This window comes from Roseovarius ramblicola (genome assembly GCF_042430665.1).
Taxonomy (GTDB): domain Bacteria; phylum Pseudomonadota; class Alphaproteobacteria; order Rhodobacterales; family Rhodobacteraceae; genus Roseovarius; species Roseovarius ramblicola.
Genome location: NZ_JBHMEC010000008.1, coordinates 109,897 through 164,781, shown reverse-complemented (window position 1 = coordinate 164,781; position 54,885 = coordinate 109,897). Strand labels below are relative to the sequence as shown.

The 54,885-nt window shown below is 63.2% G+C and carries 54 protein-coding genes and 2 tRNA genes (2 of these 56 cut by a window edge); 31 read left to right on the top strand and 25 right to left on the bottom strand.

Annotated elements, in window-relative coordinates; translation table 11 throughout:
• The 4 genes in view from ACFFU4_RS04335 to ACFFU4_RS04320 are tightly spaced (each overlapping or abutting the next) and all read left to right on the top strand, a layout consistent with a single transcriptional unit that may run on beyond the window.
• Positions 1-1,354, top strand: partial view of a type I restriction-modification system subunit M gene (locus ACFFU4_RS04335; RefSeq protein WP_377067413.1) — the 3' portion only. 668 nt of this gene lie to the left of the window's left edge; only the last 1,354 of its 2,022 coding nucleotides appear in the window; its start codon lies beyond the left edge, outside the window; its stop codon occupies positions 1,352-1,354.
• Positions 1,354-2,709 (top strand): restriction endonuclease subunit S, encoded by a 1,356-nt coding sequence (locus tag ACFFU4_RS04330; RefSeq protein WP_377067817.1) that lies wholly within the window; start codon positions 1,354-1,356, stop codon positions 2,707-2,709. The genes ACFFU4_RS04335 and ACFFU4_RS04330 overlap by 1 nt, the downstream gene beginning before the upstream one ends.
• Positions 2,706-3,587: a hypothetical protein gene (locus ACFFU4_RS04325; protein WP_377067411.1), complete on the top strand. Its 882-nt coding sequence runs from the start codon at positions 2,706-2,708 to the stop codon at positions 3,585-3,587. Before ACFFU4_RS04330 ends, ACFFU4_RS04325 begins: the two co-directional genes overlap by 4 nt.
• A complete protein-coding gene (locus ACFFU4_RS04320; RefSeq protein ID WP_377067409.1) occupies positions 3,584-6,550 on the top strand; it encodes a type I restriction endonuclease subunit R in 2,967 nt (988 codons plus the stop codon). Before ACFFU4_RS04325 ends, ACFFU4_RS04320 begins: the two co-directional genes overlap by 4 nt.
• Before the next feature lie 167 nt (positions 6,551-6,717).
• On the opposite strand, the gene ACFFU4_RS04315 is transcribed toward ACFFU4_RS04320, so the two are convergent.
• From ACFFU4_RS04315 to ACFFU4_RS04305, 3 genes are all read right to left on the bottom strand, one after another.
• Entirely contained in the window at positions 6,718-9,825 is a 3,108-nt protein-coding gene (locus ACFFU4_RS04315; RefSeq protein WP_377067407.1) for an efflux RND transporter permease subunit, read from the bottom strand.
• A gap of 22 nt (positions 9,826-9,847) precedes the next feature.
• Entirely contained in the window at positions 9,848-10,957 is a 1,110-nt protein-coding gene (locus tag ACFFU4_RS04310; protein WP_512700570.1) for an efflux RND transporter periplasmic adaptor subunit, read from the bottom strand.
• Positions 10,958-11,062: 105 nt separating this feature from the next.
• Positions 11,063-11,668 (bottom strand): SOS response-associated peptidase, encoded by a 606-nt coding sequence (locus ACFFU4_RS04305; RefSeq protein ID WP_377067405.1) that lies wholly within the window; start codon positions 11,666-11,668, stop codon positions 11,063-11,065.
• A gap of 255 nt (positions 11,669-11,923) precedes the next feature.
• On the opposite strand from ACFFU4_RS04305, the gene tnpA reads away from it, so the two are divergent.
• The gene (tnpA, locus tag ACFFU4_RS04300; protein WP_377067403.1) at positions 11,924-12,331 is read left to right on the top strand and encodes an IS66-like element accessory protein TnpA; all 408 of its coding nucleotides are present in this window, start codon (positions 11,924-11,926) and stop codon (positions 12,329-12,331) included.
• Entirely contained in the window at positions 12,328-12,513 is a 186-nt protein-coding gene (gene tnpB / locus ACFFU4_RS04295; protein WP_377067401.1) for an IS66 family insertion sequence element accessory protein TnpB, read from the top strand. The genes tnpA and tnpB overlap by 4 nt, the downstream gene beginning before the upstream one ends.
• A gap of 84 nt (positions 12,514-12,597) precedes the next feature.
• On the opposite strand, the gene ACFFU4_RS04290 is transcribed toward tnpB, so the two are convergent.
• A complete protein-coding gene (locus ACFFU4_RS04290) occupies positions 12,598-12,735 on the bottom strand; it encodes a hypothetical protein (RefSeq protein ID WP_377067399.1) in 138 nt (45 codons plus the stop codon).
• Between the two features lie 82 nt (positions 12,736-12,817).
• Between ACFFU4_RS04290 and ACFFU4_RS04285 the strand changes: the two genes are divergently transcribed.
• Positions 12,818-13,129, top strand: coding sequence for a hypothetical protein (locus ACFFU4_RS04285; RefSeq protein WP_377067397.1), 312 nt, complete (start codon positions 12,818-12,820; stop codon positions 13,127-13,129).
• Here the strand turns inward: ACFFU4_RS04285 and ACFFU4_RS04280 are convergent.
• The 3 genes from ACFFU4_RS04280 to ACFFU4_RS04270 form a co-directional block, all read right to left on the bottom strand.
• Positions 13,111-13,971 carry a tyrosine-type recombinase/integrase gene (locus ACFFU4_RS04280; protein WP_377067395.1) on the bottom strand — a complete coding sequence of 287 codons (861 nt, stop codon included), beginning with the start codon at positions 13,969-13,971 and terminating at the stop codon, positions 13,111-13,113. The genes ACFFU4_RS04285 and ACFFU4_RS04280 overlap by 19 nt on opposite strands.
• Positions 13,972-13,991: 20 nt before the next feature.
• Positions 13,992-14,381 (bottom strand): DUF6538 domain-containing protein, encoded by a 390-nt coding sequence (locus tag ACFFU4_RS04275; RefSeq protein ID WP_377067393.1) that lies wholly within the window; start codon positions 14,379-14,381, stop codon positions 13,992-13,994.
• Positions 14,382-14,531: 150 nt separating this feature from the next.
• Positions 14,532-14,621, bottom strand: a tRNA-Ser gene (locus tag ACFFU4_RS04270).
• A gap of 281 nt (positions 14,622-14,902) precedes the next feature.
• Between ACFFU4_RS04270 and ACFFU4_RS04265 the strand changes: the two genes are divergently transcribed.
• The 4 genes from ACFFU4_RS04265 (at position 14,903) to ACFFU4_RS04250 (ending at position 18,921) form a co-directional block, all read left to right on the top strand.
• Positions 14,903-15,403 carry a hypothetical protein gene (locus ACFFU4_RS04265; RefSeq protein WP_377067391.1) on the top strand — a complete coding sequence of 167 codons (501 nt, stop codon included), beginning with the start codon at positions 14,903-14,905 and terminating at the stop codon, positions 15,401-15,403.
• Between the two features lie 156 nt (positions 15,404-15,559).
• A complete protein-coding gene (locus ACFFU4_RS04260) occupies positions 15,560-17,374 on the top strand; it encodes a hypothetical protein (RefSeq protein ID WP_377067389.1) in 1,815 nt (604 codons plus the stop codon).
• Positions 17,367-18,386, top strand: a complete 1,020-nt coding sequence (locus ACFFU4_RS04255) for a hypothetical protein (RefSeq protein WP_377067387.1) — start codon at positions 17,367-17,369, stop codon at positions 18,384-18,386. The genes ACFFU4_RS04260 and ACFFU4_RS04255 overlap by 8 nt, the downstream gene beginning before the upstream one ends.
• Before the next feature lie 7 nt (positions 18,387-18,393).
• The gene (locus ACFFU4_RS04250) at positions 18,394-18,921 is read left to right on the top strand and encodes a PhzF family protein (RefSeq protein ID WP_377067385.1); all 528 of its coding nucleotides are present in this window, start codon (positions 18,394-18,396) and stop codon (positions 18,919-18,921) included.
• A gap of 271 nt (positions 18,922-19,192) precedes the next feature.
• On the opposite strand, the gene ACFFU4_RS04245 is transcribed toward ACFFU4_RS04250, so the two are convergent.
• Positions 19,193-20,041 (bottom strand): polysaccharide deacetylase family protein, encoded by an 849-nt coding sequence (locus ACFFU4_RS04245; protein WP_377067383.1) that lies wholly within the window; start codon positions 20,039-20,041, stop codon positions 19,193-19,195.
• Between the two features lie 230 nt (positions 20,042-20,271).
• Here ACFFU4_RS04245 and ACFFU4_RS04240 point away from each other — a divergent pair, with 230 nt between their 5' ends.
• Positions 20,272-21,690 (top strand): MATE family efflux transporter, encoded by a 1,419-nt coding sequence (locus ACFFU4_RS04240; RefSeq protein ID WP_377067381.1) that lies wholly within the window; start codon positions 20,272-20,274, stop codon positions 21,688-21,690.
• A gap of 114 nt (positions 21,691-21,804) precedes the next feature.
• Here ACFFU4_RS04240 and ACFFU4_RS04235 read toward each other — a convergent pair whose 3' ends face one another.
• Both ACFFU4_RS04235 and ACFFU4_RS04230 read right to left on the bottom strand, forming a co-directional pair.
• On the bottom strand, positions 21,805-22,473 hold the full coding sequence (locus tag ACFFU4_RS04235; protein ID WP_377067379.1) for a dioxygenase family protein: 669 nt from the start codon (positions 22,471-22,473) through the stop codon (positions 21,805-21,807).
• 13 nt (positions 22,474-22,486) lie between these two features.
• Positions 22,487-23,092, bottom strand: a complete 606-nt coding sequence (locus tag ACFFU4_RS04230) for a dioxygenase family protein (protein ID WP_377067377.1) — start codon at positions 23,090-23,092, stop codon at positions 22,487-22,489.
• Between the two features lie 77 nt (positions 23,093-23,169).
• Between ACFFU4_RS04230 and ACFFU4_RS04225 the strand changes: the two genes are divergently transcribed.
• Entirely contained in the window at positions 23,170-23,961 is a 792-nt protein-coding gene (locus tag ACFFU4_RS04225) for an IclR family transcriptional regulator (protein ID WP_377067375.1), read from the top strand.
• Positions 23,962-23,970: 9 nt separating this feature from the next.
• On the opposite strand, the gene ACFFU4_RS04220 is transcribed toward ACFFU4_RS04225, so the two are convergent.
• Positions 23,971-24,846, bottom strand: coding sequence for a beta-keto acid cleavage family enzyme (locus ACFFU4_RS04220; RefSeq protein WP_377067373.1), 876 nt, complete (start codon positions 24,844-24,846; stop codon positions 23,971-23,973).
• Between the two features lies 1 nt (position 24,847).
• On the bottom strand, positions 24,848-26,188 hold the full coding sequence (locus tag ACFFU4_RS04215; RefSeq protein ID WP_377067371.1) for an aspartate aminotransferase family protein: 1,341 nt from the start codon (positions 26,186-26,188) through the stop codon (positions 24,848-24,850).
• A 103-nt stretch (positions 26,189-26,291) separates the two neighbouring features.
• Between ACFFU4_RS04215 and ACFFU4_RS04210 the strand changes: the two genes are divergently transcribed.
• The 7 genes from ACFFU4_RS04210 (at position 26,292) to ACFFU4_RS04180 (ending at position 32,832) form a co-directional block, all read left to right on the top strand.
• Positions 26,292-27,458: a CaiB/BaiF CoA transferase family protein gene (locus tag ACFFU4_RS04210; RefSeq protein WP_377067369.1), complete on the top strand. Its 1,167-nt coding sequence runs from the start codon at positions 26,292-26,294 to the stop codon at positions 27,456-27,458.
• A 77-nt stretch (positions 27,459-27,535) separates the two neighbouring features.
• Complete coding sequence (locus tag ACFFU4_RS04205) at positions 27,536-28,330, top strand: SMP-30/gluconolactonase/LRE family protein (RefSeq protein WP_377067367.1); 795 nt, start codon at positions 27,536-27,538, stop codon at positions 28,328-28,330.
• A 12-nt stretch (positions 28,331-28,342) separates the two neighbouring features.
• Complete coding sequence (locus tag ACFFU4_RS04200) at positions 28,343-29,242, top strand: dihydrodipicolinate synthase family protein (protein WP_377067365.1); 900 nt, start codon at positions 28,343-28,345, stop codon at positions 29,240-29,242.
• Complete coding sequence (locus ACFFU4_RS04195) at positions 29,242-29,535, top strand: (2Fe-2S)-binding protein (RefSeq protein ID WP_377067363.1); 294 nt, start codon at positions 29,242-29,244, stop codon at positions 29,533-29,535. The genes ACFFU4_RS04200 and ACFFU4_RS04195 overlap by 1 nt, the downstream gene beginning before the upstream one ends.
• Entirely contained in the window at positions 29,532-30,953 is a 1,422-nt protein-coding gene (locus ACFFU4_RS04190; RefSeq protein ID WP_377067361.1) for an FAD-dependent oxidoreductase, read from the top strand. Before ACFFU4_RS04195 ends, ACFFU4_RS04190 begins: the two co-directional genes overlap by 4 nt.
• Complete coding sequence (locus ACFFU4_RS04185; RefSeq protein WP_377067359.1) at positions 30,950-32,050, top strand: NAD(P)/FAD-dependent oxidoreductase; 1,101 nt, start codon at positions 30,950-30,952, stop codon at positions 32,048-32,050. Before ACFFU4_RS04190 ends, ACFFU4_RS04185 begins: the two co-directional genes overlap by 4 nt.
• Positions 32,047-32,832 carry an SDR family NAD(P)-dependent oxidoreductase gene (locus tag ACFFU4_RS04180; protein ID WP_377067357.1) on the top strand — a complete coding sequence of 262 codons (786 nt, stop codon included), beginning with the start codon at positions 32,047-32,049 and terminating at the stop codon, positions 32,830-32,832. The genes ACFFU4_RS04185 and ACFFU4_RS04180 overlap by 4 nt, the downstream gene beginning before the upstream one ends.
• Before the next feature lie 240 nt (positions 32,833-33,072).
• Here the strand turns inward: ACFFU4_RS04180 and ACFFU4_RS04175 are convergent, their stop codons facing one another.
• Positions 33,073-33,549, bottom strand: a complete 477-nt coding sequence (locus ACFFU4_RS04175) for an Lrp/AsnC family transcriptional regulator (protein ID WP_377067355.1) — start codon at positions 33,547-33,549, stop codon at positions 33,073-33,075.
• Between the two features lie 136 nt (positions 33,550-33,685).
• Here ACFFU4_RS04175 and ACFFU4_RS04170 point away from each other — a divergent pair, with 136 nt between their 5' ends.
• On the top strand, positions 33,686-34,705 hold the full coding sequence (locus ACFFU4_RS04170; RefSeq protein WP_377067353.1) for a 1-aminocyclopropane-1-carboxylate deaminase: 1,020 nt from the start codon (positions 33,686-33,688) through the stop codon (positions 34,703-34,705).
• Between the two features lie 107 nt (positions 34,706-34,812).
• Here the strand turns inward: ACFFU4_RS04170 and ACFFU4_RS04165 are convergent, their stop codons facing one another.
• Both ACFFU4_RS04165 and ACFFU4_RS04160 read right to left on the bottom strand, forming a co-directional pair.
• Positions 34,813-35,007 carry a hypothetical protein gene (locus ACFFU4_RS04165; RefSeq protein ID WP_377067351.1) on the bottom strand — a complete coding sequence of 65 codons (195 nt, stop codon included), beginning with the start codon at positions 35,005-35,007 and terminating at the stop codon, positions 34,813-34,815.
• A 78-nt stretch (positions 35,008-35,085) separates the two neighbouring features.
• Positions 35,086-35,162, bottom strand: a tRNA-Ile gene (locus tag ACFFU4_RS04160).
• A gap of 89 nt (positions 35,163-35,251) precedes the next feature.
• On the opposite strand from ACFFU4_RS04160, the gene ACFFU4_RS04155 reads away from it, so the two are divergent.
• From ACFFU4_RS04155 to nthA, 3 genes are read left to right on the top strand one after another with little or no spacing between them, the layout of a single operon-like run.
• Positions 35,252-35,593, top strand: coding sequence for a ScnB-like protein (locus ACFFU4_RS04155; RefSeq protein ID WP_377067349.1), 342 nt, complete (start codon positions 35,252-35,254; stop codon positions 35,591-35,593).
• Positions 35,586-35,864 (top strand): SH3-like domain-containing protein, encoded by a 279-nt coding sequence (locus ACFFU4_RS04150; protein ID WP_377067347.1) that lies wholly within the window; start codon positions 35,586-35,588, stop codon positions 35,862-35,864. The genes ACFFU4_RS04155 and ACFFU4_RS04150 overlap by 8 nt, the downstream gene beginning before the upstream one ends.
• The gene (nthA, locus tag ACFFU4_RS04145; protein ID WP_377067813.1) at positions 35,854-36,504 is read left to right on the top strand and encodes a nitrile hydratase subunit alpha; all 651 of its coding nucleotides are present in this window, start codon (positions 35,854-35,856) and stop codon (positions 36,502-36,504) included. Before ACFFU4_RS04150 ends, nthA begins: the two co-directional genes overlap by 11 nt.
• Positions 36,505-36,507: 3 nt before the next feature.
• Here nthA and ACFFU4_RS04140 read toward each other — a convergent pair whose 3' ends face one another.
• Positions 36,508-37,107 carry a GcrA family cell cycle regulator gene (locus ACFFU4_RS04140; RefSeq protein WP_377067345.1) on the bottom strand — a complete coding sequence of 200 codons (600 nt, stop codon included), beginning with the start codon at positions 37,105-37,107 and terminating at the stop codon, positions 36,508-36,510.
• A 142-nt stretch (positions 37,108-37,249) separates the two neighbouring features.
• Between ACFFU4_RS04140 and ACFFU4_RS04135 the strand changes: the two genes are divergently transcribed.
• A complete protein-coding gene (locus tag ACFFU4_RS04135; protein WP_377067343.1) occupies positions 37,250-38,068 on the top strand; it encodes an ABC transporter permease in 819 nt (272 codons plus the stop codon).
• A gap of 353 nt (positions 38,069-38,421) precedes the next feature.
• On the top strand, positions 38,422-40,143 hold the full coding sequence (locus ACFFU4_RS04130) for a type I secretion protein (protein ID WP_377067341.1): 1,722 nt from the start codon (positions 38,422-38,424) through the stop codon (positions 40,141-40,143).
• Between the two features lie 31 nt (positions 40,144-40,174).
• Here the strand turns inward: ACFFU4_RS04130 and ACFFU4_RS04125 are convergent, their stop codons facing one another.
• A complete protein-coding gene (locus tag ACFFU4_RS04125) occupies positions 40,175-40,510 on the bottom strand; it encodes a hypothetical protein (protein ID WP_377067339.1) in 336 nt (111 codons plus the stop codon).
• 120 nt (positions 40,511-40,630) lie between these two features.
• Here ACFFU4_RS04125 and ACFFU4_RS04120 point away from each other — a divergent pair, with 120 nt between their 5' ends.
• Complete coding sequence (locus ACFFU4_RS04120; RefSeq protein ID WP_377067337.1) at positions 40,631-41,458, top strand: SDH family Clp fold serine proteinase; 828 nt, start codon at positions 40,631-40,633, stop codon at positions 41,456-41,458.
• Positions 41,459-41,466: 8 nt separating this feature from the next.
• Here the strand turns inward: ACFFU4_RS04120 and ACFFU4_RS04115 are convergent, their stop codons facing one another.
• A complete protein-coding gene (locus ACFFU4_RS04115; protein ID WP_377067335.1) occupies positions 41,467-42,399 on the bottom strand; it encodes an orotidine 5-phosphate decarboxylase in 933 nt (310 codons plus the stop codon).
• A gap of 68 nt (positions 42,400-42,467) precedes the next feature.
• Positions 42,468-43,514 (bottom strand): Glu/Leu/Phe/Val family dehydrogenase, encoded by a 1,047-nt coding sequence (locus ACFFU4_RS04110; protein WP_377067333.1) that lies wholly within the window; start codon positions 43,512-43,514, stop codon positions 42,468-42,470.
• Between the two features lie 187 nt (positions 43,515-43,701).
• Between ACFFU4_RS04110 and ACFFU4_RS04105 the strand changes: the two genes are divergently transcribed.
• Positions 43,702-44,625 carry a hypothetical protein gene (locus ACFFU4_RS04105; RefSeq protein WP_377067331.1) on the top strand — a complete coding sequence of 308 codons (924 nt, stop codon included), beginning with the start codon at positions 43,702-43,704 and terminating at the stop codon, positions 44,623-44,625.
• A 106-nt stretch (positions 44,626-44,731) separates the two neighbouring features.
• Positions 44,732-45,187 carry an Lrp/AsnC family transcriptional regulator gene (locus ACFFU4_RS04100; RefSeq protein WP_377067329.1) on the top strand — a complete coding sequence of 152 codons (456 nt, stop codon included), beginning with the start codon at positions 44,732-44,734 and terminating at the stop codon, positions 45,185-45,187.
• A 12-nt stretch (positions 45,188-45,199) separates the two neighbouring features.
• Here ACFFU4_RS04100 and ACFFU4_RS04095 read toward each other — a convergent pair whose 3' ends face one another.
• The 3 genes from ACFFU4_RS04095 to ACFFU4_RS04085 are packed head-to-tail and all read right to left on the bottom strand — an operon-like array spanning position 45,200 to position 49,582.
• Positions 45,200-46,369, bottom strand: coding sequence for a pyridoxal phosphate-dependent aminotransferase (locus ACFFU4_RS04095; RefSeq protein ID WP_377067327.1), 1,170 nt, complete (start codon positions 46,367-46,369; stop codon positions 45,200-45,202).
• Positions 46,366-47,592 (bottom strand): class I SAM-dependent methyltransferase, encoded by a 1,227-nt coding sequence (locus ACFFU4_RS04090; RefSeq protein ID WP_377067325.1) that lies wholly within the window; start codon positions 47,590-47,592, stop codon positions 46,366-46,368. The genes ACFFU4_RS04095 and ACFFU4_RS04090 overlap by 4 nt, the downstream gene beginning before the upstream one ends.
• 52 nt (positions 47,593-47,644) lie before the next feature.
• Complete coding sequence (locus ACFFU4_RS04085) at positions 47,645-49,582, bottom strand: AsmA family protein (RefSeq protein WP_377067323.1); 1,938 nt, start codon at positions 49,580-49,582, stop codon at positions 47,645-47,647.
• 105 nt (positions 49,583-49,687) lie between these two features.
• Between ACFFU4_RS04085 and rimO the strand changes: the two genes are divergently transcribed.
• On the top strand, positions 49,688-51,079 hold the full coding sequence (gene rimO / locus ACFFU4_RS04080) for a 30S ribosomal protein S12 methylthiotransferase RimO (RefSeq protein ID WP_377067321.1): 1,392 nt from the start codon (positions 49,688-49,690) through the stop codon (positions 51,077-51,079).
• Between the two features lie 114 nt (positions 51,080-51,193).
• Positions 51,194-52,534 (top strand): phosphoglucosamine mutase, encoded by a 1,341-nt coding sequence (gene glmM, locus ACFFU4_RS04075; RefSeq protein WP_377067319.1) that lies wholly within the window; start codon positions 51,194-51,196, stop codon positions 52,532-52,534.
• 267 nt (positions 52,535-52,801) lie between these two features.
• Here the strand turns inward: glmM and ACFFU4_RS04070 are convergent, their stop codons facing one another.
• The 3 genes in view from ACFFU4_RS04070 to ACFFU4_RS04060 are tightly spaced (each overlapping or abutting the next) and all read right to left on the bottom strand, a layout consistent with a single transcriptional unit that may run on beyond the window.
• Positions 52,802-53,848 carry a threonine aldolase family protein gene (locus ACFFU4_RS04070; protein WP_377067317.1) on the bottom strand — a complete coding sequence of 349 codons (1,047 nt, stop codon included), beginning with the start codon at positions 53,846-53,848 and terminating at the stop codon, positions 52,802-52,804.
• Positions 53,848-54,327, bottom strand: coding sequence for a YcgN family cysteine cluster protein (locus ACFFU4_RS04065; protein WP_377067315.1), 480 nt, complete (start codon positions 54,325-54,327; stop codon positions 53,848-53,850). The genes ACFFU4_RS04070 and ACFFU4_RS04065 overlap by 1 nt, the downstream gene beginning before the upstream one ends.
• A protein-coding gene (locus tag ACFFU4_RS04060) for a bifunctional riboflavin kinase/FAD synthetase (protein ID WP_377067313.1) crosses the window boundary here: on the bottom strand, positions 54,324-54,885 show its 3' portion. It continues 377 nt past the right edge of the window; the window shows 562 of its 939 coding nt (coding positions 378-939); the start codon falls outside the window, past its right edge — the gene reads right to left on this strand; it ends in the stop codon at positions 54,324-54,326. Before ACFFU4_RS04060 ends, ACFFU4_RS04065 begins: the two co-directional genes overlap by 4 nt.

The window sequence follows — 54,885 nt, the reverse complement described above, 5'->3', positions numbered from 1 at the left end:
CGGCATGCTGTCGATCGCCGAGATGGAGATGAAGGCGCTCAACGACCGCATCCGCGTCGAACTCTTCGGCCAGGAGCTGAACCCCGAGTCCTTCGCGATCTGCAAATCCGACATGCTGGTCACCGGCCACAACCCGGAGAACATCGCCTATGGCAACACGCTGACCCAGGACGCGCATGCCGACCGGCGGTTCCACTACATGCTCTCCAATCCGCCCTACGGCGTGGACTGGAAGAAATACGCCGACCCGATCAAGGACGAGGCCGCCGAGCAGGGCATGTCCGGGCGCTTCGGGGCCGGGCTGCCGCGCATCTCGGACGGGCAGTTGCTGTTTCTCCAGCACATGATCTCCAAGATGCGCCACGACGAGCAGGGCTCGCGCATCGGCATCGTCATGAACGGCTCGCCGCTCTTCACCGGCGGGGCCGGGTCGGGCGAGAGCGAGATACGCCGCTGGATGCTGGAGAACGACTGGGTCGAGGCGATCATCGCGCTGCCCACCGATCTCTTCTACAACACCGGCATCCAGACCTATGTCTGGCTGCTCACCAACCGCAAGGACAAGGCCCGGCGCGGCAAGGTGCAGTTGATCGACGCCAGCGGCGAGCGGTTCTGGAAATCCATGCGCAAGTCGCTCGGCTCCAAGCGTCGGGAAATTCCGCCCGAGGCCTGCGATCAGATCACCCGGCTCTACGCCGAGATGCTGAACGGCGATGGTGACTGGAGCGACGTGTCCAAGATCTTCGCCACCACCGATTTCGGCTATCGCGAAATCCGCGTCGAGCGTCCATTGAAACTGGCCTTCGCTGTCACGCCAGAGGGGCTGGAGGCGCTGCGTGAGGCCAAGCCCTTTGCCAGGCTCGACGAGGAGGAGCAGAGCGCCATTCTGGAGTCGCTGGAGCAGCATCTGGCGGGGGGGCGGTGGGTGAGCCGCAGCGCATTCGACGCCGCACTCAGTGACGCGCTCCAGGCCGCTGGCGTCAAGATCGGCGCGCCGGTGCGCAAGGCCATCCTGGGGGCGCTGTCGGAGCGCGACGAGGCGGCGGAGGTCTGCACCGACGCCAAGGGCAATCCCGAGCCCGACACCGATCTGCGCGATCACGAACTGGTGCCGCTGAACGAGGACTGGCGCACCTACGTGCAGCGCGAGGTGCTGCCCTTCGTCCCCGACGCCTGGGTGGACAAGAGCCACATCGACGCCCAGGACGGCGGCGTCGGCCGCATCGGCTACGAGATCAACTTCAACCGCTATTTCTACAAATACGTCCCGCCCCGCCCGCTCGAGGAGATCGACGCCGAGTTGAAGGCGCTGGAAGCCGAGATCGCAGGGCTGCTGAAGGAGGTGGTTGAGTGATGCTTGACGCCTCGCAGCACGAAACACCTACATCTTGGGACCGCAGAAAGATCAAGTTCCACCTCTCCGGGTTCTTCGGGGGTGGAACGCCAAGTAAATACAACCTGGACTACTGGACCGATGGGACTGTTCCATGGGTCACGCCCAAGGATATGAAACGCCGGATGATCGACACGGCGGAAGACCTGATCACGGTAGATGCCGTCAAGAACAGCGCTACGAACATGGTGCCACCAAGTTCAGTCTTGATGGTGGTTCGGTCGGGTATCCTGAAGCATTCGTTGCCAATCGCTTTGAATACTGTGCCAGTCGCGCTGAACCAAGACATAAAAGCGTTTCGCTTTCGCCGTTCCCTGCTGCCCGAGTTCTTCGCGTATTGGATCGAGGGGCAACAAAAAAAGAAGCTGCTCGAATGGTGCCAAATCGGTGCAACGGTAGACAACATCGACATGGATGCGATGTTGAATGGTCAGATCGCTGTCCCCGACCTCGCAACCCAACGCCAGATCGCCGACTTTCTGGACCGTGAGACCGCAAGAATAGACCTGCTGATCGAGAAAAAGCAGCGGTTGGTGGCTTTGTGGAACGAGCGCATCAATGCTGAGGTTTCGGGCATCGTATTTCAAACCGACCGATTAGATGGCGACCTTGTTGAAACTGGCGTGGATTGGTTGGGTCGCATCCCGTCATCGTGGCAACTCAGTCGCATCGGTTGGGAACTGCAAAGGATCACTTACGGGTTCACGAACCCGATGCCGACCGAAGACGAAGGTCCATTTCTGCTCACTGCGAACGATGTGAACTACGGTCGCATATTGTGGGAAAGCGCACGTCACACGTCTCAACACGCCTTTGACCACGATCTGACCGACAAGAGTCGCCCGAGAAAGGGCGATGTGCTTCTGACAAAGGACGGAACACTGGGACGCGTCGCCATCCACGACGGTCGCCCTGTTTGCATAAATCAATCAGTCGCTCTGCTTCGACCGCGGAAGAACCGCGTCACCAGCGAGTTCCTTGCAAATGTCCTGCTTTCTCGTCGTTACCAAGATCGAATGGTGTTTGAAGCAGGTGGCACCACGATCAAGCACATCTACATCACGCGACTTCAGAAGATGCCGTTCCCTGTTCCGACAATGGACGAGCAGCGCGCGATCAACGCGAAGATCAATTTAACACGACAGCGGGTGGCTCTGCTGGATGACAAGATCAACGCCTCCATCGACCGCCTCAAAGAATACCGCTCCGCCCTGATCACCGCCGCTGTCACGGGGCAGATCAACGTGGAGACCTACACCAAATCCGGAACCCCCGCCCGCCGTCTCGACGCCATTCAAGAGGAGATGGGCTCGTGATTCCAAGCTATGAAAAACGTCAAATCTCACCCGATTGGAGGCAGCGTCTGGCACCACCTACCGTTTGGGAGTTCCAGAACTATTCGGGATGGAAATCTTCCATTTTATACCTTCTTAATGACGTGATCGACGAAGACGTTCGGGCTAAATTCCTCGATGAGCCGCCAGAGTATATCGTTGGAGATAACCTCGATTGGCTCGATGGAATCATTGAGGCAGTTCATGGTTGCAAAAGTGACATCGGAGAACTCCTTGTAAATCGCCTGCGCACGCATTATCGCGCTTTCCGCGCGACCCATGGCACTCGGACGGCCGACCTGGCGTCATTTTATGAGAAAGGTCTATTGCCTCTCGACCCGAACCGAATCCACGATGAGTTGCGTTCTAGGTTCTTGAATGGGCGCTTTCGCGATGTGGGAGAAGCACAACTTGAGGCGGCAATGGAGGATATGGGAGACGTTGATGGTGGGGGCAGGGAAGGTCGTCTTTACTTTGAGGCGAATCAAGATTTTCTGATACAATTCTGTGCTCACTACATGATCCACGGGAGCGAATACCTACACTGTCTCGCTATTCGCTTGGGCAATCCTGACCGATTTCGAGCGGAGCTGCGTAAAGAGGGCAAACCAGTCGTATTCGTCTGCGATGTGCCAATGGCATTTATTTCCTCAAGATCCCTAAGGGATTTTGCGGGAACCACGCTTGAGTATATTTTTAAGGATTTCTTTTTCGACGGAGATTTTGAGCCAGAGCCTTACCAAGGCGCAGGGTTCTCCATCCTGCAACCGCTTTGTCCGCAGGCGATAGTGGGGCATTTTTTTCCAGCGAAGATGCGGGACCCTCATCGTGGAGGAATTGTAACGGACGGATTCTCATGACCGACACCCACACCACCGCCGACATTCACCAGGAGAAGGTCTTCGAGGCCCATATCGTCGCCTGCCTGACCGCTGACCAGGGATACATCGAGCGCGATTGTGCGGCGCATTATGACGTGGCCCACGCGCTCGACACCGAGCTGCTGTTCCGCTTCCTCAGGACCACGCAGCCCGAGGCATGGCAGACGCTCGAGGACCACTACAGCGCGCAGGCCGAGGCGGAGGTGCTCAAGCGGCTCGACAAGGCGCTCAAGGATAACCCGACCCACGTGGTGCTGCGCGACGGCATCAAGCTGGTGCCCAACATCCGCTTCGCGCTGTGCTTCTTCAAGCCCGCCTCGAATCTGAACCCCGATCTGACGCGGCTCTATGAGGCGAACATCCTGTCGGTGATGCGCCAGGTGCATTACAGCGCCAAGGACCCGAAGAAATCCATCGACATCGTGACCTTCGTCAACGGCATCCCGGTCGCGACGCTGGAGGTCAAGAACCTGCTGACCGGGCAAAACGTGCGCCACGCCGAGAAGCAGTATCGGCAGGACCGCTCCCCGGCGGGCGAGCCGCTCCTGACATTCAAGCGCGGCGCGATCGTGCATTTCGCGGTGGACCAGGACAACGTGTCGATGACCACGCGCCTGATGAATGGCAAGACCCGGTTCCTGCCCTTCAACCGCGGCCGCGACGGCGGGGCTGGCAACCCCGATGTGCCGGACGAGAACCGCGTCGCCTATCTCTACAAGGACCTGCCCGAGGGGCGCGCGGTGTTCTCGCGCGAGGTGCTGCTCGACCTGATCGGCCGGTTCATCCACCTCGAACGCAGCAATGGCAAGGAGGTGCTGATCTTCCCGCGCTTCCAGCAGTTCGACGCGGTGCGCAAGCTCTTGGTCGATGCGAGGGGGCAGGGGGCCGGGCAGAACTACCTCATCCAGCACAGCGCCGGGTCGGGCAAGTCCAACACCATCGCCTGGACCGCGCACCAGATCATCAACCTGCATGACGAGGACGACAAACCGCTCTTTGACACCGCCATCATCGTGACCGACCGCCTGGTGCTGGACCGGCAGTTGCAGAACACCATCGGCGGCTTTGCCCAGACCGAGGGCGTGGTGAAGAAGATCGACGGAACGTCCCGCGATCTGAAGGACGCGATCCTCAGGGGCGCGCGGATCATCATCACGACGATCCAGAAATTCGGCACCGAACATCTAGCGACGATCTCGGGCCAGGCCGGGCGCAATTTCGCGGTGATCATCGACGAGGCCCATTCCTCGCAATCCGGCAAGGCCGCACAGGCGATGAGCGACGCGCTGACGCGCGACGCCACCAGCTCGGACGACATCGAGGACCTGGTGCTGGCCTTCCAGAAGGCGCGTGGCCCGCAGAAGAACATCTCGTTCCTGGCCTTCACCGCGACGCCGCGCAACGTGACGCTGGAGCGCTTCGGGCGCATCGGCGCGGATGGCAAGCCGCACCCGTTCCACCTCTACTCGATGCGCCAGGCGATCGAGGAGGAGTTCATCGTCGATGTCCTCAAGAATTACATGACCTACAAGGCCTATTACCAGCTTGAGAAGACCATCGAGGACGACCCCGCCTTCAAGGGCCGCAAGGCGCAGGCCCGGGTCGCGCGCTACGCCTCCCTGCACCCCACGGCGATCGACCAGAAGGTCGAGGTGATCGTCGAGCACTTCCGCCGCCATGTCGCCAAGGAGCTGTCCGGTCAGGCCAAGGCGATGATTGTCACCCAGAGCCGCGAACACGCGCTGCGCTACTGGCAGCAGCTGACCCGCTACATCGAGGACAAGGGCTATACCGGCCTAAAGGCCCTGGTGGCCTTCTCGGGTGACCTGACCATCGACGGAAATGTCTGGACCGAGGCCACCGCGAATGGTTTCGCCGAGACCGAGCTGCCCAAGAAATTCGACACGGACGACTATCAGGTCCTGGTGGTGGCCGAGAAATACCAGACCGGGTTCGACCAGCCGAAGCTGGTGGCGATGTATGTCGACAAGAAGCTGGCGGGCCTGCAGGCGGTGCAGACGCTGGCCCGGCTGAACCGCAGCTATGGCAAGGACAAGCCGACCTTTGTGCTCGACTTCCAGAACACGATGGAAGAGATCCGCGAGGCGTTTGCGCCGTTCTTCGAGGCGACGGCTCTGGAGGAGCGCACCGATCTCAACCAGATTTACGACCTGGAACAGCGCATCACGAACGCGACCTATATCCATAAGGACGAGGTCGCGCGGTTCGCGGATCAGTTCTTCAAGGGTGACCTGACGACCCAGGACCGCCTGGCGCTCGAAGGCACCGTGCGTCTCGCCTTGGAGCGGTTCATCCTCGATGAGGACGAGACCCAGCAGGAGGAGTTCCGACAGCTCCTCAAGAGCTTCCTGCGCTTCTACGCGTTCGTCGCGCAGGTCGTGTCGCTCAACGACGCCTGGCTGGAGAAGCTCTACGCCTATTCCGCCTGGCTCTCGCGCCTTCTACCGTCACGCGATGTGCCCGCCGACATCACCATCACCGACGACATGCTGACCCTGTCGGCCTTCAAGCTCCAGAAGGGCGAGGAAGGCAGCGCGTCTCTCGCGGCCGGTGAGACCGCGACGCTCGATCCGATCACCGAGTTCGGTGCGAACGCCTATACCGAGGAGGAGGAGCGGTCGCTCTCGGAAATCATCGACTCCTTCAACGAGCGGCACGGGACGAGCTTCTCACGCGACGATTTCCTCCGCTTTGAGCGCGTCACCCGCGAGATCATGGACGAGGACATGACCGAGATGGTCCGCAACAATCCCGCCGACGTGGTCTACAACGCGTTCTCGCAGGCATTCTTCGAGGGTATGGTCAAAATGTTCCAGAACGACAACGAGATGCGCAACATCGTCATGACCGACAAGGACGCTCGCGAGCAGGCCACGCGGCACTTTTTCAAGCGTGCGCAGAGAGCGGCGCGAGAGGGGTAAGAGTCACAGAGAGACTCGTGGAGGGCGTCTGCGTTCACAGGCACCCACGCCGTCGGCAACAACGTTGCGCGACTCCAGGGGCCGTTTTGGGCGCCCTACAAGTGCAGATTGATGCTGTCGGAGTTCGAGCGGTTCAGGCCAAATGTCGAATGCTTTTCAGAGATTATTTAACTCTTTTTCGCTGACACGTTGAACAGGCGCGTCACGATCACGAAGAAGAGAGGCACGAAGATTACCCCCAGAACTGTGCCCGAGATCGTCCCGCCAAGCACCCCCGATCCGATGGCGTTGCGACCGCCCGAGCCTGCGCCGGAACTGAGCACCAGCGGCAGCACTCCAAGCGAAAACGCCATCGAGGTCATAATGATCGGCCGGAACCGCTGACTTGCGGCCACGGCCACGGCCTCGATCACCCGATCGCCGGCCTCGTAGCGGTCTCGGGCAAACTCCACGATCAGGATCGCGTTCTTGCCGGTGAGGCCAATCACCGTGAGAAGGCCCACCTGAAAGAACACCCCGTTCTCGAAGCCGCCCAGCCATGCCCCGGTCAGCGCACCGACGATGCCGATGGGCATCGCCAGCATGACCGCGAAGGGGATCGACCAACTTTCGTAAAGTGCTGCGAGCGACAGGAACACGGCGGCCAGTGACAGCGCGTAAAGCAGCGGTGCCAGATTGCCAGACTCGCGCTCCTCTAACGACAGGCCGGTCCAGGAAAGCTGGAATCCGGAACCAAGCTCTCCGGCGAGGCGCTCCATCTCGGCCATTGCTTCGCCGGTAGTCACGCCCGGCGCCGGGGAGCCCTGCACCTGCACCGACGGAATACCGTTGTAGCGGTAAAGCCCCTGCGCGCCGTAATCCCACGTGCCTTCGGCGAAATTCGAAAACGGCACCAGCCCGCCGCTGCCGTTGCGCACCCGCCATTTCTCGATATCCGAAGGCGTGGCGCGTGCCTCGGCCTCGCCCTGGACATAGACGCGTTTGATCCGGCCCTGATCAAGGAAATCGTTTACATAGGTCCCGGCCCAGGCGAATTGCAGCAACTGGCCGACATCATCGGGGGTCAGACCCATGGCCCCGGCCTTGCGCCAGTCGATATCGAGGTTGAACTGCGCCGCGTCCTCCAGCCCGCTGGGGCGCGCCGAGGCGATCATGTCGCTTTGCGCCGCCGCCCCGAGAAGCTGATTGCGCGCCGCGACGAGATCTTCGTGGCTCTGGCCGCTGCGCGCCTGAAGGTAGAAATCGAAGCCCGAGACGTTGCCCAACTCGATCACCGATGGCGGGACGACCGGGAAGACCTGTGCATCGCGGATCTGGCTGAATGCGCCGAAGGCTCGACCGGCAAGGGCCTGCACGCTTTGTCCCGGCTCGGTGCGCTCGCCCCAGTCCTTGAGCTGCACGAACGCAAGACCCATGTTCTGCCCGTTGCCCGAAAAGCTGAACCCGACCACACCAAACATCGACTCTACGACCTCCGATTCCTCGTTCAGATAATAGTTTTCTACCTGCCTGAGCACGTCGAGCGTGCGCTCGGCGGTCGATCCCGTCGGGGTCTGGATCAGGGTAAAGAGGATGCCCTGATCCTCTTCGGGCAGAAATCCCGTGGGCGTGCGCACAAACAGGAAGGCCATGCAGACCGCAAGCGCAATATACATGCCAAATACGCGCATCGGACGGCGCACAGACCAGCGCACCGTGCCGGCATATCCGCCGGTGAGCGCGTCGAATACGCGGTTGAACCACGCGAAGGGACCGCGTTTCGCGCCACGACCCGTCTTTGGCCTGAGCAGCGAGGCACACAGCGCCGGCGTCAACGTGATCGCCACCACGACCGACAGCGCCATGGCCGACACGATGGTGATCGCGAATTGCTGATAGATCACGCCGGTCGAGCCAGGAAAGAAGGCCATCGGCACGAAGACCGCCGACAGCACCATCGCGATACCCACCAGAGCGCCGGTGATCTGGCCCATGGATTTGTGCGTGGCCTCGCGCGGGGGCAGGCCCTCTGCCTCCATGATCCGTTCGACATTCTCGACCACCACGATGGCGTCGTCGACCAGCAGACCGATGGCCAGAACCATGGCCAGCATGGTCAGCGTATTGATCGAGAATCCGGCCACGGCCAGCACCCCGAACGTGCCCAGAAGGACCACCGGCACGGCCAGCGTCGGAATGAGCGTCGCGCGCAGGTTCTGCAGGAAAAGGAACATCACCAGAAACACCAGGCCGATCGCCTCGAACAGGGTCTTGACCACCTCTTTGATCGAAATTTCGACGAAGGGCGTGGTGTCGTAGGGGACGACGTATTCCACGTTGTCGGGAAAGAATTTTTGGAACTCGGCCATCCGGTCCTTGACCGCACGGGCGGTATCCAGCGCGTTGGCACCCGGTGCGAGAGTGATCGCCATCCCTGACGCCGGGTCGGTGTTGAACCGCGCCGTGGTGGCATAGTTCTGCGCGCCGATCTCGACACGCGCGACATCGTCCAGGAGCACTAGCCCGCCATCGGTTTCGGCTCGCAGCACGATCTGGCGGAAATCCTCGGGGGTGCTCAGCAGCGATTGCGCGGTGATCGTGGCGTTGAGTTGCTGGCCCTCAACGGCGGGACGCGCCCCGAACGCGCCGGCGGTGATCTGCGCGTTCTGCGCAGAAACGGCGGCCACGACATCCGACGGCGTCATCTGGAAAGCGGCCAGCTTGGCCGGATCGAGCCAGATACGCATCGCGTATTCCGCGCCGAAAACCTGAACCGATCCGACACCCTCGACACGGCTCAATTCGTCGACGAGGTTGGTCGTCATGTAGTCCGACAGATCCACCTGATTGAGGCTGCCATCGGTCGAGATCAGGCCGATGACCATCAGGAACCCGGCCGAGGATTTCTCGACAGTGATGCCCTGCCTCTGGACGACTTCGGGCAGCAGGGGCGTGGCCTGTCCCAGCTTGTTCTGCACCTGCACCTGCGCGATATCGGCATCGGTGCCGGTCTCGAAGGTCAGGGTGATCTCGGCATTGCCCTGCGAGGTCGAGCGCGACGAGAGGTAGCGCAATCCGTCCAGCCCGGTCATTTGCTGTTCGATCACCTGGGTGACGGTATTGGCCACCGTCTCGGCGGCCGCACCGGGATAATTGGCCGAAACGCTGATCGAGGGCGGCGCGATCGCGGGGTATTGCGACACTGGCAGCAGTCGGATCGCCAGCACCCCGATGCCCATGATGAGAATCGAGATGACCCAGGCGAAGACCGGCCGGTCGATGAAGAAACTTGCCATACGCCTGTGGTCCTTCGCCTGATTATTCTTCGCGGGGTTCGGGGGCAACGGTCGCGCCCGGTCCGGTCTTCTGGAATCCGGCCACGACGATACGGTCACCGGGGGTCAATCCCTCGTCTACGACCCAGTTGCTGCCTTGATCCTGCACGATGTTGAGTTCGCGCTCCTCGATCACGTTCTCGGCGTTCACGACCCACGCCCTGGGGCGTCCGCGCCGATCGCGGATGACACCTTCCTGCGGGACGAGGAACACCGCCTCGGCCACCTCGACGGGCATGTCGACCTGCACATACATGCCGGGCAGAAGCAGAAGGTCAGGATTGTCGAACTGCATGCGCAGAGTGACGACGCCGGTTTGCGGATCGACGTTCGGCTCGGCGGCCTTGAGCTGACCGGTCTCGGAATAGTCCGAGCCATCCGCAAGGATGAGCCGCACCGTTGCATCCGCCCCCCGCAGGGCCTCTTCGGTCTCGCCTCGCCGCCAACGAAGCAGGTCGGCGGCAGATTGGGTGACATCCACATAGACTGGATCAATATTCCGGATCACAGCCAATGGCTGTGCCTGACTGGCGGTCACAAGCACGCCTTGCGAGGTCTGCGACAAACCGATCAGTCCCGAGAGTCGCGCGCGAATGGTGGTTCGCGATAGCTCGATCTCGGCGGAGTTGAGCCGCGCGCGGGCAAGTTCCAGACCGGCCTCGGCGCTGTCGCGTGCCGATGTCGCCTCGTCGAGCGCCTGCTCACTGGCCACGTTGCGCGATTGCAGTTCAAACAGTCGTCTCGCCTCGCGTTCCGCGGCGCGCAACTGCGCCTCCGCCTGGGCCACACTGGCGCGAGCCTGGCGGACCGTCGCCTCGTAAGTCGCTCGGTCGATCTGGTAGAGCGGGTCGCCCTCGGCCACTTCCGCCCCTTCTTCGAACAAACGTTCGGTGATGATCCCATTGACCTGTGGACGAACTTCAGCCTCTGCCGAGGCGACCACGCGGCCCGGTAGGAGCGAGGTTAGCGTCACGTCTTCTGGAGTCAGGGTGATCACGGTGACCGGAACCGGTTCCTGCTGTGCCTGTGCGGCACTCATCAGGGGGCACACACAGGCCGTGAGGGTCAGAAGGAAGCTTCGGAGATCGGCCATCGCAAATCCTTTTAATGTCGACATTAACGGCTGCACTCTTTATAAATTTTCCGGTTGGAAATGGCTAGCGCGCGACTAATGGCAAGCGGGCAAGAAGAGAGGCGGTTAGGTTTCTGGCCGCAGGGGGTCATCCTTGATGCCAAACCGCGCAACCGGATGGTGCTTGACGCGGTAGATCGCGCCCAATTCCTGTCGATCTGAGCCTGACAGCCAGTCTTCACGTTCAGTGCTGTCGAGGATCACCGGCATGCGGTCGTGGATCGGGGTTACGGTGTCATTCGCCGCACGCGTCAGGATCGCGCAGGTGCGCAGGTCGTTCCAGACCGACAGCAGCCCGGCGAACCACATTGTCTCCTCGTTGCCGGCGCTAGAGAAGAAATGCGGCTGCTTGGGGCTCATGGTGCCGGTCCACTCGTAGTAGCCACCAGCAGGGATCAGGTAGCGGCCATAGCGCCACGCCCCTCGAAAACTGGGCTTGGTTGCCGCGTCTTCAATCCGGGCGTTGATCGTGCTGGCGCGCCAGTCCTTCAGATCGCCCTTGTGCCAGCTTGGGATCAGGCCCCATCGTGCGCAGGTCAGCTCCTGGCCCACGAGCACATAGACCTCCTGCGTCGGCTTGACGTTGAACCAGCGCGGGAAGGGCGTGATCTTGAGCTCGGAGAACTCGAACTCGGTGCCGCGCAGGTTGGGGTCTATGAAGCGTCCGCCCATAGGCAAAGGATGAGGGGTCCTGTGCCGATTCTACAAGCATTTGCACTTTCGACATCGGCCCGCTGATCCGCCGATATCTCAAGGCCACCCTCGAGGCCATCGCTGCCGGTCACCCCGAAAGCGGAATCGACGACCTGCTGCCCTAAAACTTCCAGCCGTCAAGCTGAAAGGCCCGCGGGACGCGGCCGGCGCTTACGTAAGCCTGAACCGAGGGCCGTCTGATCGCGGCTGTGATCCGATGGTAAGTCCGAATTTATGTCCGACTTTATCCACCGCCCGAAAATTGAAGTTCTGTCCGCATCCGATGGCGGTCGCCGCCGGTATTGGTCCGATGATGACAAACTGCGCATCGTGGAGGAGAGCTTCGTCGGCCACCGCCAGGCGGCAGCCACGGCGCGGCGGCATGGCATTTGCCGATCGCCGCTGACCACGTGGCGGCGGCAGTATCGCAACGGTGAGCTTGGGTCTTCTCACCCAAGATCGTTCGCGCCGGTGACCGTGACGAAGGAAGCTCCAGCGTCCCAGGCAGGTCGCGGTGACCCCTGTCGACCTCCGGATTGTCAGGTTGAGATCGCCTTGTCGAATGGGCGACAACTCATCGTTCCGTCTGGTGTGGATGCAGATGCGCTTGCCGGGATCCTGTCAGTGGTGGACGGGCCATGATCGCGTTTCCGCCCGGTGCGAAGGTCTGGATCGCGGGCGGCGTGACGGACATGCGGCGGGGCATGAACACGCTGGCGCTACAGGTGCAGGAAGGGCTCGGCCGCGACCCCCATGCAGGCGAGATCTTCTGCTTCCGCGGCCGTCCCCGCCATGCGAATGTCCGCGATGAGTTGATCGTCTAGATTGGCAACGCGGCGCATCGAAAGTCTGTTTTCCGCCCGACATGTCGAGCAGGCTAAGAATTTTGCACCAATACTGCATCGCGATTATCCCTTTTCGGATGAGCCGCACACGAAGCACGCCCAGTCCTCCATCATCTCCCGCCGCTTCTCGACCATGTCGGTTCGCCTGTAGGCCCGCTCCACGTCGCTGCCGACCGTATGCGCGAGGGCGATCTCGGCCATGTCGCGCGGGTAGTTCGTGCGCTCCGCGGCCGGGTCAATTTTATATCGGCGCTAAGAATGGCACACCAGGTCGCCATGAACGATGGTCGAGGAAATCTGGGCGCGCCTTTTTTCTTCGGGATCCTGCATCCTACGCATGATGGTCGGGGCCGACAATTTTTTTCGAGAAAAGCGTAATCGCCGGGCGACTGATTGCTATACAGAAGGTATGAGCCGCACTGACCTGAAATCCCTGCAATCTGCGCACCGGAAACTGGCGGTGCTGGTGCTGCACGATCCGGTCTATCTACCGATCTTCGAGCGGATCGAGAAAGAGATTGCCTTGTTGAGCGATCAGGACGACGCCATCAGCCGCGCCCGTGCTGCCGCTGCCCTTCAGAAGCAGGTTGGTTGAAGGATCGCCTGCAGGTTTTCCAGCGAGGCACCTTTGCCGTAGCGCTCGCGGTTCAGGGCATGCCCCATCAGATCACGCCGCACGCGCTCGTCAACATCCGCTGCAAGCAGCCGATCCTCGAACGAGTGCCGCAAGCCGTAGAGGGTATGTGCAGGCGTCTCCAGCAGGCCGTGTGTGCGCAGATACTTGTTAACGGTAGCACTTAGACTTGCAGATGTGCGGCGATACCTTGGAAAGCCTTCAGGATTGCCGCGCATCGCCTCAAGCGACACACCGATCAGAGGAATCACGCGCCTTGCATTCCTGCTCTTCAGCTGACGTTCGTGTGGCTCGATCTTGATATACGGAACGTTGCTATCCAGAACGATCTGATCGGCGGTCAGTGATGCCAGCTCGGACGGCCGCGCACCTGTGTTGATCATAGCGAGCAAGATCGCCTTCGCTTCATCGTTCAGCCCGTCCAGCGCACCGGGCGCGAGTAACTCGTTCCGAATCCAGCCGGTAGAGAACGGTGGCCGCTGCCTGGCTTCCCCCTCTTTGAACGAGAGATCGGAGAGCGGCAGAACCAGGTTCAGCCGCTTCATCTTGTTGACCGTCTTCAGGACGTTGCCAAGATGGATCAGATCCTTGTTGGCACTGTTCGCAGTCAAGTCCTGAGCTTCCATCCTTTCCAGCCACCATCCGCGAAAGTCGAGCATGTCGTCGCCGGTGATATCGGCGAGAGGCTTGTCGCCGATGACAGCGACAAAGTTCTTGATCGCCTTAATTCTCGGATTTTTCCAGCGGCGCACCTGATCGTCGCTTTTGCCGCGGAGTTGATCGGCCGTAAGATCCCAATACAATTCAAGCGCGCGACTGACGGTTATTGCTGGTTGTTGCGCGCCCCTAGCAGCGCCTCGGCATCGCGAACGTCCGGATCTGCATCGGTTCCACCCACGGCTGTGATACGCTCCAGCAGTTCATCCCTGGGCAGCCTGGCCACCTGTTCTGCACGCAGGTATCGGAAGCCCCGGGCCGCGGCCAGGTCACGCGCCGCAGCAAACCTTTGTTCAGCATCCGAGGTGTCACCGGCGAGCTTGGCTTCCCAGGCTTCTACAAGCGCCTCCCAGGCAGGTCCGGCCTTGCGTTCGGCGACTGTGGGGCTGTCGGTGTGAAGGGCCAGCCATATGAACTTGCGCGACTCGACCGACTCATACCGCTTCGGAACCCGCTTATAGAGCGACAGTGTTTTTCCGCGCTTCTTGATGGCCATGCCTCAATATCCCCTGACTACGGGGCCAAGTATTACAAAATGTATAGCAAATTGTATAGCGCAAACAGCTGCACTGGAAGAGATCAGAGTGGGATGCCTCTAAAATGGATTTAAAATCAGATATTTATTTTAAATTATCGATGAGGTTGGTGGCGGAGACGAAGGGATTCGAACCCTCGAGACCCTTCCGGGCCTACTCCCTTAGCAGGGGAGCGCCTTCGACCACTCGGCCACGTCTCCGCCGACGGGTATAACCGCGCAAGCTCACGATATACAAGGCGAAATTCCACTTCATGCCCAAATACGGATTCGGTGCCTCAAACCCTTGAAATGGCACGGGAAGGCACCGGAAAGCACCGGGTTTGGGAAAGATCTGGTCAATTCCCTCACGCGGGTTCGCGCCTTCGGACACCGATTGTTTCAGCGGTCACAGCCGATCTCTCCCGACTCGGAAGTTGGGCGCATTGTTTTTCCCAACTGCGTCTAACGAACCGATCTCTTCTCCACGAGGAGATTGATGTATGACAGCTCAGGTTACAGACCCCGGCTCCGCCACGTTGGAAGAGCTTACAGCCTACTGGCGAATGCCGTCCAAGCGCGCCACCCGGGAACTCGCCCGAAAGCTTGGTCTTCGCCGGGTCCGCGGCAATTACCCTTGGTTTGCGATCTGGCAGATTGAAAGGCTTGCACTGCCCTCCCGCAGACGGTGGGAGGAACTCAAGCGCCCCCACCTCACCACAGCGGATCTTGGCGAACTGCTCGGCGAGTCCGAACGGTCCGCCCGCAGAAGGGATGCCGCGAAGCCGGATGCGAGTTTTCCTGATCCGTTGCCGATCCGAAAAAAGCCAAAGCTCTGGCGGAGCGCTCAGGTTCACGCCTGGTGCTCAGGCCTACCGGTCCCTGTCTATCAGTCGAGCTCGAAATTCCTTCCGACGAGGAAGAAAGCACCGCCGGAAACGAATTCGAAAGTGCCTGCCAATGTCTTCGATCCGTTCGCTCAGAAACGATCTGCGGCCAAATAAAACGACAAAATGACAGCATCATCAAACATCGGAAAAAATGACAGACACCCGTCGAAGATCTTGCGGCAATACATCATGGGTGTCTGTCAATTTCCGCTTCGCCACTACGAAAAACGGCCAAACTTTCCATTGAACGGCCAAGGAGGAAAATGACACATGCCCTTTAATCCCTTTCTCGCCTCTTCAGGCCCCGCATCAGCGTTAAAGGTCGAGACCATGGAGCATGTCCTGACATGGGTTAATGAGCTGTGCGATCGGGAGGAGACGACCAAGAAATCCTACCGTGACGCCGTTATCTGGTCCGGAAAGCATATCCGTAAACCACTTTCGAAGATCAAAGCAGATCGCAACGCCGTGCTGGCCCACTTCGCCGATCATGAGTATTCGAAAGAGTGGGCGAAGACCTTCGAGGCATTCCGAAGACGGAAAAGGAACCTGTCAGCTGCAATCAATGGTGCGACAGGGGTGATTGCCGCACGGGCGGATCGGAACGGTCGGACCGACAGCTGGCGACGACTGATTGCACGACTGACACACCTCTTGAACACACAGCCCAACAACAATTCGGCTCTGCACGAGAAGAAGATCGTTGGCGTTCAGGTTTTGGCCAACCTCGCACGCTCGCTTGAGATTGAGTCATTTGAACTCCGTGGCTCGGCGCTGGGACTTCTCTATAAGGCGGCATCAAGCACCGGTCAGCGCGACGCGGTCATAAAAACATTCGCTTTTCTAAATGAAACGAGAAAGCTGGGCGATGCGGAGGTGCTGGCCTGTCTTCCGAAGGAGCCAATTTCCTTTGTTCGACCAACAGGATCTGCTCGCTTGCAGATACCTGCGGCGCTCTCCGAAGAGCTGGAAATTTGGATCACCATAGCTACGCGTGGACCCTGGTCACCGACCGACAAGTGCTTCGGAGATGGCGTTGACCGCGGCCCCTACACCAACGCCGTTCGAAAAGTCGTCAGCACAGCGATCACGATCAGCTTGTTTCTCGAGACAAATAGGTCAACCGTCGCGTTTGCGTTCGCCGACGATATTCTAACAGAAGTGGTTCGAACCTGGCGCGTATGGGAAATCCAAGCTGATCTGCGAGCGATCAAAGCAGGCACGGCGAACGGCTATCTCGAATACGTTGAAACCTTTCTGAAACGCAACGGAGAGGCGGCCGATCATGTTAGAAACATATTGAAGACTGATAAATGGCTAAAGTCCAGTAGGACCAGTGATACAAAAATGGCGCCTGCCGCACAAAGGTTCTGCCGGCGGGTCGTGCGTGACATGGAAGCAAGAGCCAACTTTTTAGCCCTTCACGTTAAATATCGCAATAAGGCTGAAAAACATCTTCAAAAAGCCAAGACCTGCCGCTTACGGAGAAAACATCACCTCGAGAAAGCGCGCAAATACGGCACTATCGCGGCGTTTGCTGCGTTGGAAACCGATGCCGCCCCTATTCGCATCGGCAGCGCCCTTAGGTGCACTATCAGTGGCCCAAGCCCATGGCTCAACCTCGGCGTGAACAAATCGAGCAACGGCCGTCTATTTGTGCCCGCTGGAAAAAGCAAAAATAAACAGGCGATTCGCGCTCCAATTTCAACAAAAAGCCGAACTCGGGGCATCGAAACCCTCCGTTGGTATGAAAAGAAAATTCGGCCTCTGTTTCCACACCATGATGAAAATGACTTTTTCTTTCCTGCGGTCAAGAGCATGAGTAAATTTCTCCCATACACGACATTGAAAAAATGGTGGGACCAAACGATCGCGGAATTTGGCTTCCCTGGAATGAACCCACACATGTTTCGGCACGGACAAGCTTCAATTCTCATCGCAAATAATCCTGGGAACTGGGCCCACGTAATGGCGCGGCTTGGGGATACCCTCGAGACATGCATGGACTATTATGGATGGATGGATGAGGAGCGCCTAATCGAGGAAGGGCAAAATTTACTTACAAAGGATTTGCCAAATGTCTAACCCGAAATCAATCATTCTTTCCGAAAGGGTCTCGTCCAAGTTTTTCTCTCCCGCGAAAAAACGTGTTGTCGACCGTTTCCTTGAATGGTTCGCGCAGAGCGATGCGACCAAGATCGATCGGCACCTTTTTCTGGCCTACGGCCACGAGGTTGGCACACGGGCGGTTCTCTCCGATCTCGAAAAGGCGCTCTCGACACGTTCGTCCGATGAGCAAGACTTCCGGGCAGAGCTCAGGGCTGCTGTGCTCGATCATCGTCGACGCATGGACGGTAATCCAATGGTCGTCGACATTATCAGTGCCCCATGGTGGATTCCCTTCGTCGCTAACTGCGATCTGGATCGAATTTCCATCTTGGAGATAAGGCGTCTCGACGCATGGTTGCGTTGGATGACGGACAAAGGCCGAACCAGCCCCACGGCCGCCGACTTTCTGGAATACGGTGCACGTTTCGACTCTGAGGTTCCGCTTGTCTCTCTGCAAACAACGCTCGCCAAGCTCGACCTTCCGAACATTCCATCGCTTGCATTGGATCTTCCCAAAGCAATTGCCCAGAAGCGCGCGCAATGTAGGGGGACGCGACACTCACAATCGCGCACGCATTGGCCGCGAGAGCTTTCGGTGGCGCCGGAAGAACTTCCAAGCGACTGGCGAACGACCTTGAAAGCATTCCGATCGCTTGACGCACTATCCGATAACCAAGCGCCTTCCCATAAGACCGTCGGATCACACGAGAGACGGTTGCGTGAGCTCGCTTGGTCGTGTTGCACCACGGGTAATCCAGTTGAACTAACTGCTGAGGCCGTCGCAAGACATGCCCGGATAATGAAACAGCGTGGATGCCGAGCGACCAGCCGCGATATCAATATCAGCTTTCTGGTGCGTTTCGCCGAATACCTCACCACCGCAACCGACACCCGCGCTGCGCCATCTGAAAGCTCCGCACGGATGTCGGTTGCTCCACATGCGCCAATCGGCGTATCAACCCAAAGGGCTCCGGTTCCGGCTGGATGAACGTTCAGTGGCAGGTCACGACGACCCGGACTGGGCGGATACCGGCGTGACCCGCGCGCAGGTGCTTGAGGCGCTCAACCTCGACGAGACGGCGCTGATCGCGGGCGTGGCTCCGACGGTCGTCGATACCGGCAATCGGTTCATGCTGGTGGGGCTCGGCGCTGTCGACGCACTGCGCGCGGTGGGCCCGGACATGGCCGCGATCGAGGATATAAGCGAGCGTCTGGATTTGATCGGATTCTATGTCTTTGCGCCCCTCGACGGTGACGCCGTGGCGACCACGCGGATGTTCGCCCCGCGCTACGGCATCGACGAGGAGGCCGCCACCGGCATGGCCGCAGGTCCGCTCGGCTGCCTGCTTCACGACCGCCTTGGAGCGAAGAAAGACCGGATACTCATCGAGCAAGGTGCCTTGATGACACCGCCCTCGCCCAGCCTGCTCGACGTTCGCCTCACGCGGTCCGCAAGAGAGATCGCCGGCCTGATGGTGGGCGGCTATGGTCGTGTAATCAAGGAGAAGAAGATTCAGTATTGAAATCGTCCGCAAGAGAGTCACACATCCACCATCCGGCGCAGGCCGCAACTATGCGGTAATTGCCCGATTTCGGCGGCCTGCCAATAGCCAGACAGATTTCATTGCGGTCGACAGGGCACCATTGAACGGCTGGCTACCTTCGAAGAACGACCGTTCGTTCGGGCCGAAGCGAGTTCTGGGACAGGGATGGTTTGATTTCAGGGCAGCTCATGTCTGTCCTTTGGTATCTGTGACATGGACACCAGGTGATCTGTTGGAGACCTCTCCTGATTTACCCAGTGAACGGGCCGAGGACGACTGTGCGGCGTTCGACCTGGAACACCTGATTATAGAGTTGAGCCAACCATTGCTTGCCTTCGGTGGTATATTCCAGATGTACGAGCGCAGGCTGGATCAGCGGCTGAACCTGAGACCAGAAAAACTCCGGGTAGCGCTCCATCAAATCCATGGGGTTTGCGTAACCAAGTCGTTCGGCCGTACCGGTTTCAGCGAATTCGTAATAAAGGGCGTTGATCTTGCGATGGTAGAACGGATCGGCCATCTGGCCGATCAGATCGGCCGCCCGCGTCAGCGCCGGCTCGCTTTCGGTGTCGTGATAGGCCGCATCCTCTGGTACCGGGAAACGGGTGTAGTCGATCGCCCGCGCGATGCGTTCCTCGTCGATCGTACGCGAGGGGCCGAATCTGTTGCGAACATAGATCATGCCCCGCTCGACATGCCATTGGGTCAGGCAGGCGTCCGACGCGCCTCGCTCCGGTCTGAAGGTGTTGCCCTTCTCGTCGATCACCAGTTCGGTGTCGGTATCTCCCGGACAGGCACCGCGGGTGTAACCGATGTCGTGCACCAGAAGCGCCAGGATGTAATGCAGCCAGTCGTCCGGCTGAAGCGCTTCTGAAAGAAGCCGCCCTCGCAGGATCTGTTGGCCCACCAACGTCACCATCATCGTATGCTCGGCATTATGGTACAGTGCGTCGGTGTTGCTCAGGCGCTCAAGCACCAGGCGGGCGGATCCCTTTATATACGCAGCATGCTCCGGGGCGCGGCCCGAGAAATAATGCAGATAGGTTTCCGCCAGATAGTCACCGAATGCGTTCGCCATGACTGTCGTGGGATTGAACATGGAGCCGTCCCCTCGCTTTGCCCGTTTAGCCAGGCAGAGGTTATAATTTACGCAAATTCCCTATACAGAAAACACCTTTCGTAACGAGCGGCCTGGTCGAATGGACCCAGCGTATCACGAGACTACCAGCATCTGACCAATGCTGTACACTAGTCGAGTGCAAAGGGGAGATTATGTGGCCCCGGACTACTGGCACGGCCGATGGCCAACTTGACCAAGAGAGATTTGATATGACGACCGGCAACAACAACGGGGTGTTTACCACCGGCAGCATTATGCGTCACGTGTCGGTGACATCTTTCACGGCCAGCATCGGCCTGATGGCGATCTATGCCGTCGATCTGGTTGACCTGATATTCATTTCGATGCTCGGATACGAGGTGCTGGCCGCCGCAGCGGGCTATGCCAGTGCCCTCATGTTCTTTACCAGCGCTATCAATATCGGGGTGTCGGTGGCTGCCGGAGTCCTGGCATCGCGGACAATCGGCGCAGGCAAAATGGAAGAGGCCCAGGAATATGCCACCAGTGCAGCGATATTCTCGGCGTTGTTATCAATTGTTATATCTCTGGTTCTATTGTCAAATATAGAGTTCTTCCTGGGGCTTCTAGGTGCCACGGGCGATGTGGCCGATCTGGCTGCAACCTATCTTTGGATAATCATCCCATTTACGTGGGTATCCGGACTTTCCATGGTATCCGTAGCGGTACTGCGAGGCTATGGTGAGAACCGTAGAGCGATGTACCCATCGCTTTTCGGGGCGCTTACCAACGCCGTGCTCGACCCGATCCTGATCTTTGGTCTGGATATGGGAATGGAGGGCGCGGCCTGGGCGACGGTAGCGGCGCGCTTCATGACGCTGGGCTTCGCACTTTATCCGGCGATGCGCCGCCACAACGCGTTTATCCCGCCCAAGACCTGGTGGCTCTGGCGTGATCTCCGGACGGTTTCACACTTGGCGACTCGGGCTCTGTTGGCAAACGTGGCCTCGCCAATCGGCACCGCGATCGTTACCCGTGAAATGTCGAAATTCGGCCCCGAGGCGATCGCCGGCATGGCGGTGATCGGGCGGCTGACGCCGGTTGCATTCTCGGTAATCTGGGCGCTTTCAGGTGCCATCGGGCCGATCATCGGCCAGAATTTTGGTGCCGGCTATATGGACAGGGTCAAGAAAGCCTATATCGACGCTCTCAAGTTTGTTGCGATCTATGTGATGTTCATCACCATGATCCTGCTGGTTTTCCGTGGCCCGATCGCGGGGCTGTTTGGTGCCGAGAACTTGACGAAGACGCTGATTTTCCTCTTCTGCTTCCCGTTGGCGCTCGCGTCCTTCTTCAATGGCGCAATTTTCGTCGCCAGCGCCTCGTTCAATACGCTGGGCCGACCGTCTTATTCGACATGGTTGAGTTGGGGGCAGAATACACTGGGTACCTGGCCGTTCGTCGTTGTTGGCGGTATGATACTCGGCGCGCCGGGGGTTCTGATCGGGCAGGCCATCGGGAGCGTCGTATTCGCTTCAATGGCGATATGGCTGGGCTGGCGGTTGATCCACAACCCACCGGATGATCGCGGCCTCAGCCGCCATCATCCCCCTCTGTTCGGCCATGGCAGCATCGTCGCGCATACTCTGCACAAACATGTGGGACAGTGATGACCCTTGCCGAGGCTGACCTGACCGATCATCCGCGCATCCGGAGCGAGCCGGGAATCGGAGCAGGCAGGCCGGGGGAGAATTTCCCCGGCGCATAGAGGTTTGACGGCCCGCTTATTCAAAGAATGTCGCGTTCCGGCCACCGGCCACGATATCGAAGCGGTAGCCCTGCTCCACATCAATGTCAGGTGTGTCGTAGGGCGTGCCGATATTCCGCTCGAACGCCTCGCCCATCAGCACTGCCATCGGGTCGGTGGCATTGTTGGGTTCGCCCGGAAAGTACATCTGGGTGATCAGCCGTACCGGCCCGCCGCTGATCGACAGGTGGATGTGCTTGGGCCGCCAGCGCCCGATATCGGGACGCGCGAGGTACGCGCCGGGACTGATGGTCCAGAAACGGTACCGCCCCTCGTCATCGGTCAGCACCCGGCCCATTCCGAAAAATTTCTCGTCGAGCTGCAGCCCGGAATGATCGTCGATATGTCGGTAGCGCCCGTAGTGGTTGGCATTCCAGATCTCCAGCAATGCGCCGCGCACGGGTTTGCCGCTTTCGCTGCACAGGGTGCCGGTGACCTCGATGGGCACGCCATCGGCGCGGGGCAGGTCGGGGCCGATTCGGGTCATGTCCCATTCGTTCTGGCGCGTCACGGCGCGGGCGGGCACCACGGGCACAAAGCTTTCGCGCGCGACCTCGGGGATCAACCGAAGGCGTTTGCGGGGGGTGCGCTGATCGGAGGTGTTATCGGTCGGTCCGATGCCGATCTGTCTGCCGAGTTTGGTCATTTTGGGCGTCTCCTCAGCTTTCAAGGTCGTCAAAGAACGGGGTCTCGGCGTCGCCCGCCATCACGATGTCGAAACGATAGATTTCGGCACCATCCGCGGCGGTGCCGTCGCGCCTTGCCATCAGGCGGGCCCGGTCTGCGGCGTCCAGTTCCTGCAACAGCGGATCGGCGTCATTGGCCGGATGTCCGGCAAAGAACATTTGCGTGACGATCCGGTTGATGCCATCGGAAAACAGCGTGACGGTGATATTGGGCGCGCGGCCCGGCGTAGCTCCGGGCATGACCGTGCGAAAGGAATACTCTCCGCCCCGGCTGCGCAACCGGCCATAGCCGTGAAACCACGGGTCGATATCCGCATGGTCCCTGGTTGCGGGGGTGCGGTACAGGCCTTTGGCGTTGGCTTGCCAGAATTCCATCACCACGCCATGGGCCAGATTGCCGTGCCGGTCGAGAACCCGGCCGCACAGGATGATGTACTGGCCGCTCGCCCCGGCAACCACGCCGGGATGGATGCGGGTCAGATCTTCCAGGCTGTCATCCGCGAAGTAAATCGGAAAATAGGGCCCGCAGGTATCTTCGTTGGTCGGCGGCAGGGCATTTGTCCTTCGCTCCTTGCTCATTGACGTCCTCCATTGAATATCAATCGTTTTGCATCTAAAACGCCTGCGCGCCTCGTGGTAAGGGACTGACCAATCGTATGACTGAATCCGCAAATCATTCCATATACTTCGTTCCGGGTCTGCAACGCGGCCTGCGGGTGCTTGAACTCCTCGGCGCGGCGGAAGAGCCAATGTCGCTGAGCGAGATTGCCCGCAAGATGGAGCTGAGCCGCTCCAGCGCCTTCCGGCTGGTTTACACGCTGCGCTATATGGGCTTTCTCAAGGAGGCCGAGCAGAAGAACACCTACACGTTGGGGGCACGGGTTCTGAACCTCGGGTTCGCCTATCTCAACCAACTGCCAATCACGAGCATCGCGCGCCCCCACCTCGCGGCGCTGCGCGACAAGACCGGGGTCAGCGCGCATCTCAGCGTGCTCGAAGGCCACGACGTGCTTTATCTTGGCAGCCATCAGGCCCGGACCGGATATGTGTCGAACATGGTGACGGGCACGCGCGCCGACGCCTATGCATCGGCCATCGGCTGGTGCCTTCTGTCGTCTCTGAGCGACGCCGAGCTCGCGGCATTTTGCGACGGGCTGGAGATGCGGGCAAAGACCGAGCACACGCCGACCAGCCTCGCCGAACTCAAGGCGCGCGTGGCTCAGGTTCGTGCCGACGGGTTCATTTTTTCGCGCGGCTTTCATCAACCCGGCGGCTCCAGCGTTGCGGTGCCGGTGCGCGACAATATCGGCGCCGTGGTAGCCTGCGTCAATATCTCCGGCCCTGACAGCGGCTTTGATTTTGATCGCATGGACACGTTCTATGTGCCGGAAACGCGGGCGTGCGCACTGCGGATTTCGCGCGAGCTGGGATATGCGGGGCCCGAGTAGCATCGCGCCCTAGCCGATCCCAAGGATCGTGCGGGCCTCGGACGGGCTGGCCATCTCGCCACCCAGGCTGGTGATGATACCGATTGCCTTTTCGACCAGTTGTGCGTTGGATCGGCAATGCTCACCCTTGGCGATATAGGCCGTATCCTCCATGCCGATGCGGCAATGCCCACCCAGCAGCCAGGCCTGCGCAAGCATCGGAAAGGCCATGCGGCCGATGCCGAAACCGGCCCATTCGCTGCCCTCCGGAATTTGGCTGGCGAGATAGGCCATGGTCTCGGGGTTGGCCACGGCACCGAAGCGTACGCCCAGCACCAACTGCACCATCAGCGGCGTCTTGATGATCCCCTTGGCAGTGAAATCCCTGAGCATATGCAGATCGCCCGAATCGAAAATCTCGATCTCGGGTTTGACCCCGGCGGCATGGATGCGGCCTGCCATGATCTCCAGATTGCGCGGGGCGTTTATGACGCTGGCCTCGCCCGACCACATGGTGTTGAAATCCAGCGTGCAGATATCGGGCCGCAGTTCCTCGACATGGGCGACGCGCTTTTCCGGGGCGCAGAGGGTGGAGCCCGGCGCGGCGACCTGCGGGTTGCCGTCGGAAGGCACAAACCGTCCGCCCTCGCCGGTGGTGAGGTTGAGGATGACATCCTCGTTCTTCTCACGGATGCGTTCGACCAGCTCGCGGTATAACGCCAGATCCATCGAGCCCCTGGCGGTGTCAGGGTCGCGCACATGCAAATGCACGATCGAGGCACCTGCCTTTGCCGCATCCAGCGCCTGTTCGGCGATCTCAGCCGGGGTGACGGGCAGGTGCGGGCTGATTTCGGGCGTCATCAGGTTGCCGGTGATCGCGGCGGTGAGGATTGTCTTGCGCGGCATCTCAGCCCTCCATCCGGGCAAGGGTGGTTTCGATCGCCTCAGCCAGCAGCGCAACGATCGTGTCGATTTCTTCCGCTGTCGAAATATAGGCCGGGGCGAGCAAGACATGATCGCCCCGCGTGCCATCGGCGCAGCCCTGCGCCGGGTAGCACATCAACCCCAGGTCCAGCGCGGCGGCGCGGATCGCCGGGGCTAGCCCGGTCGCGACGGGAAAGGGCGCTTTGCTGGTGCGATCCTGCACCAGTTCGACGCTCTGGAACAACCCGCGCCCGCGAATATCTCCGACATTCGGGTGATCCCCCAGACGCGCGAACAGCGCGGCGCGCAGTTGTTCACCGCGCTGCCGGACATTGTCGAGCAGCTTGTCCTTTTCGATCACCTTCTGCACAGCCAGCGCCCCGGCGGTCGCGACGGCATGCGACATATAAGTGTGGCCATTCCACAAAAGGCCGCTGCCGTCCTCGATGGCGTTGACCACTTTCTCGGTCGCCATGACGGCAGCGATGGGCGCGTAGCCAGCCCCCAACCCCTTGGCCAGGGTGGTGATATCGGCGGCGATGCCTTCCTGCTCCAGGGCAAACAGGCGTCCGGTGCGGCCCATGCCACACATGACTTCATCTGCGATCAGCAAGATGCCATGTTCGTCACAGATTTCGCGGATGCGCTTGAAATAGCCCCCGGGCGCGGGCTGTGTGCCCAGTGAGGCACCAACCACCGGCTCGGCGACAAAGGCCATGACTGTCTCGGGGCCCAGTTCGCGGATCCGCGCGTCCAGCAGATTCGCCATGCGAAGGGCGAACTCCGCTTCGGATTCGCCGTCGTGCTTCATCCGGTAGCCATAGGCGGCGTCGATATGGTCGACGTCTATCAGCAGAGGCTGGAATGGCGCGCGTCGACCGGCGTGTCCTCCAGCAGCCAGGGCACCCAATGTGTTGCCGTGGTAGGATGGCGCGCGGGCGATGACCTTGCAGCGGGCATCATCGCCACGCTCCAGATGGTATTGCCGCGCCAGCTTCAGCGCCGCTTCCATCGCCTCGGAGCCGCTGCCCGGATACATCACGCGGCCATTCCCGGTGCCCTCGGGTGCGCGCGCGATCAGGAATCGAGCCAGTTCCTCCGCCGGTTCATTGGTGAAGAAACTTGTATGGGCAAATGCGACGCAGTCAATCTGCGCCTTCAGGGCGGCGCGCACCCGCGCATTGTCGTGGCCGAGGCAAGACACCGCCGCCCCGCCACAGGCGTCCAGGTAGCGTTTGCCATCCTGGTCGATCAGGTAACTACCTTCCCCGCCAGAGACGGTCGGCAAGGTTGTGGTCAATGAGCGGTGAAGCACGTTGGACATGGGCTTGATTCACGTCTTGCATAAGAAACTATGTTTTGTATATTAAACCACGAATGGAGACGCAAGCAGGTTTCCACCCTATTGTGAAAAATGGGAATCACCGATGCCAGGCGCGCTGACAGGGATACGGGTTCTCGAACTGTCGCAGGTTCTTGCGGCACCGTTCTGCGGCTATCAGCTCGCGTTGCTTGGGGCCGAGGTCATCAAGGTCGAGGTCCCCGACGCACCCGATTGCGCGCGCGGGCGCGGGCCGTTGCCGGAGTTGAATGCCAAGGGGATCGGCCTGACGTATCAGGCACAGGGCGGTAACAAGATGGCGCTGGCGCTGGATATCCGCACCGAAGCCGGTCGTGCGGCCTTCATGAAGCTGGCCGAAGGCGCCGATGTCCTGCTGGAGAACTACACAACCGGCGCGCTGAAGGCGCTCGGGCTGGGGTATGAGGCCCTGCGCCAGCACAACCCGCGCATCGTTTATTGTTCGATGACCGGCTATGGCGATCAGGGGCCGCAGGCGGCCAAAGGTGCCTATGACAACACGATCCAGGCCGCGTCTGGAATCATCGCGCAGAGCGGTGGCCACAAACCGGGCGTGTCCTTTGTGGATTATGCGACCGGCTACTCCGCTGCCTTCGCGATCTCGGCGGCACTGTTGCAGCGTGAACGGACCGGGCAGGGCTGCCATATCAGCGCTTCGATGCTGGAAGTTGCCTTGTCGCTGATGGCACCGGAAGCGGCGGCGAAACAGACTTTCCCCGAAGCGCCGAAACCCAGGGAAGCCGGTATTTCGGCATTCGATACGGCCGATGGCAGGTTGATGCTCGGGGCGTTCAAACCGTCGCAATACCGCAAGCTGGGGGCCTGCCTGGCGGCGCTGGGGCATGCGGTTCCTTTGCTTGCCGACATACGCGAATGGTCTGATATCTGGAACAATTCCGACGCGATCCGGGGTACACTTCAGGATATCTTCATTCGGCGCAGCGCCGATGAATGGCAGGCCCTGCTGGCAGCCGCCGATGTGCCTGCCGAGCGGATCGTCACACTGGATGAGGCCGTTGCCGCACCGCAACTCGCCGCGCGTGGCTACTTTGCGCCATCCCCCGCCGACCCCTCCGTTACCCTGCCGCTTGCCGCGTTCACGATGACCGAGGGCGGTGCCGCGCTCCGCCACGCCCCGCCTGTGCTGGGGCAGCACAGTCGCGATGTTCTTGCGGGTGCCGGGTTGTGCGATGCCGAGATCGATGCGCTTTTTGCCAAAGGCATCGCCAAATGATCCACCTTACCGCTCTACCCGCCTTCTCCCTGCCCGAGGAGCACCGTCATCGCGGCGAACCCTCAGCCTGGGCAAGGATGACACGACCGGGCCAGCCGATACATTCCTTCCTGGAAGCGGCGTTCTTTGACGAGGCGCGCAACCTGTGGCTTGCCGACGTCCCCTATGGCCGGATCTTCTGCATCTCGCCCGCAGGCGACTGGCAGGTGATGCACCACATCGACGGCGAACCCCATGCCATGCGGATCGCCCCTGACGGGCGTCATATCGCGGTGGATTACCGCCACGGGCTGATCGAACTGACCGGACCGGACAGCTTCGAGGTGCTTTGCACCGGGCGGGTGGGGCAGCCGTTCCTCGGCCTGTCGGACATGTGCTACGGGACCGACGGCAGGCTCTGGTTCTCGGATAGCGGACGCACATCGCTGAGCGACCCAAGCGGTCGGGTTTACTGCTTGCCGCCTGCGGGGGATTTGCGGCTGCTGCTGGACTGCATTCCTTATTCAAACGGCATTTGCCTCTCGCCCGATGGCGCGTGGCTTTATATCGCCGCGACCCGGGCCAATCAGGTCTGGCGGCTGTCCACCCGTCTGCCCGACAATAGCCAGCCGATGGTCGGCACCTTCCTGCAACTCTCCGGCGGGCTGGGGCCGGACGGGCTGGCGTGCAATGACCGCGGCTGGCTGGCGGTGGCGCAGGCGCAGGCGGGGCGGGCCTATGTCTATGATGCGCTTGGCGATCCCGTGGCCGAGATACGCCTGCCCGAGGGGCTCTGGTCCACATCCGTGGCCTTCCACCCGGACGTGCCGAACCGTCTCTACATCGTCGATGCCCAGACGGGCAGCGTCTTCGCCTCTGACATTCCTGACTGACGGACCAAACCGATGCAAAAAGAAGATCTCCACGGCTATGTGCCGGCCATTGCCACGCCCTTCAACGACAAGGGCGAGATCATGGAAGACGCCTTTGTCGAGCTGTTCGAATTCCTGATCGGGCGGGGCGCGACAACCATCTGCATTGCCGGTGACAACGGCGAAAGCTGGGCACTTTCTGCGGCAGAGCGGGGCCGTCTGGTGCGGCTGGCCAGGGACACGGCGCGGGGGCGCGTCAAGGTTATGATGGGCATTTCCGCCCCCACCATCGACGCCACGCTTTCCTATGTGAAGGCGGCGGAGAAGAGCGGAGGCGACGTGCTCTTGTCGATGCCGCAGACCTATGTGCTCAAGGCGACCGATGCCGAGCTTTATTCGCGGTTCGACAAGGTTTCGGTGGCCACCGACAAGCCGCTGGTGCTCTATAACTCGCCGCGCCGCATGGGGTTTTCTCTGACCGTGGATCAAACCGAGACGCTGCTGAACAATCACAACGTCATCGGCATCAAGGAAAGCCATCGCGACTTTTTCCATCACACCCATCTGCTGCAACGGCTGGGCGACAAGATGTCAGTGATGACCGGTCCCTGCCACTACATCCTGCCGAATTTCACTCTGGGGGCCAAAGGCTTCATTGCGACGGGGCCGGAATTCACCGATCTCAAGCCTTCCGAAATGGCGGCGGTCGGTGCGGGTGCGCCGAACGAGACATGGCGCCACGCGCATTACCAGCTCACCGTGCTCTATGAACTCCTGATGGGCACCGCCACATGGCCCGCCTCTTTCAAGGCGGCGCTTAACCTTATCGGTCTGCCCGCCGGTGTGCCGCGCGATCCGGTGTTGCCCGCTACGCAAGCCGATATCGACAAGATCAAACGCAGCTTCGATATGCTTGGGATCAGCTACTCCTGATGCGCCTGACCCCCGATCAATCGGGCCTGATCCGGCGCACCGCCGAGGTGGCGTTCACCTTTGACGGCGCACCGGTCACAGGCCATGCGGGCGAAAGCCTCGCCTTGGCGCTGATGCGCGCGGGGCATCTGCATCTGCGCGATGCACCCGAGGACGCCGCGCCGCGCGGGGCCTTTTGTTGCATGGGGCTGTGCCAGGAATGCGTGGTGCAGATTGACGGACAAACCGTGGAAAGCTGCCGCAGCGTCGTCGCACCGGGGCTCGCGGTAACCTCGCTGAAAGAGCCGGTATGAGCAGGCATATCGACCTTGCGGTGATCGGGGCGGGCCCCGCCGGGGCGCGCGCGGCGCTCGAAGCCGCTCACCGTGGGCTTTCGGTGACGCTTTTGGACGAGCAGCCCAAACCCGGCGGGCAGGTCTGGCGCGCCAAGAGCGCCGCCATTCTCGATGCTCCACCGACGCCCGAGACGGAAGCGGGCAACCGGCTCCGCCAATCGGTTCAGGATAGCCGGGTTACCCATCTCGGCGAGGCACGGGTCTGGCAAATCGAACGTGCGGAAGACGGCTGGAAACTGCATGTCCTGCGCGACGGGCGCTCTTCGCCGCTGCGTGCGCGGGCGCTGGTGATCGCCACCGGCGCGCGGGAGTTCGTGCAGCCGGTGCCGGGCTGGTCCACGCCGGGTGTGCTGGGGCTGGCCGGGGCAACGGCGCTGTTCAAGCAGGACCTGGCCCTGCCCGGGCAGCGCACGATCGTCTCGGGTACCGGTCCGCTGGTGTTCTTTGTCGCCGCCGAAATCCGCCGTCTGGGCGGCGCGGTTGCTGCCGTCATTACCCCCAACAGCCGGGGCGACTGGTTGCGGGTCTTGCCGGGAATGCTGCAGCGTCCCGATCTGCTGGCGCGCGGGGTGAGTTGGGTTGCCGATCTGATGCTGGCCGGGGTGCCGATCCACTGGCGCCACGCTGTGAGCGCGGTTGACGGCGGCAGCGCCGTAGAGGCGGTCAGCTTCCGCAAGCTCGGCGCCGACTGGACGCCGACAGGCGAGGCCCGCCGGATGTCGGCGGACAGCCTGTGCCTCGGCAATGGGCTGATTCCGACGGTCGAGGCGGCGCAACTGGCAGGGGTGGAACTGGAGCATTGCCCCGAACTGGGCGGCTGGGTGCCCCGGCATGGTGAAGACGGTACGACCGGGGTGCCGGGGCTGTTCCTCTGCGGTGATGGTGCGGGCATTCGTGGCGCGGCCGCGGCCGAAATCCACGGCAGGCTGGCCGGTCTGAGCGCGGCGCAGCATCTCGGTGCCGACACGCGGGCCGAGCGGGCGCGGCTGCACCCCGGCTACGTCCGTGCGGCGCGCTTTGGCATGGCGATGACGGCGCTCAGCACGCCGCGTGCGGGGCTGGCGCAGTTGACGACCGAAGACACCATCGTTTGCCGCTGCGAAAGCCTGACACGCGCTGCAATCGCCGCCGAAATCGCCGGGGGCGCAAACAGCACAAATGCGGTGAAATCCGGCCTGCGGGCGGGTATGGGGGCCTGCGGCGGCAAGTTTTGCCAGACGGCGGTTGCCCGGATGATCGCGAAGGCCGAGGGCCGCGCCGAATCCGATGTCCCGCCCCCCACGGCGCGCCCGCCATTGCGCCCCGTGCCCGTCGCCGCGCTGGCCGGGGATTTCGATTATTTCGATCTCCCGATCCCGAGACCGGCACCGCTATGACTCAAGTCTACGACATAGCAATCATCGGAGGCGGCATCATGGGATGCGCTGCCGCGTTGCGGGTACGCGAGGGCGGGATGGTGCCGATTGTGCTCGACCAGGGGGATCTCGGACAGGGCGCCTCGGGGGTGAACGCCGGGACTCTGAGCCTGCAGATCAAACGCGTCAAGCTGATGCCTTATGCGCTGAAAGGCCACCACGAGTGGGAGCGCATGGGCGACGCCGTGGGCTTTCAGAAAACCGGCGGCTATACTCTGGCCTTCACCGAACGCGAGGCCGCGCTGCTGCATGAGCGGCAGGCGCGGAAGGCATCGGCGGGTGCGCCGATAACATTTGTGTCGCCACACAGGGTGCACAAGGCCGAACCCAAACTGGCGCAAAAGGTCCTGGCGGCGAGCTATTGCCCCGAGGATGGCTATGCCAATTCGTCTCTGACAGGGCAGTATTTCCGCGGACGGCTGCGCGATCAGAACATCGCTTTTCGCGAGCGCTGTCCGGTGACGGCAATTGACCGGGCGGGCGATGGTTGTACGCTTGCCACATCCTCTGGCCCGATCCACGCAAGGCGGCTGCTGTTGGCGGCGGGGGCCTGGCTGAAACCCGTCGCGGCGCTTTTGGGTGTCGATCTGCCGGTGCAGGCGCGGATCAACACCGTCTCGGTGACCGAGCGCATGCCGCCACTGGTTTCGACCATGATCGGCCATGCCACCGGCCTGTTGACCATGAAGCAGAAACCGAACGGCACCGTGCTTGTCGGCGGCGGCTGGCAGGGGCGCGGCACGCCGCAGGGCGGGCGCGGTCAGGTCACAGCGGCCAGCGTGCAGCCCAACCTTGCGCTGGCGCAATATGCGCTGCCTGGTCTGGCGAGAGCCCGCGTGCTGCGCAGCTGGACCGGGTTTGAGGCCAATGTGCCCGATTTCTACCCGCTCGCGGGCGCTTTGCCGGGGGTGGGGAACGCCTTTGTGCTGGGTTGCGTGCGCGGCGGCTATACCATCGGCCCCTATATCGGGCGCCTGATGGGTGATTTCATTCTGGGCCGGGAGCCGGAACTGCCCCTGTTCGATCCCGCCCGCAACTTCGATCAGGAAACCACATGAGCCCGATTTCAAACGATAAATCCCGCCTCGACGGCAAGCTCGCCATTGTCACCGGCGGTGGCAGTGGCATTGGTGAGGCCACCGCCAAAACCTTTGCCGAAGCGGGAGCCACCGTCGTCGTCACCGGTCGTCGGCTGGAGCCGCTGCAACGGGTGGCTGACGCGCTCGGCGGCCACGCCCTCGCCTGCGACGTCTCCGATCAGGCACAGGTCAGGGCGATGTTTGCCGACGCACAGGCGATCACCGGCGCGGTCGATGTGTTGGTCAACAACGCCGGCGGGCCGGGCCCGATCGCGCCTGTCGCCGAGGTGGACATGGGCGATTGGGTCGCCTGCATGAACGTCAACCTCGTCGGCGCGATGTATTGCCTGCAGGAGGCGGCGCGGATCATGTCGGCGCAGCGCTCCGGCTCGATCATCAATATGTCATCGTTGATGGGCATTCAGGGCTACCCGATGCGCTCGGCCTATGTGGCGTCGAAATTCGCGTTGATCGGGATTACCGAGACCATGGCACGCGAGCTGGGTCCCGTCGGCGTGCGGGTCAACGCGCTGATGCCGGGCGCCGTGTCGGGCGAAAACATGGACCGCATCCTCGCGCGCCGCGCCGAGGCCGAGGGCCGCCCCGTCGAGGAGATCGAGCGCGAGAATTACACCGATGTGGCGGCGCTGAAACGCTGGGTCGCACCCGAGGAAGTGGGCCGTGCGGCGCTCTATTACGCCTCCGACCTCAGTTCGGCGATTACCGGCGACAAGATGAAGGTCGATTGCGGGCGGTTCTAGAGCCACGGCGAATGTCCGGGGCGGAGAATGGTATGGAAGCGCTGCACCACCATGCAAGCCAAGGACGTGACCGCGACGCTCAACCTCGCGCTGGAAGCTTCAGGATGCGACACTGCGACTGTCGTCGCCAGAGCAGGACTGCTCGGTCTCGACCTTCTGCCCGGCGATCCCGAGTACCGGATCGGGGCCTTCGTCGAGTACACCACGACGGACACGCCAACAGCCGCGAACGGTGACTCTTTAGAAGGCGAGCGGCGCGTTCTCCTTGATTTCCTTCAACACAAAGAAGGTCCTGATCTGCCGGACGCCGGGTAGCGCAATGAGCATCCTGGTGTGCAACGTATTGAAGCTGATCATGTCTCGCACCCGGATCTTGAGAAGATAGTCAAAATCCCCTGCAACCAGGTGGCAATCGAGCAGTTCCTTCATGCCATCGACCGCCTGTTCAAATTCGGCAAAGCTCTGAGGCGTTGAGCGGTCAAGGATCACCCCAACCATGACCAGGGTACCAAGATCGACCGATGCCGGATTCACATGCCCCATCACTTTGGACAAGTGTCCCGCCTCGGTCAGTGCCTGCGTGCGTCGGTGGCAGGTCGCGGGACTGATATTGGTGGCCTTGGCCAGTTCTGCATTTGTCAAACGCCCGTTTGCTTGCAGGTGGCGCAGGATATTTCTGTCGATTCGATTCAGTACTCTGTTGAAAGATTCTTCCATTTTTTACCACTTTTTGTCGCTGCTTAGGATTTTTGGAGATCATAATTTTAAATCGTGTAAAATCACAGGGCCAGCTTCGAAAGCACCTTTCGTTCTCTCCATGTTATGCCTTGACCAGGCAAACAGGAGAACGCCCATGTCGCTGCTCGACAATTTCGAACGCTACCCGCTTACTTTCGGCAAAACCGCCATCGAGCACCTGCCGCGCCTGACCGAGGCTGTCGGGGCAGATGTGCAGATCTACGCCAAGCGCGAGGATTGCAATTCCGGTCTGGCATTCGGCGGCAACAAGTTGCGCAAGCTGGAATATATCGTCCCCGACGCGATTGCGAGCGGGGCGGATACGCTGGTCTCCATTGGTGGGGTGCAATCGAACCACACGCGCATGGTCGCGGCGACGGCGGCCAAGATCGGCATGAAATGCGTGGTCATCCAGGAAAAATGGGTTCCCCACTATGATGCCGTCTACGACCGCGTGGGCAACATCATGCTGACCCGTCTGATGGGCGCTGACAGCCGGTTGGTGGATGACGGGTTCGACATCGGCATCCGCAAATCCTGGGAAGAAGCGATCAAATCGGTCGAGAACGCGGGTGGCAAGCCATATCCGATCCCGGCAGGGGCGTCCGTGCACAAGTACGGTGCCTTGGGCTATATCGGGTTTGCCGAAGAGGTTGCCGAACAAGAGGCCGAACTCGGGTTCAAGTTCGACTACATCGTTGTCTGCGTTGTGACGGGCTCGACCCAGGGCGGCATGATCGTTGGCTTTGCGGACCAGGGCCGTGCCGACCGTGTAATCGGTATCGACGCTTCGGGAACGCCCGATCAGACACGGGCGCAGGTACGCTCCATCGTGGACAACACTGCCGATCTGGTTGGGCTGGGTCGCGAGGTGAGGGACGATGAAATCCACATCAACCCCGACTATGCATATCCAGCCTACGGTGTGCCATCCGACGCAACCAACGACGCAATCCGGCTGGCCGCGAAGACCGAGGCGATGATGACCGATCCGGTTTATGAAGGCAAATCCATGCAGGGCATGATCGATCTGGCTCAGAAGGGCTTTTTCCCGAAAGGTTCCAGAATCCTCTACGCCCATCTGGGCGGTGCACCGGCGCTGAACGGCTACAGCTACTATTACAAAGACGGCTGAGCCCCTGCCGAAATACAAAGCGTTCCCGGTGCAGTCGCCCTCATCGCGCTCTGCGACCCGTTCCAGGGCCTCCAGCTCAGCACTGCAAAGCGCTCGGGCATCATGCGTCATTCATCACTGACGCAACCGGCGATAGCATCGCGCAGCCGCTGCACGAGGAGATCATCAATGCTGACAGATGGCCCGCGCGGATCATTGCGCAGCTCAGTTTTCCCGAAGATCCCGCGTCGCTCTTCAGGCACCACCAGCCGGGCATCGTAGCGCCCACCGCGATTCACCAAATGCCTGACCTTGCCCGCCATGACGATCCCCGTTTGTAACCATCACACGGACAACGCCCCTGCTATGCAAGGGTATTATTTGATTTCAATGGGATGGACTGGTAGGCCCGGAGGGACTCGAACCCCCAACCAAGGCGTTATGAGCGCCCTGCTCTAACCGATTGAGCTACAGGCCCGACCTGATCACCTGCTACCACGCCGCAGGCGACGGTCAAGGCTTTCATGCGCTCTGGACAGGGTGCGCGGCCCTGCCTAGTCTCGGGCCATGACCGATACCGATGGACGACGCTGGCACGACATGGGCGGGCAGGACGCGGGGCCTGTGCCGATGGAGGGCCATGATTTCGCGCTCTGGGAAAAGCGCGTGGATGCGCTGATGGTGCTTTGCGGGCAGAAGGGGCTCTTTACCGTCGATGGGTTGCGTCGCGCGCTCGAGGACATGGGCGAGGACGCGTTCGAGAAATACAGCTACTACGAACGCTGGATCGCCGCGGTGAACCAGAACCTGATCGAGGCCGGGGCCTACAGTATCGAAGAACTGGCCGCGCGCATGGACGAGATCGCCGCGCGTGGGCCCACCTATGGCGAGGCGCAGGGCGATGGCTGAGCGGGTGCGCGTCAAGGCGCTCAACCCGCCGGGTCATGTGCGCGCGCCGTGGTACCTGCGCGGCAAGCAGGGCGTGATCGAGCGCCCGTTGGGCACCTTTTCCAACCCCGAGCAACTGGCCTATGGCCTCGCCGCCGATGGCAAGCCGCTCTACCGTGTGCGCTTCACCATGTCCGAAATCTGGGGCGAGGCGGCGGAAAACCCCGACGACACGCTCGACGCCGAGATCTACGGCCACTGGCTGGAAAGGCTGGATGCCCATGCCCCATGACCATCACGACCATTTTCACCACGAGGGGATGAGCCCCTCGGGCCACCCCTACCGCACCGACAACGACACACCGCTCAGCTACTGGCAACGGATGGAGACCGCGGTGCGCGAGTTGCTGGTGGAAAAGGGTCACCTGACCCTCGCCGAAATCGCCGCGCAGATCGGGGCGATGGATGCCCGCAGCCCCGCCAACGGCGCGGCGGTGGTGGCGCGGGCGTGGACCGATCCGGCGTTCAGGGCGCGGCTGCTGGACGATGCCTCGGAGGCGAGCCGCGAGATGGGGTTCGACATCGGGCCGCTCAACCTGATCGCGGTGGAGAACACCGAGGATACGCACAATCTCATCGTCTGCACGCTTTGCTCGTGCTATCCGCGCAACCTGCTGGGCCTGCCGCCCGACTGGTACAAGACCCGCGCCTATCGCAGCCGCGCCGTGCGCGAACCGCGCGCCGTACTGCGCGAGTTTGGCCTCGACCTGCCCGATCATGTGACGGTGCGCGTGCATGACAGCACCGCCGACATGCGCTATATCGTCCTGCCCGCCCGCCCCGACGGCACCGAGGGGCTGGACGAGCGGCAACTCGCCGCGCTGGTCACGCGCGATTCCATGATCGGAACGGGGCTGCCGCGCAGGCCATAAGGCTCAGCGCTTGCGGTCGCGGCGGCTCGACATCGGCTGGAAGGCGACGCCCACATGCGCCTCGCAATAGGGCTTGCCGGTTTGCACGGGCAGGCCGCAGAACCAGAAATCCTCGGTCGCCGGGTCGCCCACGGGCCATTTGCAGGTCCGCTCGGTCAGTTCCATCAGCGACAGCCGCTTGGCCTTCTTCTCGACCTCGCTCACCTTGGCGAGCGCCTCGGGGTCGATTTCGTTGGCCGAGGGCTGCGGCGGCAGCGGCTGGCCCGCCGGGATGATCGCCTTGACGCGCACGGGCGCGGCGGACGCCGGGCTGTCCGCTCCGGCGGTTTCGCCGGATGCCACTGTCTCGGCGGGAGCGGCGGGCTTGGCGGCCGGCTTCGGCGCAGGCTTGTCCGTCGGTTTCGGAGCCTCGGCCTCGGGCGCGGCGGGTGCGGCATTGGCCGCCGGGGCCGAGCCGTTGCGATTGGACAGCCCGAGCCGGTGGACCTTGCCGATCACGGCATTGCGGGTCACACCGCCAAGCTCCTTGGCGATCTGGCTGGCCGACTGGCCCTCGCCCCACAACCTCTTCAACAGCTCGACGCGCTCATCGCTCCACGACATTCGGGGCTTCCCTTGCATTGAAAGGCGGCCAAGGCATTTCCCGCCCGCCGCCTTGTCATCTCGACCGGCCTCCTATTCTAATCACTCGACGATGAGTTACAAGGCATCGAATCGCAACGCGCAACGCAGACAGGAGCCCCCCATGACCGATCCCTCCCCCTCCGCCTCGATGCCGATGGGCGCGCGGCGCTTCGGGCGGGTCAACTGGCTGGGTCTGCTCACGCTGGCCGAACGCGAGAATCGCCGCTTCCTCGCCGTGTGGACGCAGACCCTGCTCGCGCCGCTGATCACGGCGGGGCTGTTCATGATGATCTTTTCCATCGCCATCGGGCCGCGCAGGGGCGACGTGATGGGGGTGGATTTCACCACCTTCATCGCGCCGGGTATCCTGATGATGACCGTGATCCAGAACGCGTTCGCCAACACCTCTTCCTCGATCGTGATCTCCAAGGTGCAGGGTAATATCGTCGATACCCTGATGCCGCCGCTCTCGGGCGGCGAGCTGGTGCTGGGCTACCTCGCCGGCGGTGTCGGGCGCGGCCTGCTGGTGGCGCTGGCGATCGGCGCAGGGCTGTTCCTCGTGCTCGGCATCGTTCCGGCGCATCCGCTGCTCGCGCTGGCCTTCGTGACGCTCGGGGCCGCGTTCATGAGCGGGGCAGGCATCGTCGCGGGCATCTTCGCCAACAAGTTCGACCAGATGGCGGCGATCACCAATTTCGTCGTCACGCCGCTCGCGTTCCTATCGGGTACGTTCTACTCGGTCGAGGCGTTGCCACCGGGGCTCTATGCCATCAGCCACGTCAACCCGGTGTTCTACCTTATCGACGGCGCGCGCTACGGCATGATCGGCGTTTCCGACAGCGCGCCGATGCTGGGCCTCGCTGTCGGTACCGTCGCGACCGTTGCCATATGTCTGCTGGCCTGGCTGATGCTCGCGCGGGGCTACCGGCTCAAGGTCTGAGGTCGGGGAACGCGGCACAGGAAGCATATATCCAAATATGAGTCCACAAAGGTTTTTTATTCTTCTCCTGGTTGAGTTATACTACTTATAGGCGATTTTTCCTTGGTCGTGCCAAACGGGTGGCCACGATGCGCTGAAGCGGGCATCGCGTCATTGGGATGGAGCGGGCAGAAAACCTGGACCGCCGGGATATTTGGCGGCGCGGGGCCTTTCGCATTGAGATGCCAAGTTCGGAAAAAGCAAGATCGGCGGTGAGGGTAACGCTCCCTTAAAGTCTTTAGGTCTGGCGACGTTGTCTTGTCTGTAAGCGTGCAAGTTCGATCAGATGTGTCTGATCGTTTGGAGAGCGTGCGATGACTTTTGTCCTTTTTGCTCAAGATGTTTCCCAAAATACCTACACTACGGCACATTTCGGCGGCAACGTCTTGGCGCTTGATGATCGGTTCGGCGACGAGGGCACCACCGACGAGACGTTCGCCACGCTCAACATCGATTTCGCGCGCTACCCGGGTGGGTCGCTCACGGAAAACTGCTTTTGCATTGCGACGCCAAATGACGAAACGGTCATTGACCGTAACACCGGTGAGGAATTCGATATCCTGCCGCTGGACGAGATGTTCAGTTATGCCCATGCAGAGGGGATCGCTGTCAGCATGGTGATCCCGACGCGAATCTTCATCGGTGAGGAAACCGATGACAATGGCGACCGTCTCGCCAATGTCGATGAGCCCAAACTGCGCGAGTTCATCAGTGGGATAGCGGACGGGACATTCGGGCCGACACCCGCGATTCAGGCGTTCGAACTGGGCAATGAATACTGGAACAGCGGCGAGATGAATGCCATCGAGTACGCCCGTGTCTCCAACGAGATGGCCCGCATCATCGACGACGAGATGACCAGCAATGTCAACGCGACGGCATTTGCCGAGACCGATATCCTCGTGCAGATGGGATTGAATTACGGCTTTTCGAGCCTGAGCGACCGATTCGAGGGGACCTCGCAGGAACAACTTGCCGCAGTCAACGAGACCTACGGGCTCAACCTCGCGGAAGAGGACTTCATCTATGGCTCCGGCGAAGTCGCGTGGGCAAAGGTCAACAACGCGATCATAGTCAACGAATTCGACACGCCCGATGAACAGGCGAGCATCGACGGTGTCATCGCGCACATCTATTCGAGGGGCGAGGATGTTCCCAACAGCCGCTATTTCGAACTCTCGCAGATCGACGACACTTGGCTTCAGGAGATGCCCGAACTCAAGACCTATGTCACCGAATGGAACCTCAAACGCACCGTGAACGACACCCGCGACGAGGAATTCGGGCTCAAACAGGCGCACGAGATGCTCAATGTCGTCGAGGCGTTCGATTGGGCCGGGGTCGATGCCGCACACGCCTGGCCAGTGCATCTCAACGCGCGAACAAGCCTTGCAAATGAATCCGACGGCGAACTGCGCGTGCCGGGCGAGATGTTTCGCCTGATGAAAGAAACCCTGCCCGGCACCCGGGTCCTGACGTTCGACGGCAGCGAAGGCCGCGAAACAGAAATCGAGGGCGAGACGGCGGATGTTCACACGTTCTTCGCCGAAGACCGTCTTGTGACGTTTCTCGCATCGAACGGTGGCCCCGCGAATGAAGAGGTAGTCGATTTCAACAACCTCGTCAGCGACCCGGGGGACGTGTTCATCACCCGGCTGGGCGTGGCCGAGGGAGAGGACCCGACCAGCTCCGTCGCGACACCGGAAGTGGTTTCGGAGGATGTCGACGCACTGTTCGAGGACGGCGTCCTGACGGCCGATATTGCCCCTTACGAGATATTGATGGTTGAGATGTTCGATCCGGTCTACACCGGGGACGTTCTGGCAGCCGCGGGGACGCAGGTACCGGATGAAGAGACCCCGCCACCCGACGAGGACGATGGCGACTTTCCCCTGCCCGAATTGCCCACCGACCCGGAAGAGCCACCCATGCCCCCTGAAGAGGATATCTCCGCAGGCGGTGATGGCGGCGACGGGGGCGGCCTCGGATTTCTCGGCCTGGCCTTGCTGCCGCTCCTGCTGCTCGCCGCGGCGTGACCTGCCCGGGCCGCGTGCCCATGCCCGCGGATCACCGGCAGACGCGCTCGGCGCGTTCCGCATAGGCGGTATAGACCTCCCAGAATCGCTGGTCGCGTCGGCGGTCCGATTGCCGCATGTCCTGCGCCGACTGGAGGTCGCGGTAGAAGCCGACGGCGCGGCGCTGATCGGCACCGTTCAGCGTGTCATTGGCCACCGCCTGGATGCAGCCGCAAAGCGCGGGCGAGCGTGCCTTGCGGCCGGACGCGAGACAGGCATCCGAAATCGGACCGGACGCCACCGGCCTGCCGCCACCGCCGCCGAAGCGATCCGGCCCGCCGCAGGCCGAAAGGCCAAGGATGAGCCCAAGGAGAATCAGGGGTTTCATTGCCCGGTGCCTCGTTTCTTGTTGCCGCGTGAATGCCGCATGTGGCCGGATTTTTCAATTCACATCCGCCACGCGGGCTGCGATGGTTCCGGGGCCGGACCCCAGCGAAAAGCGAGCGCGATGGATTTCTCCTTCTCCAATCTCATCTTTCTCGCCTTCCTGGTGATTGTCCTGCAACCGTTTCTGACCGGCAGGGTGTTCGCGCTGCGCCGCGCGCAGGCGATCCGCTCGATCGAACGGCGCCGCAAGAGCCGCGTCATCACCATGATTCACCGGCAGGAGCGGCGCAGCCTGTTCGGAATGAACATGTCCAACATGATCGGGCTGGAGGATGCGCAATCCATCATCTCGGCGATCAAGGCGACGCCGCGCGACACGCCCATCGACCTCGTGCTGCACACGCCGGGTGGGCTGGTGCTCGCGGCCATGCAGATTGCCCGCGCGGTCGAGGCACACCCGGCAAAGGTGACCGTTTTCGTGCCGATCTACGCCATGTCGGGCGGCACGCTCATCGCGCTGGCCGCCGACGAGATCGTGATGGGTGAATTCTCGATGCTGGGCCCCATCGACCCGCAGATCATGGGCATTTCCGCCGCCTCTATCCTCGCCGCGCGCGATGCCAAGCCGGTCGAGCATGTCTCGGACCTCGCTCTCGTGCTTGCCGATGTCAGCGAAAAGGCCACGGCGCAGGTCAAGCGCGGCGCGGTCGAGATCATGACGCCGCGAATCGCGCAGGACACGGCCGAGGCGCTGGCCGACACATTGGCCTCGGGGACATGGACGCATGATTACGCACTCACCCCCGACGAGGCCACCTCGCTCGGCCTTGCCGTGACCGTCGGCCTGCCGCAGGAGGTGCTAGACCTGATGAAGCTTTACCCTGCGCCGGTGCGCCAGTCGGCGGTCGAGTTCCTGCCGTTCGAGCCTCCCGGGCGGCGCATGGGCTGAAGCCCGTCCTACCCCGAAGACGGCACGAAGCGGATCACCCGCGTGCCCTCGGGCGTGGTGCTGCGATAGACCACCCGCGCAGGCAGGTGCAGGCGCAGCGTCTCGCGCGCCAGCGCCGGGTGCCAGTCCAGCCCGGTATCGAGGCAATTGGCATGGGTGCCGGTGTAGTCGTGCCGCGCCCGGACCCGGCGCAGGTCTCCGGCGTCGATATCGAGCCTGTGCGCGCCGAGCGTGACGTTTGCACCGTGCAGCAGCGCGCGGCCGACGCCCTCGGTCTGCGGCACCTGTCCGGGCAGGTCGGACCACGCGCCGCACAGATGCGCGCGCCCGCTCACCGGCACGATCTCTGCAGCCACGCGCAGCCCGCCGCCGCCAGTGTAGTGGCCACCGGCGACCACCGCGCCGGAGGACAGGCGCACGAGGCCGCTCTGGCGGCGCAGGACCGGGATGATCTCCAGCGAGCCGCCAAGTGCCCCGGGGCCGCTCTGTTGAAAGCGCACCGCATGGCCGCCGTCGTCGTGCGTACCCGGCGAGATCACCTGTCGCGGCAGGAAAACCTCGGGCACGCGGCCAGCGCGCCACGGCAGGTCGAGCGCGATGCAGCGCGCCCGCACCCCGGCATAATCGAGCCGTGGCGCAATCTTCGGCAGCAAGCCGAGACCGGAGAGGAGCCGCGTCCCACCCGAATAAACGCTCGCATCGGACAGGATGCTGCGGGACGCTCCCTTGGTGTAGACGCTTTGGCTGCCGCTTTCGGCCCAGGCACCGCACAGCGCGGTTTTGCCCTCGGCCGTGCGCCGCAACTCGGTGGCGACGGTCATGCCGCCGCCGGTGCTATAGCTGCCATGCGCAAGGCTCACGCCCGGGCCGAGCCGTGTTTCTGCGGCCGCGGGCGGCCCTCCCATGGCGGTCATCAGGACAATGAGAAGGGCAGGGCGCATGGCGAAACCTCCGGCCGGAATCGGTCCGAGCGTAGCAGGGCCGTGCGCGCGGCTCAATTCGCGGGTCCTCACACCGCCCGGGCCAGAAGCGCCTCTTCCACCATCCGGTCCGCGATCGCGGCCGGGCTGATGTCCTCGCCCGCGGCGCGTGTCAGGATGTCATCCATACGTTTACGTACCGCGCCGAGACGCTCCTCCACCCACGCCGCGCGATCCCCGACATGCAGGATCTCGGCAGAGACGTTGATGATGCCGCCGCCATTGGCCACGTAATCGGGCAGGTAGAGGATACCGCGCGCGTGCAGACGGTCGGCGTCCTGCGGCGTCGCAAGCTGGTTGTTGGCCGCGCCGCAGATCATGCGCGCGCGCATCTCCGGGATCGTGTCCGCGTTCAGCACCCCGCCGATGGCGCATGGGGCGACAATGTCGGCCTCGGTGGCAAGGATCGTGTCCGGCTCCACCGCCTCGGCGCCGAATTCCCGTGCCGTGGTCGCGACCCGCGCGGCGTCCATATCCGCCACGCTCAGCCGCGCGCCCGCCTCGTGCAGGATGCGGCACAGGTGCCAGCCGACATGCCCCAGCCCCTGCACCGCCACATGCCGCCCGGCCAGGTCGTCGATCCCCCAGACCTTTGCCGCCCCCGCGCGCATCGCCGCCACCACGCCGCCCGCCGTGACCGGCGACGGATCGCCGCTGGCGTGCTGCCCCTGGTCGCGCCCGGCGACATAGCGCGTCGCGCGCGCGATCTCGGCCATGTCCTCGGGGCTCATGCCCATGTCCTCGGCGGTCCAGTAGCGGCCCCCGAGCGCGTCGATGGCGCGCCCCATCGCGCGCAACAGGGCGGGCGTCTTGTCCGCCGCCGGATCGCCCATGATCACCGCCTTGCCACCGCCCAGCGGCAGCCCGGCGGCGGCGTTCTTGTAGCTCATTCCCCGCGACAGGTTGAGCACATCGGCGAGCGCCGCGTCGTCGCTCTCGTAGACGCGCATCCTGAGCCCCCCCGCCGCCGGGCCAAGCCGGGTGGAATGCAGCGCGATAAAGCCGCGCAGCCCGGTCCCGGCATCCTCGACGCGGTAAACCTCTTCGTGCGAAGAAATGGAAAGACGTGTCAGCATGGTGGAATCCTCCTCGACTGCAAGGTAAGCTCGCGCACGCGCGAAAAAACGCCAATTGCCGCTCACAAAACCGCACGTTTTGGAGATGATCCGCATTATTCGTGCCGACAACAGGATTTTTGGCCCTAAACTGATCTCGGCGTCCACCGTGCTGATGGACGGAGGGGCCGACGAAAGGAGAGGTTGCATGACCGACATTCAGTTCGACCGCCTTGTCGACCTGCCGCTCCGCGAAGCGTGGTCGAATGAAGCGCAGGAGTTTACCCCGTGGCTTGCGCAGAACATCGACCACCTGTCCGACGTCATCGGCATAACGCTCGAAATCACCGGCACCGAGGTCGCCGTTGAAACCTTTAGCGCCGATATCCTCGCCCGCAATCCGATGGATGACAGCATCGTTTTGATCGAAAACCAGTTGGAGATGACGGACCACACCCACCTTGGCCAGATCATGACCTACCTTGCCGGGTTGGAGGCGCAGACGGTCATATGGATCGCCCCCGCGTTTCGCGAGCCGCACCTTTCGGCTATTCGCTGGCTTAATAAACACACTGCTGACGGGTTTTCCTTTTTCGCCGTCAAGGCGCGTGTGGTGCGCATCGGCAAAAGCCCCTACGCGCCGATCTTCGAGGTGGTCGAGAAGCCCAACGATTGGGAGCGCGAGATTAAGCAGAAGGCCACCGGAGACGGAGCAGCCTATTATGACATCAAGGAAAGGTTCTGGCAGGATTTCATGACCCGCCACCCGGCGTTGGCCGAGGCGGGGTTTCGCGTCTGGCGCTATCCCAACAATTACACTCAGGTGCACGATGCGCCGTATATCAACCTATCGGTCTGGATCGGCCGGAACGAGAGCGGGATTTACCTGCGCAGTGGCTGGGGCGAGCCCTCGGAGCCTGTCGCGGACCTATTGGGCCCTGACAGAGAAAGGCTGGAGTCTCAGCTCGGCACCGCGTTCGGACCTTCCGGGCGCGGCAAGCATTTTCTCGCCAAGAACTTTTCCAACGGCCACGAGGCGGCGGATTGGGCACCGATCATGGACTGGATGAACGAGCAGATCGAAAGCTACAGCAGCGCATTGGCACCGGTGCTGAATGCGAGAAGCGCATGACCGGCTGCACGACAGCAACCGACACCATTGGTCTCTTTGGCGCGCGTGTGGAAGTGGTCGACGCGCAGGGAAACCTCAACCTCGACGGGTCGCGATCTTGGTGAAAATGGACCGGATTGACCACAAGATCATGTCCGCCCTGCAACGCGACGGGCGGCGCAAGCTTGCCGACCTCTCGGCAGAGGTGGGGCTGTCGCCGACCCCGCTCGCGCGGCGCATCGCCCGGCTCGAGAACGAGGGCGTCATCACCGGCTACGGGGCCCGCGTCGATCAGGACCGGCTCGGCCTGCCGCTCAACGCCTTTGTCTTCGTCGAGCTCGACCAGCACAGCCGCGACGCGATCCGCACCTTCGAGGCCCGGCTGCGTCAGTTCGACGAGGTCATGGAATGCTACCTCATGACCGGCACGCGCGACGTGCTGATCCGCGTGGTGGCCGCCGATCTCGCGGCCTTCGACCGGTTTCTCGAGGACGGGCTGATGCAGACACCCGGCATCCGCGCCATGCGCACCAGCTTTGCCCTGCGCACCATGATCCGGCGCGACGCGCTTCCCGAGGTCTGAGGCGGCCCGCCCTCAGAGCAGCGCGCCGATGCGCGTCATTGCCTCCTCGATGGCCTCGATCGAATTGGCATATGAAAACCGCAGGAATCCCGCGCCCTCCACACCAAAGGACGTGCCCGCGATCGCCGCCACTCCTGCCTCTTCGAGAAACCGGTCCTGCGCCTCGCCCGCGCTCATTCCCGTGCCTTGGATATTGGCAAAGGCATAGAACGCCCCGCCCGGATCGGTGCAGCGCACCCCCGGCAGCGCATTCAGCCGCGACACGATCACCCGACGTCGCGCGTCAAAGGCGCGCATCATCCCGTCCACCGCGTCCTGCGGCCCGGTCAGCGCGGCGATCCCGGCATGCTGCGCGGCGGCGTTGACGCAGGAATGATCATTGATGCAGAGCCGCGTGACATGGGGTACGAGGCTCTCGGGCCAGACCGCATAGCCCAGCCGCCAGCCGGTCATCGCGTAGGTCTTGGACCAGCCGTCGAGCAGGATGAGCCGGTCGCGGATCTCCGGGTACTGCAAGAGCGAGACATGGTCCCGCCCGCCATAGAGCATCCGGCTGTAGATCTCGTCCGACAGCACCGCCACCTGCGGGTGATCCGCCAGCCCCGCCACCAGCCGGTCCACCTCCTCGCGCGGGGTGACGCCGCCGGTGGGGTTGGCGGGGCTGTTGAGAATGATCAGCCGCGTGGCGGGCGTGATCCGCGCCAGCACCGCTTCGGCATCGAAGGCAAAGCCGGTTTCCTCGTGCAGCGGATATGGCACGGCGCGCGCGCCGCTGTAGTCGATCACCGATTTGTAGATCGGAAAGCCCGGATCGGGATACATGATCTCGGCCCCCGGTTCGCCGAACATCAGCCCGGCAAAGAACATGGTGGGCTTGCCGCCCGGTACCACCACCACGCAGCCGGGATCGACCTCTGCCCCGTGGCGCGCGTGCAGGTCTGCGGCCACCGCCTCGCGCAGCGCCGGGATGCCGTTGGCGGGGGTATAGCCGTGATGGCCATCGCGCAGCGCCCTGACGCCTGCCTCCACGATATGCGGCGGCGTCGGAAAATCCGGCTGCCCGATGCCGAGATTGACGATGTCGCGGCCCCCGGCTGCCAGCGCCTGCGCGCGCGCCAGCACGGTAAACGCCGATTCGGTACCTAGCCGCGCCAGGCTCTGGGCAAGGATCATGCCGGTCATTTTGGGATCTCTCCTGTCATGCCCCGGCCCCGCCGCAGGATCGTCGAATAAAGCAGCAGGCCGTGATCCGCCAGTTGCCGTTCCACCGGGGCCCAGAGCGATGCAAACGCGATCGGGTCGATCCCGGCCTGCCGCCCGATCTCGGCCAGATTGCGCCGCCCGTTCACCGCGGCAATCAGCGGCGCAGCGCCGCGCGGCAGGTCGGGCCGCGCCTCGACCCCTCCCATGCGCAGCACGGGGCGCTGTCCCCGTGTCAAGGCGCGCGCGAGGTCTCCGGCGCGCACGCCCTTGAGATGCGGCACCAGTGCCGGTTTGCTCCCCTTCGCCGGGCGGCGCGCTTCGGTGGCGCGCACCGCATAGCCCACATGGGTCTTGATCGTGCCGGTCAGCTTCTCGGCCAGCGCCATCCGCTCCACCGGCCCCAGATGGCCGGGCGGCTCGGTGATCCGGCCGAGGTCATAGAGCGCGGGCATGGCGAATCCCGCCAGCGCCCAGCCGGTTTCTTCCAGCATCGCGATCAGGGCGCTCACGTCGAACGCGCGATCCTGACTGTGCAACAGCAGGTCGTAGAAGCCCGCATCGCTGTCCTTGTGATCCCCGAGGTTGGGGTTGCACCGAAACGGGTGCCCCTCGGGCAGCGCCGCCACCAGCTTGCGCGCCGCTTTCAGCCGCGCCTCGGGTGGCTGCCCTTTGAGTAGCTGTCCGAACGCCTCCTGCAACGGGTAGACGCCCGACCGGCCATAGGGTGCATAGACCATGAACCCCATGCCGCCCCCCGGTGCCAGTGCCGCCAGAAGCGCGCGAAACCCCGCCGCCGGATCGGGCAGGTGATGCAGCACGCCGCAACAGTCGATATAATCGAATTCGCCCAGATCGGCGGCCTCCATCAGGCTGCCGGTGACAAAACGGATACCGTCAAGGCCCCGCACCCGCGCCCGCGCCTCGGCCACCCGGCGCGCGGCCCCCGACAAATCCAGGTAGGTGATCTCCGCCACCCGCCCCGCGTCGGCCATCTGCTGCGCCACCTGTATCAGCCCGTCGCCGGTGCCGCCCCCCGCCACCAGCACGCGCAGGGGCCGCGACCAGTCGCGCCCGCCGCCGTAGATGAAATGGTCGATCTCCAGCACATGCGAGGGCGAGCCGGTGATCAGCCGCTTGCGCTCATCCTCCGGGTCGCGCTCGGGGTAGGGGTAGGCCTCGTATTGCGCCCTGACCTCGCTCATGCGCGCGGCCCCCGCGTCTTCTTGGCAAAAATACTCAAATCCTGTGTCCGCCTCACTCGAAGAGCTTGCGAAGCTCGCGTTTCGCACGGTCCTCGATCTTGTCCTTCGCAGCGTCCTCGAGGTTCTGCCCCTCCTCGGGCGCGATGTCGAGCCGGTCCCTGACCTCCTGTTCGAGCCGCTCCTCGGCCTTTTCGCGCTCGGCGTCGAGATTCATGTCGATGGCCTTCTCAAGGTCCGGCACGATCCGCGGGCTCTCCCACGGGCCACGGATGCGCACCGGAATCGCCAGACCCCGCGATGTCTCGCCCTCGAGCAGCACCGGCGTGAACAGATAGTCGATGTCGCGCGCACCCAGCCCGATGCGGCCCGTGCCCTCGGCGCGGATGAGCGGCAGGCGCATCACGAGGTCGTCGTTGCGCAGGTTGCCGCCTTCCATGGTAAAACTCGCGCTCATCGCGTCGAAGATCGTCGTGCCGCCGGTCACATCGCCCGCGCGCATCAGCCGGTCGAGGTCGATCCCCGAGATCACGCCGCGTCCGGTCTCGAACCGCCCGTCGCCGCTCAGGCTCTTCATGATCGCGTCGGTCGAATTGCCGATGCCGAGAAAATTCAGCGTGCCGCCTGCCTTGGTGGAAAATCGTGTGATTCCAGCGGCGTCGGTGAGAAACCGCTCCATGTCGAGCCCCTCGGCGCGCAGCGATCCGCCCACCGACAGCCCTGAGCGGTTGTTGACCACGAACTCGCCGGTCACGAGGCCGTCATAGCCGCGCACCTCGCGCAGATCGAACACGGCGCGCGACCTGTCGAGCGTCATCAGCGTGCGGGTGCGCCCAAGCTTCAGATCGCCCAGGTCGATGCTGTCGGCGGTGAACGCCATCTCGCCATTGGCCAGCGCCAGCGCCCCGGCGTCGATGGGCGCCTGCGACCAGCCCGCCGCGGCGCCGCCCGCATCGGTCCTGGCCGTGTCGCCACCGCCAAGGCGCGACAGATCGAGCGCGCCCGCCGCGATCTGTGCGTTGAAGCGTGGCACGTCGCCTGCCAGGGCGACATCCGCCGCGCCGGTGAGGGTGTTGCCGCCAACCTGCAGGTTCAGGTCGCGAACCGACAGGTTCATGGCCTCGGTCACCGTGACGGTGGCCCCGGCCTTCACGGCCTGCCCCATCCCCTCGGGGAGGCTGGCCCCGGCCATCCCGAGGTTGCCCAGAAACGCGCCGGTATCGCCGAGGTCGAGACCGAGCCGCCCCTGCATCTGCGGCTGCACGCCCGCGCGCCCGTCAAAGGCCACCTGGCCTCCCGCCGTCTCCAGCGTCGCGGCGACCGCGGTCACCGCCCCGTCGAGAAACCGGCCCACCTGTTCGACCCGCCCGGTGACCGAAACCGGCCCGCCACCACGGGAAAAGGAGGCCTCGAAATCCGCCGTTCCGTCATATTCCGGCCAGCGCAGGTCGAGGTCGAGATCGCGCAGTTCCTCCACCGTGCCCGCCGCGTGATCGGTGTAGGTGAGCCGCGCCCCCGTCACCAGCGCCCGGTCGAGCGTCAGCGCCAGCCGCTGCGAAGTGGCCGGGGCGCTGCCGTCCGTCTCCTGCCCCGAGGGGGCGACGCCATCGACACCCAACTCCCAGTTCACACGTCCGTCGGCGGCGCGCTCCAGCCGGATCTCGGGGGCGGCGATCTCCAGCCCGGTGATGCGGATGTCGCCGCCGAACAGCGCCACCGGCCTCACCCCGATCTTGAGGCTGTCGGCGCGGAGCATCGGCCCGGCGCCGGACCAGTCGGCATTGGCGATCTCGACCGCCCCGGTGGCCACGCCGAGTACCGGATAGAGGCTGATCCGCGTGTCGCCCGACAGCGTCACCTCGCGCCCCGTGGCCCTGGTGATCTGGTCCGCGGCGATCGCGGCGATACGCGCGCCCGGCAGAAAGAACAGCGCGCCGATCAGGATCGCCGCGACCAAGATGACAAGCCCGATCAGCCGGAATATCCACCGCATGACGCCCTCCTTCCATACCGTGACCCAACACTAGGTCCGTCGCGCGGGCGGGGGCAACCGCTTTTGCCCTTCCCGCACGCAGGCTTGACCGTTATATCGCGGTCCATGTCGCAGAACCCTCCCGATCTTCGCCCCGATCTGGCGCCGCGCGCGCGGCTGACAGAGACACCGCGCCGTGGACAGCCCGCCATCGGCATGGTCAGCCTCGGCTGTCCCAAGGCGCTGGTGGATGCCGAGCGCATCCTCACGCGGCTGCGCGCCGAGGGCTATGGCATCTCGGCCGATTACACCGGGGCCGACGCGGTGATCGTCAATACCTGCGGGTTTCTCGACAGCGCCAAGGCCGAGAGCCTTGACGCCATCGGCGAGGCGCTGGCCGAGAACGGCCGGGTGATCGTGACGGGATGTCTGGGGGCCGAGCCCGAGTATATCACCGGCGCGCATCCGAAGGTGCTGGCCGTGACCGGCCCGCATCAATACGAGCAGGTGCTCGATGCCGTGCACGCCGCCGTGCCGCCCGATCCCGACCCGTTCATCGACCTGCTGCCCGCCTCGGGCGTGCGCCTGACCCCGCGCCACTACAGCTACCTCAAGATTTCCGAGGGCTGTAACCACAAGTGCAAGTTCTGCATCATCCCCGACATGCGCGGAAAGCTGCAATCGCGGCCCGCCCATGCGGTGATCCGCGAGGCCGAAAAGCTGGTCGAAAGCGGCGTGCGCGAACTGCTGGTGATCTCTCAGGACACCTCGGCCTATGGTGTCGATATCAAGCACGCCGAGGCGAATGGCCACCGCGCCCATATCACCGATCTGGCGCGCGATCTGGGGTCGCTCGGGGCGGGGGCCGGAAATGATTTGTGGGTCCGGCTGCATTACGTCTACCCCTACCCGCATGTGCGCGACCTCATCCCGCTGATGGCAGAGGGGCTGGTGCTGCCCTATCTCGACATCCCGTTCCAGCACGCCCATCCCGACACGCTCAAACGCATGGCCCGGCCCGCGGCGGCGGCAAGGACGCTGGACGAGATCGCCGCCTGGCGCCGCGACTGCCCGGAGATCGCCCTGCGCTCGACATTCATCGTCGGCTATCCGGGCGAGACGGAGAGCGAATTCCAGACGCTGCTGGATTGGCTGGACGAGGCGCAACTCGACCGCGTCGGCTGTTTCAAATACGAGAACGTCGCCGGTGCGCGATCGAACGCGCTGCCGGGCCATGTGCCCGAGGAGGTCAAGCAGGACCGCTGGGACCGGTTCATGGCCAGGGCACAGGCGATTTCGGAGGCGAAACTGGCCGCCAGGGTCGGCCAGCATCTCGACGTCATCGTCGACGATATCGACGCGGACGGCATCGCGACGACCCGCACCAGGGCGGACGCACCGGAGATCGACGGCAACCTGTTCATCGACCAGGGCACCGAGGGGCTGTCGGTCGGCGATATCGTCACCGTCGAGGTGGACGAGGCGGGGGAGTACGATCTGTGGGGTGTCCTGCGCTGACCTCACGGGCGGCGCGCTGCCGGGCGGAGGCACCGGCCTTGTGGGCGTAACCGCGCCCGTGCTAAAGCCAGCCTGACGTCGGATCACGTCAGGGTTGTGTTCGGGAGGGCGGTCATGGGCAAGCGGCTATTCGGAACCGACGGTGTTCGCGGGCAGGCCAATTCGTGGCCGATGACCGCCGATATGGCACTCCGGCTCGGGGCCGCGGCGGGGCGCTATTTCCGCACCGACAAGCACGAACACCGCGTGGTGATCGGCAAGGACACGCGGCGCTCTGGCTACATGCTGGAATACGCGCTGACGGCCGGATTCACCTCGACGGGGATGGACGTGTTTCTCCTCGGGCCGGTGCCGACGCCCGCCATCGGCTATCTCACGCACAGCCTGCGCGCCGATGTCGGCGTGATGATCTCGGCCAGTCACAACCCGGCGGACGACAACGGCATCAAGCTCTTCGGTCCCGACGGGTTCAAGCTCAGTGACGAGGCCGAGAGCGCGATCGAGGGCCTGCTTGAGGAGGGGGTCAGCCTGTCGGCCCCCGGAAATATCGGCAGGGCGCGGCGCGTCGAAGATGCGCGCGGGCGCTATGTGGAATATGCCAAGACCACCTTTCCCCGCCGCCGCCGCCTTGGCGGGCTGCGCGTCGTGGTCGACTGCGCCAACGGGGCCGCCTATCGCACCGCGCCCGAGGTGCTGTGGGAGTTGGGGGCCGAGGTGATCGCCCTGGGGGTGGAGCCGGACGGCTACAACATCAACCTCGGCTGCGGCTCCACCCGGCCCGAGGCCGCCGCGCGCAGGGTGCTGGAGACGCGCGCCGATCTCGGTATCTGCCTCGACGGCGATGCCGACCGGGTGGTGCTCATCGACGAGCAGGGCCGCGTCGCCGACGGCGATCAGTTCATGGCACTCATCGCGACGCGCTGGGCGCGCGAGGGGCGGCTGGCGGGGGACACATTGGTGGCGACGGTGATGTCCAATCTCGGGCTCGAACGGCACCTCGCGGCGCAGGGGATCGCGCTCAAGCGCACGCCGGTGGGCGACCGTCAGGTGGTCGAGGCGATGCGCGCGGGCGGGCACAACCTCGGTGGCGAGCAGTCGGGCCATATCGTGATGACCGATTACGCCACCACCGGTGACGGGCTGATCGGGGCGTTGCAGTTCCTCGCCGCGATGGTCGAGACCGGGCAGGCGGCGAGCGAGTTGGCGCAGGTGTTCGAGCCGGTGCCGCAGCGCCTTGTCAACGTGCGTTTCGCCGAGGGCAAGACCCCGCTCAAGACCGATATCGTGCAGAGTGCGGTGGCCGAGGCAGAGGCCGAACTCGGCGGTGACGGGCGGCTCCTGATCCGCGAGTCCGGCACCGAGCCGCTCATCCGCGTTATGGCCGAGGCGGTGGATGCGCGCGTGCTCGACCGGGTGATGACCCGGCTCGTGGGCGCGGTGGAAGAGGCTAGCTGAGCGCGGCGTGCGGTGCTGGCCTGAAGCGGATGTTCGGGGTGAGCCGCGCCATCGCATGTCCGCGGGCAGGCGAGCCAACGGTCTCTTCAGAGCGCTTTATCCCTCCATACCCGCAAAACATGCAATCGGCGCGCTGGCTGAGCCACATCGCCTGTCCGGGGGGCGGACATGCGATGGCGCGGCGGCCTTCGGCCTTGATTCCGCGCCGAGGGAAGGCAGGCAAATGGCAGCAACAGGCCATCCGCGCCCCGGACACGCGGCGCGGTTCTACCCCGCCGCCATTTCCAGGAACCGGTCGATCTCGTCCTCGCCCACCGACCAGTCGCAGACGAACCGGGCCATCAGGGGCTCGTCCTCCGGGCCCGAATCGAGCGGCCCCTCGTAGAGCGCATAGGCCGCGCCCGCCGCCATCAGACGCCGGTGGGTGGCGCGGGGCAGGCGGGCGAAGATCATGTTGACCTCGCGGTCATGGACCATCCCGGCCCCCGGCACCGCGCGCAGCCCCTCGGCCAGCCGCGCCGCGCGGGCATTGGCGGTCTGCGCCGCGTCGCGCCAGGCATCATCGGCGAGATAGCCCAGCATCTGCGCCGAGAGGTAGCGGTGCTTGGAGAAGAGATGCGCCGAGCGCTTGCGCCGAAGCTCGAATTCCCAGGCGTTCTCGGGGTTGAAGAAGATCACCGCCTCGACCCCGAGGCAGCCGTTCTTGGTGCCGCCGAAGCTGACCGCGTCGATGCCCGCGCGCCACGTCATCTCGGCGGGGGGGCAGCCGAGCGCGGCGGCCGCGTTGGCAAAGCGCGCGCCGTCCATGTAGGTTGGCAGGCCGTGATCGCGCGTCACGCCGCAGAGTGCCGCGATCTCGTCGCAGGTATAGACGCGACCGCGCTCGGTGGCCTGGGTGAGCGACACCGGTCCGTGCTGCGGGGTGTGGACGTCGCCCGAGGGCCAGCCGCCGATGGCGCGGGCGAGCGCGTCCGGCGTCATCTTGTCGCCGTCGCCCACGAGGCTGAGCTTGGCCCCGCCGGTGAAGAATTCGGGCGCGTTGCACTCGTCGGTGTGGACATGGGCGAGCGGGGTGCAGAACACGGTCTGCCACGGCTCCGACAGCGTGGCGAGCGCCAGCGCGTTGGCCGCCGTGCCGGTGGCGACGAGGTAGACGCTGGCGCGCGGGGCCTCGAACAGGGTGCGCAGCCGGTCGCGCACCTCGTCCATCAGCGCTTCGGCCCCGTAGGACGGCGCGTGCCCGGCATTGGCGGCGATCATCGCCTCCATCACCTGCGGCAGGGCGGGGCCGGCATTGTCGGAGGCGAACTGCATCAGGTGGGCTCCTCTATGATGTGCTCTTCCCAGTCGTCCTCGGGCACCTCGAACTCGGGCACCGTGCGGTGCTGCATCGATACGCCCGCGTCATGCACGCTCTGCGGATCGCCGGAAATCAGCGGATGCCAGTCGAACAGCGGCTTGCCCTCGTAAAGCAGTTTGTAGGCGCAGGTTTCGGGCAGCCAGTAGGCGTGGCGCTCGATGCTGTGGGGTTTGAGCGAGATACATTCCGGCACGAATTGCTGGCGGATCGGATAGTGCGCGCAGCGGCAGGTGGTGTCGTCGAACAGCCGGCACGCCACGCGGGTCAGCGCCACCTCGCCGGTCTCGTCATCCTCCAGCTTGTTGAGGCAGCATTTGCCGCAGCCGTCGCAGAGCGCCTCCCATTCCCGTTGCGTCATGCGGTCGAGGCGCGTGGTTTCCCAGAAGCGGGGGCGCAGGCCGCTGCGGTCGATGGGATCGTCGGTGTCGCTCATGTCGCCGCCAGGATGTCGCGGGCGCGGGCGCAATCGGCATCCATCTGCGCGATGAAGGCGTCGAGGCTGTCGAATGTCTCTTCGGGGCGGAGGTAATCGACGAGGCCGACCGAGAGATGCGCGCCGTAGAGATCGCCGGAGAAATCGAACAGGAAGGTTTCGAGGTTGGGGGCCTCGCCCCGGAACATCGGCCGGACCCCCAGAGAGGCGGCACCATGATATTGGCCCGCGTGCGGCCCGTCGAGCACATCCACGAGCACCGCGTAGACGCCGAAACGCGGCGGGTGCAGCCCGGCGATGGACATGTTGGCGGTGGGGTATCCCAGCGTGCGCCCGCGCTGTTCGCCGCCCACCACGGGCCCTTCGATCCGGTGCCAGTGGCCCAGCATGGCGGCGGCGTCGCGCGGGCGGCCCTCGGTGAGCGCGGCGCGGATCGCTGTGGAGGAGACCTGACCGTCCACGCCTTCGAGCAGCGGGGCGATGGTCACGCCGAAGCCCATCCCGGTGCCGAACGCCTGCAGGTCGGCCGCATTGCCCGCGCGCCCCTTGCCGAAGCAG

Bases quoted from the DNA above. Each gene is read 5' to 3' on its own strand.
- ACFFU4_RS04330 (WP_377067817.1), top strand. From the start codon at position 1,354: ATGCTTGACGCCTCGCAGCACGAAACACCTACATCTTGGGACCGCAGA.
- ACFFU4_RS04320 (WP_377067409.1), top strand. From the start codon at position 3,584: ATGACCGACACCCACACCACCGCCGACATTCACCAGGAGAAGGTCTTC.
- ACFFU4_RS04315 (WP_377067407.1), bottom strand. From the start codon at position 9,825: ATGGCAAGTTTCTTCATCGACCGGCCGGTCTTCGCCTGGGTCATCTCG.
- ACFFU4_RS04310 (WP_512700570.1), bottom strand. From the start codon at position 10,957: ATGGCCGATCTCCGAAGCTTCCTTCTGACCCTCACGGCCTGTGTGTGC.
- ACFFU4_RS04305 (WP_377067405.1), bottom strand. From the start codon at position 11,668: ATGGGCGGACGCTTCATAGACCCCAACCTGCGCGGCACCGAGTTCGAG.
- tnpA (WP_377067403.1), top strand. From the start codon at position 11,924: ATGTCCGACTTTATCCACCGCCCGAAAATTGAAGTTCTGTCCGCATCC.
- tnpB (WP_377067401.1), top strand. From the start codon at position 12,328: ATGATCGCGTTTCCGCCCGGTGCGAAGGTCTGGATCGCGGGCGGCGTG.
- ACFFU4_RS04290 (WP_377067399.1), bottom strand. From the start codon at position 12,735: ATGGCCGAGATCGCCCTCGCGCATACGGTCGGCAGCGACGTGGAGCGG.
- ACFFU4_RS04285 (WP_377067397.1), top strand. From the start codon at position 12,818: ATGGTCGAGGAAATCTGGGCGCGCCTTTTTTCTTCGGGATCCTGCATC.
- ACFFU4_RS04275 (WP_377067393.1), bottom strand. From the start codon at position 14,381: ATGGCCATCAAGAAGCGCGGAAAAACACTGTCGCTCTATAAGCGGGTT.
- ACFFU4_RS04265 (WP_377067391.1), top strand. From the start codon at position 14,903: ATGACAGCTCAGGTTACAGACCCCGGCTCCGCCACGTTGGAAGAGCTT.
- ACFFU4_RS04260 (WP_377067389.1), top strand. From the start codon at position 15,560: ATGCCCTTTAATCCCTTTCTCGCCTCTTCAGGCCCCGCATCAGCGTTA.
- ACFFU4_RS04255 (WP_377067387.1), top strand. From the start codon at position 17,367: ATGTCTAACCCGAAATCAATCATTCTTTCCGAAAGGGTCTCGTCCAAG.
- ACFFU4_RS04245 (WP_377067383.1), bottom strand. From the start codon at position 20,041: ATGTTCAATCCCACGACAGTCATGGCGAACGCATTCGGTGACTATCTG.
- ACFFU4_RS04240 (WP_377067381.1), top strand. From the start codon at position 20,272: ATGACGACCGGCAACAACAACGGGGTGTTTACCACCGGCAGCATTATG.
- ACFFU4_RS04235 (WP_377067379.1), bottom strand. From the start codon at position 22,473: ATGACCAAACTCGGCAGACAGATCGGCATCGGACCGACCGATAACACC.
- ACFFU4_RS04230 (WP_377067377.1), bottom strand. From the start codon at position 23,092: ATGAGCAAGGAGCGAAGGACAAATGCCCTGCCGCCGACCAACGAAGAT.
- ACFFU4_RS04225 (WP_377067375.1), top strand. From the start codon at position 23,170: ATGACTGAATCCGCAAATCATTCCATATACTTCGTTCCGGGTCTGCAA.
- ACFFU4_RS04220 (WP_377067373.1), bottom strand. From the start codon at position 24,846: ATGCCGCGCAAGACAATCCTCACCGCCGCGATCACCGGCAACCTGATG.
- ACFFU4_RS04215 (WP_377067371.1), bottom strand. From the start codon at position 26,188: ATGTCCAACGTGCTTCACCGCTCATTGACCACAACCTTGCCGACCGTC.
- ACFFU4_RS04210 (WP_377067369.1), top strand. From the start codon at position 26,292: ATGCCAGGCGCGCTGACAGGGATACGGGTTCTCGAACTGTCGCAGGTT.
- ACFFU4_RS04205 (WP_377067367.1), top strand. From the start codon at position 27,536: ATGACACGACCGGGCCAGCCGATACATTCCTTCCTGGAAGCGGCGTTC.
- ACFFU4_RS04200 (WP_377067365.1), top strand. From the start codon at position 28,343: ATGCAAAAAGAAGATCTCCACGGCTATGTGCCGGCCATTGCCACGCCC.
- ACFFU4_RS04195 (WP_377067363.1), top strand. From the start codon at position 29,242: ATGCGCCTGACCCCCGATCAATCGGGCCTGATCCGGCGCACCGCCGAG.
- ACFFU4_RS04190 (WP_377067361.1), top strand. From the start codon at position 29,532: ATGAGCAGGCATATCGACCTTGCGGTGATCGGGGCGGGCCCCGCCGGG.
- ACFFU4_RS04185 (WP_377067359.1), top strand. From the start codon at position 30,950: ATGACTCAAGTCTACGACATAGCAATCATCGGAGGCGGCATCATGGGA.
- ACFFU4_RS04180 (WP_377067357.1), top strand. From the start codon at position 32,047: ATGAGCCCGATTTCAAACGATAAATCCCGCCTCGACGGCAAGCTCGCC.
- ACFFU4_RS04175 (WP_377067355.1), bottom strand. From the start codon at position 33,549: ATGGAAGAATCTTTCAACAGAGTACTGAATCGAATCGACAGAAATATC.
- ACFFU4_RS04170 (WP_377067353.1), top strand. From the start codon at position 33,686: ATGTCGCTGCTCGACAATTTCGAACGCTACCCGCTTACTTTCGGCAAA.
- ACFFU4_RS04165 (WP_377067351.1), bottom strand. From the start codon at position 35,007: ATGGCGGGCAAGGTCAGGCATTTGGTGAATCGCGGTGGGCGCTACGAT.
- ACFFU4_RS04155 (WP_377067349.1), top strand. From the start codon at position 35,252: ATGACCGATACCGATGGACGACGCTGGCACGACATGGGCGGGCAGGAC.
- ACFFU4_RS04150 (WP_377067347.1), top strand. From the start codon at position 35,586: ATGGCTGAGCGGGTGCGCGTCAAGGCGCTCAACCCGCCGGGTCATGTG.
- nthA (WP_377067813.1), top strand. From the start codon at position 35,854: ATGCCCCATGACCATCACGACCATTTTCACCACGAGGGGATGAGCCCC.
- ACFFU4_RS04140 (WP_377067345.1), bottom strand. From the start codon at position 37,107: ATGTCGTGGAGCGATGAGCGCGTCGAGCTGTTGAAGAGGTTGTGGGGC.
- ACFFU4_RS04135 (WP_377067343.1), top strand. From the start codon at position 37,250: ATGACCGATCCCTCCCCCTCCGCCTCGATGCCGATGGGCGCGCGGCGC.
- ACFFU4_RS04130 (WP_377067341.1), top strand. From the start codon at position 38,422: ATGACTTTTGTCCTTTTTGCTCAAGATGTTTCCCAAAATACCTACACT.
- ACFFU4_RS04125 (WP_377067339.1), bottom strand. From the start codon at position 40,510: ATGAAACCCCTGATTCTCCTTGGGCTCATCCTTGGCCTTTCGGCCTGC.
- ACFFU4_RS04120 (WP_377067337.1), top strand. From the start codon at position 40,631: ATGGATTTCTCCTTCTCCAATCTCATCTTTCTCGCCTTCCTGGTGATT.
- ACFFU4_RS04115 (WP_377067335.1), bottom strand. From the start codon at position 42,399: ATGCGCCCTGCCCTTCTCATTGTCCTGATGACCGCCATGGGAGGGCCG.
- ACFFU4_RS04110 (WP_377067333.1), bottom strand. From the start codon at position 43,514: ATGCTGACACGTCTTTCCATTTCTTCGCACGAAGAGGTTTACCGCGTC.
- ACFFU4_RS04105 (WP_377067331.1), top strand. From the start codon at position 43,702: ATGACCGACATTCAGTTCGACCGCCTTGTCGACCTGCCGCTCCGCGAA.
- ACFFU4_RS04100 (WP_377067329.1), top strand. From the start codon at position 44,732: ATGGACCGGATTGACCACAAGATCATGTCCGCCCTGCAACGCGACGGG.
- ACFFU4_RS04095 (WP_377067327.1), bottom strand. From the start codon at position 46,369: ATGACCGGCATGATCCTTGCCCAGAGCCTGGCGCGGCTAGGTACCGAA.
- ACFFU4_RS04090 (WP_377067325.1), bottom strand. From the start codon at position 47,592: ATGAGCGAGGTCAGGGCGCAATACGAGGCCTACCCCTACCCCGAGCGC.
- ACFFU4_RS04085 (WP_377067323.1), bottom strand. From the start codon at position 49,582: ATGCGGTGGATATTCCGGCTGATCGGGCTTGTCATCTTGGTCGCGGCG.
- rimO (WP_377067321.1), top strand. From the start codon at position 49,688: ATGTCGCAGAACCCTCCCGATCTTCGCCCCGATCTGGCGCCGCGCGCG.
- glmM (WP_377067319.1), top strand. From the start codon at position 51,194: ATGGGCAAGCGGCTATTCGGAACCGACGGTGTTCGCGGGCAGGCCAAT.
- ACFFU4_RS04070 (WP_377067317.1), bottom strand. From the start codon at position 53,848: ATGCAGTTCGCCTCCGACAATGCCGGCCCCGCCCTGCCGCAGGTGATG.
- ACFFU4_RS04065 (WP_377067315.1), bottom strand. From the start codon at position 54,327: ATGAGCGACACCGACGATCCCATCGACCGCAGCGGCCTGCGCCCCCGC.